Origin of the sequence: Kangiella sp., from assembly GCF_048265365.1 — a bacterium.
In the GTDB taxonomy this organism is placed as follows: domain Bacteria; phylum Pseudomonadota; class Gammaproteobacteria; order Enterobacterales; family Kangiellaceae; genus Kangiella.
Map to the genome: position 1 here is coordinate 574,344 of NZ_JBLXBT010000001.1, position 57,671 is coordinate 632,014.

General features: G+C 45.5%; 54 protein-coding genes (2 of these 54 cut by a window edge). 38 read left to right on the top strand and 16 right to left on the bottom strand.

The window, feature by feature from the left end; genetic code table 11:
- The 3 genes from ACN0VI_RS02745 to ACN0VI_RS02755 all read left to right on the top strand — a co-directional run.
- On the top strand, positions 1 to 674 hold the end of the coding sequence (locus tag ACN0VI_RS02745) for an FMN-binding glutamate synthase family protein (protein ID WP_331892627.1). The gene continues 847 nt to the left of window position 1, outside the view; 674 of the gene's 1,521 nt are visible here — the last part of the coding sequence; its start codon lies beyond the left edge, outside the window; the stop codon is at positions 672 to 674.
- Between the two features lie 24 nt (positions 675 to 698).
- The gene (locus ACN0VI_RS02750; RefSeq protein ID WP_417445704.1) at positions 699 to 1,289 is read left to right on the top strand and encodes a DoxX family protein; all 591 of its coding nucleotides are present in this window, start codon (positions 699 to 701) and stop codon (positions 1,287 to 1,289) included.
- Positions 1,290 to 1,440: 151 nt separating this feature from the next.
- Positions 1,441 to 2,634 (top strand): NADP-dependent malic enzyme, encoded by a 1,194-nt coding sequence (locus ACN0VI_RS02755; RefSeq protein WP_331892625.1) that lies wholly within the window; start codon positions 1,441 to 1,443, stop codon positions 2,632 to 2,634.
- Here the strand turns inward: ACN0VI_RS02755 and ACN0VI_RS02760 are convergent.
- A complete protein-coding gene (locus ACN0VI_RS02760) occupies positions 2,631 to 3,671 on the bottom strand; it encodes an alpha/beta fold hydrolase (RefSeq protein ID WP_417445705.1) in 1,041 nt (346 codons plus the stop codon). The genes ACN0VI_RS02755 and ACN0VI_RS02760 overlap by 4 nt on opposite strands.
- A 174-nt stretch (positions 3,672 to 3,845) precedes the next feature.
- Between ACN0VI_RS02760 and ACN0VI_RS02765 the strand changes: the two genes are divergently transcribed.
- Both ACN0VI_RS02765 and ACN0VI_RS02770 read left to right on the top strand, forming a co-directional pair.
- Positions 3,846 to 5,645: a choice-of-anchor B family protein gene (locus tag ACN0VI_RS02765; protein WP_417445706.1), complete on the top strand. Its 1,800-nt coding sequence runs from the start codon at positions 3,846 to 3,848 to the stop codon at positions 5,643 to 5,645.
- A 222-nt stretch (positions 5,646 to 5,867) separates the two neighbouring features.
- Positions 5,868 to 6,740: a hypothetical protein gene (locus ACN0VI_RS02770; protein ID WP_417445707.1), complete on the top strand. Its 873-nt coding sequence runs from the start codon at positions 5,868 to 5,870 to the stop codon at positions 6,738 to 6,740.
- Positions 6,741 to 6,815: 75 nt separating this feature from the next.
- Here ACN0VI_RS02770 and ACN0VI_RS02775 read toward each other — a convergent pair whose 3' ends face one another.
- Positions 6,816 to 7,685, bottom strand: coding sequence for a DUF4382 domain-containing protein (locus tag ACN0VI_RS02775; RefSeq protein WP_331892617.1), 870 nt, complete (start codon positions 7,683 to 7,685; stop codon positions 6,816 to 6,818).
- Positions 7,686 to 7,967: 282 nt separating this feature from the next.
- On the opposite strand from ACN0VI_RS02775, the gene rph reads away from it, so the two are divergent.
- Entirely contained in the window at positions 7,968 to 8,684 is a 717-nt protein-coding gene (rph, locus tag ACN0VI_RS02780; protein ID WP_331892615.1) for a ribonuclease PH, read from the top strand.
- 73 nt (positions 8,685 to 8,757) lie between these two features.
- On the opposite strand, the gene ACN0VI_RS02785 is transcribed toward rph, so the two are convergent.
- Genes ACN0VI_RS02785 through ACN0VI_RS02795 form a run of 3 tightly spaced genes read right to left on the bottom strand, consistent with a single transcriptional unit; the run spans position 8,758 to position 10,492 of the window.
- Positions 8,758 to 9,240 carry a peptidylprolyl isomerase gene (locus tag ACN0VI_RS02785; RefSeq protein WP_331892613.1) on the bottom strand — a complete coding sequence of 161 codons (483 nt, stop codon included), beginning with the start codon at positions 9,238 to 9,240 and terminating at the stop codon, positions 8,758 to 8,760.
- A 2-nt stretch (positions 9,241 to 9,242) separates the two neighbouring features.
- Entirely contained in the window at positions 9,243 to 9,671 is a 429-nt protein-coding gene (locus tag ACN0VI_RS02790; RefSeq protein ID WP_417445708.1) for an MAPEG family protein, read from the bottom strand.
- Positions 9,672 to 9,709: 38 nt separating this feature from the next.
- On the bottom strand, positions 9,710 to 10,492 hold the full coding sequence (locus ACN0VI_RS02795) for an SDR family oxidoreductase (RefSeq protein WP_331892609.1): 783 nt from the start codon (positions 10,490 to 10,492) through the stop codon (positions 9,710 to 9,712).
- A gap of 204 nt (positions 10,493 to 10,696) precedes the next feature.
- Here ACN0VI_RS02795 and apaG point away from each other — a divergent pair, with 204 nt between their 5' ends.
- The 17 genes from apaG (at position 10,697) to ACN0VI_RS02880 (ending at position 27,863) form a co-directional block, all read left to right on the top strand.
- Entirely contained in the window at positions 10,697 to 11,074 is a 378-nt protein-coding gene (gene apaG / locus ACN0VI_RS02800) for a Co2+/Mg2+ efflux protein ApaG (RefSeq protein ID WP_331892635.1), read from the top strand.
- A 5-nt stretch (positions 11,075 to 11,079) separates the two neighbouring features.
- A complete protein-coding gene (locus ACN0VI_RS02805; protein WP_331892607.1) occupies positions 11,080 to 11,889 on the top strand; it encodes a symmetrical bis(5'-nucleosyl)-tetraphosphatase in 810 nt (269 codons plus the stop codon).
- A 159-nt stretch (positions 11,890 to 12,048) separates the two neighbouring features.
- Positions 12,049 to 12,915 carry a YicC/YloC family endoribonuclease gene (locus ACN0VI_RS02810; protein WP_417445709.1) on the top strand — a complete coding sequence of 289 codons (867 nt, stop codon included), beginning with the start codon at positions 12,049 to 12,051 and terminating at the stop codon, positions 12,913 to 12,915.
- A 216-nt stretch (positions 12,916 to 13,131) separates the two neighbouring features.
- Positions 13,132 to 13,785, top strand: a complete 654-nt coding sequence (gene gmk, locus ACN0VI_RS02815; RefSeq protein WP_417445710.1) for a guanylate kinase — start codon at positions 13,132 to 13,134, stop codon at positions 13,783 to 13,785.
- Positions 13,786 to 13,921: 136 nt separating this feature from the next.
- On the top strand, positions 13,922 to 14,170 hold the full coding sequence (gene rpoZ, locus ACN0VI_RS02820; protein WP_331892601.1) for a DNA-directed RNA polymerase subunit omega: 249 nt from the start codon (positions 13,922 to 13,924) through the stop codon (positions 14,168 to 14,170).
- A 46-nt stretch (positions 14,171 to 14,216) separates the two neighbouring features.
- Positions 14,217 to 16,325: a bifunctional GTP diphosphokinase/guanosine-3',5'-bis pyrophosphate 3'-pyrophosphohydrolase gene (spoT, locus tag ACN0VI_RS02825; protein WP_417446562.1), complete on the top strand. Its 2,109-nt coding sequence runs from the start codon at positions 14,217 to 14,219 to the stop codon at positions 16,323 to 16,325.
- 48 nt (positions 16,326 to 16,373) lie between these two features.
- Positions 16,374 to 16,760 (top strand): RidA family protein, encoded by a 387-nt coding sequence (locus ACN0VI_RS02830; RefSeq protein WP_417445711.1) that lies wholly within the window; start codon positions 16,374 to 16,376, stop codon positions 16,758 to 16,760.
- Positions 16,761 to 16,763: 3 nt separating this feature from the next.
- Entirely contained in the window at positions 16,764 to 17,459 is a 696-nt protein-coding gene (trmH, locus tag ACN0VI_RS02835; RefSeq protein ID WP_331892599.1) for a tRNA (guanosine(18)-2'-O)-methyltransferase TrmH, read from the top strand.
- Between the two features lie 100 nt (positions 17,460 to 17,559).
- Entirely contained in the window at positions 17,560 to 18,783 is a 1,224-nt protein-coding gene (locus ACN0VI_RS02840; protein WP_331890300.1) for a DUF418 domain-containing protein, read from the top strand.
- Positions 18,752 to 19,603 carry a rhodanese-like domain-containing protein gene (locus tag ACN0VI_RS02845; RefSeq protein ID WP_417445712.1) on the top strand — a complete coding sequence of 284 codons (852 nt, stop codon included), beginning with the start codon at positions 18,752 to 18,754 and terminating at the stop codon, positions 19,601 to 19,603. Before ACN0VI_RS02840 ends, ACN0VI_RS02845 begins: the two co-directional genes overlap by 32 nt.
- Before the next feature lie 88 nt (positions 19,604 to 19,691).
- Positions 19,692 to 20,609 carry a hydrogen peroxide-inducible genes activator gene (locus ACN0VI_RS02850; RefSeq protein WP_417445713.1) on the top strand — a complete coding sequence of 306 codons (918 nt, stop codon included), beginning with the start codon at positions 19,692 to 19,694 and terminating at the stop codon, positions 20,607 to 20,609.
- Positions 20,609 to 22,711, top strand: a complete 2,103-nt coding sequence (gene recG / locus ACN0VI_RS02855) for an ATP-dependent DNA helicase RecG (protein WP_417445714.1) — start codon at positions 20,609 to 20,611, stop codon at positions 22,709 to 22,711. Before ACN0VI_RS02850 ends, recG begins: the two co-directional genes overlap by 1 nt.
- Positions 22,712 to 22,850: 139 nt before the next feature.
- Entirely contained in the window at positions 22,851 to 23,828 is a 978-nt protein-coding gene (locus tag ACN0VI_RS02860; protein ID WP_331891144.1) for a malate dehydrogenase, read from the top strand.
- A gap of 157 nt (positions 23,829 to 23,985) precedes the next feature.
- Positions 23,986 to 24,495: a GNAT family N-acetyltransferase gene (locus ACN0VI_RS02865; protein WP_417445715.1), complete on the top strand. Its 510-nt coding sequence runs from the start codon at positions 23,986 to 23,988 to the stop codon at positions 24,493 to 24,495.
- 114 nt (positions 24,496 to 24,609) lie between these two features.
- Entirely contained in the window at positions 24,610 to 25,008 is a 399-nt protein-coding gene (locus tag ACN0VI_RS02870; RefSeq protein ID WP_331891147.1) for a YccF domain-containing protein, read from the top strand.
- A gap of 205 nt (positions 25,009 to 25,213) precedes the next feature.
- Positions 25,214 to 27,283: a marine proteobacterial sortase target protein gene (locus ACN0VI_RS02875; protein ID WP_417445716.1), complete on the top strand. Its 2,070-nt coding sequence runs from the start codon at positions 25,214 to 25,216 to the stop codon at positions 27,281 to 27,283.
- Positions 27,284 to 27,293: 10 nt separating this feature from the next.
- On the top strand, positions 27,294 to 27,863 hold the full coding sequence (locus tag ACN0VI_RS02880; RefSeq protein ID WP_417445717.1) for a class GN sortase: 570 nt from the start codon (positions 27,294 to 27,296) through the stop codon (positions 27,861 to 27,863).
- Between the two features lie 204 nt (positions 27,864 to 28,067).
- Here ACN0VI_RS02880 and folA read toward each other — a convergent pair whose 3' ends face one another.
- The 4 genes from folA to ACN0VI_RS02900 are packed head-to-tail and all read right to left on the bottom strand — an operon-like array spanning position 28,068 to position 31,072.
- Complete coding sequence (gene folA / locus ACN0VI_RS02885; RefSeq protein ID WP_417445718.1) at positions 28,068 to 28,595, bottom strand: type 3 dihydrofolate reductase; 528 nt, start codon at positions 28,593 to 28,595, stop codon at positions 28,068 to 28,070.
- Positions 28,596 to 28,604: 9 nt separating this feature from the next.
- The gene (gene thyA / locus ACN0VI_RS02890) at positions 28,605 to 29,399 is read right to left on the bottom strand and encodes a thymidylate synthase (protein ID WP_331891153.1); all 795 of its coding nucleotides are present in this window, start codon (positions 29,397 to 29,399) and stop codon (positions 28,605 to 28,607) included.
- Positions 29,400 to 29,449: 50 nt separating this feature from the next.
- Entirely contained in the window at positions 29,450 to 30,244 is a 795-nt protein-coding gene (lgt, locus tag ACN0VI_RS02895; RefSeq protein WP_417445719.1) for a prolipoprotein diacylglyceryl transferase, read from the bottom strand.
- A 24-nt stretch (positions 30,245 to 30,268) separates the two neighbouring features.
- Positions 30,269 to 31,072 carry a sulfite exporter TauE/SafE family protein gene (locus ACN0VI_RS02900; RefSeq protein WP_417445720.1) on the bottom strand — a complete coding sequence of 268 codons (804 nt, stop codon included), beginning with the start codon at positions 31,070 to 31,072 and terminating at the stop codon, positions 30,269 to 30,271.
- Between the two features lie 216 nt (positions 31,073 to 31,288).
- Here ACN0VI_RS02900 and ACN0VI_RS02905 point away from each other — a divergent pair, with 216 nt between their 5' ends.
- On the top strand, positions 31,289 to 32,056 hold the full coding sequence (locus ACN0VI_RS02905) for a hypothetical protein (RefSeq protein WP_417445721.1): 768 nt from the start codon (positions 31,289 to 31,291) through the stop codon (positions 32,054 to 32,056).
- 43 nt (positions 32,057 to 32,099) lie between these two features.
- Here the strand turns inward: ACN0VI_RS02905 and recN are convergent, their stop codons facing one another.
- Both recN and nadK read right to left on the bottom strand, forming a co-directional pair.
- On the bottom strand, positions 32,100 to 33,758 hold the full coding sequence (recN, locus tag ACN0VI_RS02910) for a DNA repair protein RecN (RefSeq protein ID WP_417445722.1): 1,659 nt from the start codon (positions 33,756 to 33,758) through the stop codon (positions 32,100 to 32,102).
- Between the two features lie 31 nt (positions 33,759 to 33,789).
- Positions 33,790 to 34,665 carry an NAD(+) kinase gene (gene nadK / locus ACN0VI_RS02915; protein WP_331891161.1) on the bottom strand — a complete coding sequence of 292 codons (876 nt, stop codon included), beginning with the start codon at positions 34,663 to 34,665 and terminating at the stop codon, positions 33,790 to 33,792.
- A gap of 139 nt (positions 34,666 to 34,804) precedes the next feature.
- Between nadK and hrcA the strand changes: the two genes are divergently transcribed.
- The 7 genes from hrcA (at position 34,805) to ACN0VI_RS02950 (ending at position 43,715) form a co-directional block, all read left to right on the top strand.
- Positions 34,805 to 35,833 carry a heat-inducible transcriptional repressor HrcA gene (hrcA, locus tag ACN0VI_RS02920; RefSeq protein ID WP_331891163.1) on the top strand — a complete coding sequence of 343 codons (1,029 nt, stop codon included), beginning with the start codon at positions 34,805 to 34,807 and terminating at the stop codon, positions 35,831 to 35,833.
- Positions 35,834 to 35,891: 58 nt separating this feature from the next.
- Positions 35,892 to 36,515, top strand: a complete 624-nt coding sequence (gene grpE, locus ACN0VI_RS02925) for a nucleotide exchange factor GrpE (RefSeq protein WP_331891164.1) — start codon at positions 35,892 to 35,894, stop codon at positions 36,513 to 36,515.
- Between the two features lie 56 nt (positions 36,516 to 36,571).
- Entirely contained in the window at positions 36,572 to 37,219 is a 648-nt protein-coding gene (locus tag ACN0VI_RS02930; RefSeq protein WP_417445723.1) for a HutD family protein, read from the top strand.
- Between the two features lie 88 nt (positions 37,220 to 37,307).
- Entirely contained in the window at positions 37,308 to 38,024 is a 717-nt protein-coding gene (locus ACN0VI_RS02935) for a YebC/PmpR family DNA-binding transcriptional regulator (protein ID WP_331891168.1), read from the top strand.
- A gap of 267 nt (positions 38,025 to 38,291) precedes the next feature.
- Positions 38,292 to 40,223 (top strand): molecular chaperone DnaK, encoded by a 1,932-nt coding sequence (gene dnaK / locus ACN0VI_RS02940; protein WP_331891170.1) that lies wholly within the window; start codon positions 38,292 to 38,294, stop codon positions 40,221 to 40,223.
- Positions 40,224 to 40,575: 352 nt separating this feature from the next.
- The gene (dnaJ, locus tag ACN0VI_RS02945) at positions 40,576 to 41,706 is read left to right on the top strand and encodes a molecular chaperone DnaJ (RefSeq protein WP_417445724.1); all 1,131 of its coding nucleotides are present in this window, start codon (positions 40,576 to 40,578) and stop codon (positions 41,704 to 41,706) included.
- 185 nt (positions 41,707 to 41,891) lie between these two features.
- Positions 41,892 to 43,715, top strand: a complete 1,824-nt coding sequence (locus tag ACN0VI_RS02950; RefSeq protein WP_417445725.1) for a hypothetical protein — start codon at positions 41,892 to 41,894, stop codon at positions 43,713 to 43,715.
- Positions 43,716 to 43,785: 70 nt separating this feature from the next.
- Here ACN0VI_RS02950 and ACN0VI_RS02955 read toward each other — a convergent pair whose 3' ends face one another.
- From ACN0VI_RS02955 to ACN0VI_RS02970, 4 genes are read right to left on the bottom strand one after another with little or no spacing between them, the layout of a single operon-like run.
- Positions 43,786 to 44,958, bottom strand: a complete 1,173-nt coding sequence (locus tag ACN0VI_RS02955) for a 5-(carboxyamino)imidazole ribonucleotide synthase (RefSeq protein ID WP_417445726.1) — start codon at positions 44,956 to 44,958, stop codon at positions 43,786 to 43,788.
- Positions 44,955 to 45,452, bottom strand: a complete 498-nt coding sequence (purE, locus tag ACN0VI_RS02960) for a 5-(carboxyamino)imidazole ribonucleotide mutase (protein WP_417445727.1) — start codon at positions 45,450 to 45,452, stop codon at positions 44,955 to 44,957. Before purE ends, ACN0VI_RS02955 begins: the two co-directional genes overlap by 4 nt.
- 9 nt (positions 45,453 to 45,461) lie before the next feature.
- Complete coding sequence (locus ACN0VI_RS02965) at positions 45,462 to 46,400, bottom strand: sodium-dependent bicarbonate transport family permease (RefSeq protein ID WP_417445728.1); 939 nt, start codon at positions 46,398 to 46,400, stop codon at positions 45,462 to 45,464.
- Positions 46,390 to 46,590 carry a hypothetical protein gene (locus ACN0VI_RS02970; RefSeq protein ID WP_417445729.1) on the bottom strand — a complete coding sequence of 67 codons (201 nt, stop codon included), beginning with the start codon at positions 46,588 to 46,590 and terminating at the stop codon, positions 46,390 to 46,392. Before ACN0VI_RS02970 ends, ACN0VI_RS02965 begins: the two co-directional genes overlap by 11 nt.
- A gap of 97 nt (positions 46,591 to 46,687) precedes the next feature.
- Here ACN0VI_RS02970 and ACN0VI_RS02975 point away from each other — a divergent pair, with 97 nt between their 5' ends.
- From ACN0VI_RS02975 to greA, 7 genes are all read left to right on the top strand, one after another.
- Positions 46,688 to 47,623, top strand: coding sequence for a LysR family transcriptional regulator (locus tag ACN0VI_RS02975; RefSeq protein WP_417445730.1), 936 nt, complete (start codon positions 46,688 to 46,690; stop codon positions 47,621 to 47,623).
- 79 nt (positions 47,624 to 47,702) lie between these two features.
- Entirely contained in the window at positions 47,703 to 49,700 is a 1,998-nt protein-coding gene (locus ACN0VI_RS02980; RefSeq protein WP_417445731.1) for an OPT family oligopeptide transporter, read from the top strand.
- Positions 49,700 to 50,323: an arylesterase gene (locus ACN0VI_RS02985; RefSeq protein WP_417445732.1), complete on the top strand. Its 624-nt coding sequence runs from the start codon at positions 49,700 to 49,702 to the stop codon at positions 50,321 to 50,323. The genes ACN0VI_RS02980 and ACN0VI_RS02985 overlap by 1 nt, the downstream gene beginning before the upstream one ends.
- A gap of 32 nt (positions 50,324 to 50,355) precedes the next feature.
- Complete coding sequence (gene dapB, locus ACN0VI_RS02990; protein WP_417445733.1) at positions 50,356 to 51,162, top strand: 4-hydroxy-tetrahydrodipicolinate reductase; 807 nt, start codon at positions 50,356 to 50,358, stop codon at positions 51,160 to 51,162.
- Positions 51,163 to 51,709: 547 nt separating this feature from the next.
- Positions 51,710 to 52,888: a glutamine-hydrolyzing carbamoyl-phosphate synthase small subunit gene (carA, locus tag ACN0VI_RS02995; protein WP_417446563.1), complete on the top strand. Its 1,179-nt coding sequence runs from the start codon at positions 51,710 to 51,712 to the stop codon at positions 52,886 to 52,888.
- 14 nt (positions 52,889 to 52,902) lie between these two features.
- On the top strand, positions 52,903 to 56,127 hold the full coding sequence (gene carB / locus ACN0VI_RS03000; RefSeq protein WP_331891186.1) for a carbamoyl-phosphate synthase large subunit: 3,225 nt from the start codon (positions 52,903 to 52,905) through the stop codon (positions 56,125 to 56,127).
- Complete coding sequence (gene greA, locus ACN0VI_RS03005; protein ID WP_331891188.1) at positions 56,124 to 56,606, top strand: transcription elongation factor GreA; 483 nt, start codon at positions 56,124 to 56,126, stop codon at positions 56,604 to 56,606. The genes carB and greA overlap by 4 nt, the downstream gene beginning before the upstream one ends.
- Before the next feature lie 62 nt (positions 56,607 to 56,668).
- On the opposite strand, the gene ACN0VI_RS03010 is transcribed toward greA, so the two are convergent.
- A protein-coding gene (locus ACN0VI_RS03010; protein ID WP_417445734.1) for a DUF4397 domain-containing protein crosses the window boundary here: on the bottom strand, positions 56,669 to 57,671 show its 3' portion. 350 nt of this gene lie beyond the right edge of the window; the window shows 1,003 of its 1,353 coding nt (coding positions 351–1,353); its start codon lies beyond the right edge, outside the window; its stop codon occupies positions 56,669 to 56,671.

The window sequence follows — 57,671 nt, forward strand, 5'->3', positions numbered from 1 at the left end:
GCGACCTGCTAGATATGATCAATCATATCCGGGAAGTTACGGGAAAACCGGTAGGTTTTAAAACGGTTTTGGGTAACGAGCACTTCTTATATGAGCTGTGTGGTGAGATTCATAAACGTGGAATTGAGTTCGCTCCTGACTTTATTTCCATCGATAGCGCCGATGGCGGCTCCGGCGCGGCGCCGCAACCGCTGTTTGATTATGTGGGCTTAACTCTTAAAGAAAGCCTGCCCATGACCATTGATATTCTGCAACAGCAAGGCTTACGCGATCGCATCAAAGTTATCTGTTCCGGCAAAATGATCAACCCATCTGCTGTGGCCTGGGCCTTGGCTATGGGTGCTGATTTTGCACTATCTGCACGTGGCTTTATGTTCGCTCTTGGTTGCATCCAAGCGATGCAGTGCAATAAAAACACCTGCCCAACTGGTATCACTACCCATGATCCTGATTTGCAAAAAGGGTTAGACATCACAGACAAATCAGTCCGCGTCTATCATTATCATAAGAATATGGTTAAAGCCGTCGGCATGATTGCGCATTCGTGTGGGGTTAAAGAACCGCGCCGCTTGAAACGCCATCACATGCGCGTTGTAACAGAAAACGGACTTTCGACTCCAATAGATAAGGTTCATCCTTATCAAGAAAACAAGATTCCGACCAGGAATCTTTAAATACACTCATAAAGGAGCATTTATATGCGAACTTTAGCGTATAAATATTATAGTTTTACTGGGGCTGTGTGTAATTCAGTTAAACACCTCGATGGCTTACCGCCCTTACTGTTTAGAGTACTCCTGTTCTTTCCTTTTTGGGAAGCAGGCACGCGTAAATTCGCTAACTTCGAAGAGACGGCGAGCTGGTTTGGCAATAGCGAATGGGGGCTTGGTCTACCTTTTCCCGAATTGATGACCTTCTTGGCGGCAAGCGCCGAAACCGTTGGTGCTGTCTTATTATTGATAGGTTTTGCCGTTCGCTGGATGACCATTCCATTGATGATCACCATGTTGGTTGCGGTTTTTGCGGTGCATTTGGATAACGGTTGGTTCGCTATCGCTCAATCCACAGATCCTGAAATCTCGGAGCGGCTTGCAAGAGCGCGAACCATTCTACAAGATCATGGGAATTACAGTTGGCTGACCGAAAAAGGCAATATTGTGATTCTGCAAAATGGTATCGAATTTGCAGCAACTTACTTCATTATGTTGCTATCCTTGTTCTTTACCGGCGCTGGCCGATATTTTTCGACAGACTACTGGTTAACTAAAGTGTTTCCGAATAAAAAATAGAAACTAGTTTAACAGCAAGTGCAAGTCATCAACGATCTTGCGCTTGTTCTATTTTTTTCCAGCAATCATCAATGATTACCTGCATATCCGACCACAAATAGCTTACAATAAGCGTATCATTGCACCCATTTATCGCGAACCAAGTTAACTTATGAGCGACTACTTCAAAAAATCTTTAGATATTCATCGTTATTTACGTGGCAAGTGGGCCATTAAGAGCAAGGTCCCACTGCAAAACCGTGAAGACTTATCAATTGCCTACACTCCGGGTGTAGCCGCAGTTTCCAATCATATCGCCAAAGACAAAAACTCCAGTTACCTCTACACCATGAAAGGTAATTCGGTTGCCATCGTGTCCGATGGTTCAGCAGTTTTAGGACTTGGTAATATCGGCCCAGAAGCTGCCCTCCCTGTCATGGAAGGTAAAGCCATTCTGTTTAAAGAGTTTGCCGATATTGATGGCGTACCATTGGTGCTGGATGCTAAAAGCGCCGCAGAAATCATTACTGCCGTTAAAGCGATTGCGCCAACTTTTGGTGGCATTAACCTGGAAGATATTGCCGCGCCGAAATGCTTTGAGATTGAAGAAGCGCTGCAAGATATTGGCATCCCGGTTTTTCATGATGACCAACATGGCACAGCGATTGTTTTGCTGGCAGCTTTAATCAATGCCTGTAAGGTTACTGGCAAAGACATTAAGCAATTAAAAGTTGTGATTAACGGTGCCGGCGCTGCGGGTACCGCCATTGCGAAATTACTACGCTGTGTAGGTCATGATGAAGCAGCCTGTATTCCGGTTGAAGATGTGCTGGTCTGCGATTCGCAAGGTATCATTTCACCTGATCGTTCTGACCTGAATGATGAGAAGAAGAAACTTTTAGCTTATACCAATCGTCATAATCGTAATGGCAAATTGCTGGATGCACTAACCAATTCTGATGTCTTTATCGGTGTGTCCAAAGGCAACTTGTTAACGGGTGAAAACATCAGGATGATGAACAAGGATCCGATCATTCTAGCAATGGCCAACCCGATCCCGGAAATTATGCCTGATGAAGCAATCGCAGCTGGCGCTGCGGTAGTCGGCACGGGGCGTAGTGACTTCCCGAATCAGGTTAATAACGTTCTGGCATTCCCCGGTATTTTCCGCGGAGCACTGGAAGCACGTGCCACCCGCATTACCGAAGCAATGAAAATTGCTGCCGCTTATGCGCTAGCTGATGCCGTCAATCATCTTGCACCGGATCACGTATTACCCGATCCATTGAACCGCAACGTGGCGCAAAAAATTGCTGAAGCGGTAAAACAGCAAGCGATTAAAGACGGCGTGCAACGTCCTCTTTAATTCTTCTTTTGTTCACAACGTAATAACTTTTCGATGGCCCGAGTTAATAGCTCGGGCTGTTCCATCATGATTAAGTGCTCTTGAGATGCAATTGGCCAGTAAGCGCCACATTCACTGTTCTGAGATATCTGAAAAAACCAGTCTCTTCCTTCATCTCGCCATTGAATAATGGATGCTTTAACTGACTCGTCCTCAATCTTTGGCAAGTAGCCGGTCTCAAAATCACTATCAATAATGACTAATGGTAGATCGACTGGCAGAGGGTTACTTTGTGCTTGAATGAGATCCTCACGATAATGAGTGGTCTCCCTGAACTTTTCTAACTGGTAACTTCTGGTATTTCTAATGGTCTCAACGGCTGAGTAGAAATCCCAATCCATGTAGTGTTCATGCTCTGCAGAAATAATTGCTTGTAAATGCTCTCTTTCTTCATTGATTTTCTGCTGCATGATCTCATCGTACTTGCCGTCATTGATAAACTGCTCGATTTCGCTCCAACCTTTTCGATAGCGTTCCGTTTCGGAGCTGTAATGCTCAATAGAGTGATCGGTTAACGCATCAGGATCGATTAATACAGTACCTTTAACTAATGAAGCAACATCAGCATTTTGCATTAAAGAATGAACCGACAAGTTGGAACTGGCAAAAGCGACTAGAATAACCGGCCTGTCACGCTCTAAGATAAAGTTTGACAAATCAGCGGCAAACTGACGATAAGACGGCTCACTAGTTGTTTCGGACCAGGCATGGCCTGCTCGGTCAATCGCAATCGTATGATATTCTTGTGCAAGAAAGTTTTGTCCCAGCGCCCACCAGGCACTATCACTGTGCCAGTTATCAGTTGGTCCTGACAATAAGAGTAGATCGGGTTTTAAAGGATTGTGAACACCCATTTCCCGAACATGCAAATTATGGTCGTTAATATTAATCAGTTGGCTAGCTTCGGGTAGGCGACTTTCAGTGCCAGAGCTAATATCCTTCGCATAAATTGGCCCGCTCAGCTGTATCATAAAAAGTAAAGTTGCAATTCTAACCATGGCTATGTCCCCACTATTTTAATAGTTTCATTTTATATATTAAGCCGATGATTTAATGCAGTTTTCTGTAACGGATTGTAACTGTTCAGCGTATTATTGTTTTAATGTGATATTGTCGTAAGTTCTGAGAAAATTTCTCAGATAAATTGTATAAATAGAAGCGGGGTAGCTTACATGAAGTCAATAATTACAGTCACAGGAAGTATTGCACTAATACTCACCTCTTTGCTGCACTCATCAGTTTTAGCTCACAGCGGTTCGCATCCGGTGCGGTATGTTGCTGATGATGGCAACGATCAGGGTGATTGTTCGAAGCCCACTACCCCTTGTGCCAGCATTGCCTATGCCGTCAATCAATCCAGCAAAGGCGACAAAATTCATGTTGCATCAGGCACTTACCACGCTGGCGAAATGGATATCTTCTATCTGCTAAATGATATGGTGGCCATTCAAGGTGGCTTTTCCACTCAAGATAAATTCGCTAAACAAAATCCAGATAAATATCTGACAACTATTACCGGTATTCCTGCCGGGTACCGTCAACAGCTAGCCAACAAAGGTTTCCGTTTACTACAAGATGCCAAAGGGTTGCCCGAGCAGAGACTTAAACCTGAATACCTTGAACTTCTCGAACGCTACCAGAAAATTACCACCAGCGTTGAAAAACAACTGACGTGTTCTAGCGGACAGGCCGACGAATACCCTTGTCATAATGTTGATCTTGAGTCGCACTTACCTTTAAGTCAATTAAGCTCATTACCATCTAGCGCTAATGATATTTGGGGTTATGTGGATCTCAATAATAGCCGTGAATATGCGGTGATGGGGGTTTATAACGGAACTGTACTGATCGATGTGACCGAGCCGGTCAATCCTGTTGAGGTTGATAGCGTTACTGGTGCTAACAGTACCTGGCGCGATGTTAAGGTTTATCAGTACTTTGATGATGCTGCTTCCGAATATAAAGTCTATGCCTATGTTACTACCGAGGGGCAAGGCGGTTTACAGATTATAGATTTGAGCAATGCACCCGATTCCATCGAGCTGGTTAATACCATCAATGTCTTTCAAACTGCGCATAACGTCTATCTTGGCAACATCAATTATTCCGATGGGACTGCGCTTGATGGTCATGAAGCTTATTTGTATATAGCTGGCTCCAATATTGATAATGGCTCATATCGCGTGTTTGACTTGGTAGACCCGGAAAATCCAGCACTTGTTAGTACCCCGAGCTCAGCTGGCTATGTTCATGATGCGACTAATTTGATCATTGATGATGCACGAACAGGCCAGTGTGCCGATGGCCATAACCCTTGTGAGATCTTTGTAGACTTTAACGAAAATACTGTAGACATTTGGGATACCACCGATAAATCAAATCCATTCAGAATCAGCAGCACCGGTTATGCTGGCGCTAGCTATACCCACTCCGGCTGGTACTCAGAAGATAAAAATTATGTCTTTATTCAAGATGAATTGGATGAGCGTAACCGCGGCGTCAATAGCACGCTTTATGTCATGGATATTCAGGACCTGACTTCGCCTCGCATCGTTGGTTCTTATGTGGGCTCAACGCCTGCGATAGACCACAACGGTTTTACATTAGGCGATAAATACTACATGTCGAACTACAAGCGTGGTTTAACGATACTTGATGTATCGGATCCTACAACTCCAACAGAGATTGGCTTTTTCGACACTTATCCGATTCCCGAAGCCAACGACCCACAGTTCGACGGTGCATGGGGAGTTTATCCTTATTTACCTAGCGGGAATATTTTGGTTAGTGATATTTCTAATGGATTATTTGTATTAAAAGATAATAGTGAGATCGGTGGCTCAGAGCCTCCAGCACCACCTGCACCGGCACCTGAACCAGACTCAGGTGGTGGAGGCGGTGGCTCAACTTCGCTTTGGCTATTACTTGGACTAACACTGTTTGGCATGAGAAGGAATCTTATGTCTAACTAAACGACTCCTCAAGGAGGAGCAATTCTGGGATCAGCCGCATTAAGCTGCTATCCATTGCTGGAAATCCTACCCCTCCAAACCTCTGGCAGGATGGGTAGCAGTGCGGCCCCAGTTGCTTTCCTCTTTATTCGGTAAACCATAACTACTACTCAATCCATAAACCTTTTCAAGATTTGTCGATTGCCTCTTGCTAGGATATTCTAATCGTAACGAGGTAACTCTATGAAAAAACTTAATCTTTGGATTTATATTTTAGGCTTGTTGCTCGCCTCATTATTAGCCGGAAGTAAGGCATTAGATCACTTTGGTGAGGAATACGCTGATAAGGCTTTGAAGCGTGCATTAATTTCTTTTGCTGTTGCAAGAACTCTCAATGGGCTTATATCAGTGGCACAAGAAGCTGAAGTTGCCATGCAGCCGGCAGGAGTTGGCTTGAACGTTTCTCCTGGCGAAATTCTTGACCCGGTGAATGACCTGATCGAGCGTTTTTCGCTGGTAATGTTAGTCGCAGCATCTGCCATCGGTGTGCAGAAACTATTACTCGCTATGTCTGCCTGGGAAATCTTTAATTATTTTGTGGTTGGTTATTGGTTGATCTATGGCGCCATCTTAATTGCCAAACGAAACAAGCCTGCTGGCTTGCATCCTTTGTGGTTTAAAGCAGCAATGTTTTTAGTCCTGGTTAGATTTGCCACCCCAGTTATGGCGTTGACTAATGAGGGTTTTTATCATGTGTTTCTGGACAATAATTATCAAGAAGCCAGCGTGGAATTAGAAGGTGTTAGTAAAACCATTGAAAATAACACCCCCGAACAAGAAGCTGTTACGGAGCCCGGGCGTTCGGCCTATCAAGGTGCAAAAGAATGGTTTAGCAACGCCATAAGTCAGTTGGACATTAAAAAACAAATTGAGGCTTATCAGGCGGCAGCGGAAAGGGCTAGTCAAAATGTGATTGAGCTGATTACCGTTTTTGTGGTGCAAACGATTCTGTTTCCGATATTTTTCTTATGGTTGATTTATCGTTCTGGACGAAGTTTATTAAGCTCTCGTTCGCAAAATCATGCTCATACAAATCTGAATCATCACGACATATAAAGCTGAATGTATAAAAAAAGGTCGGCAAATGCCGACCTAATTACTTACCTACTTTATCTTAAATCGTTCGACAATCTAGAAATCAACCGTAGCAGTTTCATCAAGGGTTACAGTAACATTCTGAGTCGCACTGAATGTTATTGCATCGTCTGTTTCAGGGTCATCATTCGCGGCTTCACAGGTAAAGGCTAAGGTGTAGTCTCCGGCCTGAACGAAACCGATTTCATACTCATAGAAACCATCAGTATTCATCTCCACACTGGTGGTGGTGATTGGCTCAGGCTCATTAGCATCAATATCATCAGTATCCGCATCATAACCAGCGAATAAATAGACACCGCTAGTATCTGAACAACCCTCTGCATTGAGCAGCGTTTCATCTACCAGACCATTGATATGACCCACTTCAAGGTTATCGACGATACGCAAAGTTGGGCGCAAGAAGTAATCATCACTGCCATTTTGTGGTTGATGTACCGATTTTCTTAAATCAAAATCAATGGTGAAGTTTGAGATGCCACCGGCAGCAACTGTAAAGGGACGATTCATTTTAAGCCCTGATTGTGCACCACTTGGGACATATAGCGAATAACGCGCACCATCAATATCAATATATGAGTCGGTCACACCGCGTTCTGCATTCACCTTGAGACGAATCCATTGATACTGGCCTGCATTGACCGTAGTTTCTGGCAACAACTCTAGCGACTCATCACCAGTCAGTTGTAGTAGATCAATGGTCATTGGAGTATCAAAATCGAAATTCAAACGCTCGCCAGGCCCTTGAACTTCAATGCCTGTAAATTCAACTACCACCGCTTCAGCGCCGTCTACTGGGGCATCGGTGATGGATAATGCTAATTGACCTTTGTCAGGGTCATCATCTTTACAACCAGCCAACGCTAATAAGACACTGGCTAATACTAAGCCATGTTTAAATTTCATACTATCTACCTCCACTTAACAAGTGGACGCTAGGTTACTCCAGTTAGGTTGGATACATTGTGATACAAATCGCAATGCGCGTTAAACTACCCACTTTCGTCATGTATTTGTGAGCAATGTCAAAAATCCTGACAACTGATTTAACAAAACAAGTACTTATGTCAGTCACACCTGGTTGTTTAATCACTACTAATTATGCTCATCTAGCATCACTACCATAGGAAATCAGCTGGCTTTTTCGTATAATTGCGCCACTTAACACAATCCAACCAAGGGATCCTCATGAGACCGAGTGGCCGCACCAGCAATCAGCTTCGTCCAATCACCATCACACGCCAATTTACCAAGCACGCAGAAGGTTCTGTGCTGATTGAGTTCGGTGAAACTAAAGTGCTATGCAATGCCAGCGTGGTCGACAATGTTCCGAGGTTCTTAAAAGGAAAGGGGCAGGGCTGGATTACTGCGGAATACGGTATGTTGCCGCGCTCAACCCATACCCGTATGGATCGTGAAGCGTCTCGTGGTAAGCAGGGTGGGCGTACTTTAGAAATTCAAAGGCTAATTGGTCGCTCACTTCGTGCCGCTGTAGACCTATCACAACTGGGCGAAAACACCATTTACGTAGACTGTGATGTGATTCAAGCGGATGGTGGCACTCGCACCGCCTCCATTTCAGGCGCCAGCATTGCTTTGCATGATGCTCTATTTCATATGCGCAAAACCGGTATGATTAAAACTAACCCGCTTAAACACATGGTTGGTTCAGTCTCTGTCGGCATCTACAAAGGCACACCGATTTTAGACCTCGACTACCTAGAGGATTCAGCAGCAGAAACCGATATGAACTTGGTGATGGATGAAAACGGTGGTTTTATTGAAATTCAAGGAACTGCAGAAGGCGAAACCTTCACCGGTGATGAGTTGATGCAAATGTTAGAGTTAGGTAAGCAAGGCATTAGAGAAATTTTTGACCTACAACACAAAGCAGTCGCGGTGTAAAAAATAAAAAGGGCAGGCACATTAGCCTGCCCTTACCGAGAACTTACAATTTCCGCGGAGGGATAATCCAGGCCTACTCCCCGCACTTTCCATGTTGGTGAACATGTCCATGGGCTACTTCGTCAGCGTCAGCTTTACGCACTGCTAATACTTTCACTTCGACTTTAACGACTTGTCCGGCTAGCGGATGGTTGGCATCAATAACCACTTTATCTTCGGAAATTTCACGCACCACTACAGCATGCACGCCATCGCTGCTTTCAGCGGCTAGGCGCATGCCTTCGCATAAATTTTCCACCTCGGCGAATGCTTCGCGCGGAACCTCGGTGCGAAGGTCATCTTCGTACTCGCCATAGGCTTCGTTAGGGGGTAACTCAACTTTAACTTTCTGCCCAATTGCTTTGCCGGTTAATTCTTTTTCTAATCCAGGCATCACTTCGCCATAGCCGTGCAGATAAACCCAGGGGCCGCCTTCAGCCGAACTTTCCCAAACCTGGCCTGCTTGATCCATTAATTTATAATCCAATTCAACGACAGTATCTTTTTCAATATTCATAACTAAAACTGGGTTCCAAAAATTAGGTTTGATGCCAATATAAGCCATAAAGCGGTAAGCGTTATAAAGCTCAACATGAAGGCTGTAAATCTGTGCATTACTTTATTATATGTGCAGTGAATAACACTATGTGCTACACGAAAAGCCACAAATGCCCATGCTAACGCTAGCATTAGAAGGGAACTGTTATTAGTTAGCATGATGGTAAATATGGCCGCATAAAACAGTATCGGCAGCTCAAACAAGTTCATATAATTATCGGAAGCACGGGTGTCGGCAAAACTCTCCAGACCGCCTTTTCGTGAGTGTACTTTCTGTGGATGGATGCGCTCAGATTTCATAGCGCTAACGCGGCGACGGTACATCACAAGGGCAACAATGATGGTCAAAAACATCATCGCCACCAGCGGTAAAATAATGGGTTGTGTCATAGTGATTCCTTAAGGTTCAGCATTAAATCATTTAAATCTTAGCCAAGCACTTTATCAATCGCCAGCGCTGACCAGGCTTGGGAGGTGGGCATTAACTCTATACTATTGATATTGACATGCTGTGGTTGCTCAGCGGCCCATAACACCGACTCTGCGATATCGTCAGCAGTTAAAGGGTTTGCCCCTTTATACACATTATCGGCTTTATCTTTATCGCCGTGGAAGCGTACTAATGAAAATTCAGTTTCGGCCAGCCCAGGTTCGATGTTGGTCACACGGACCTGAGTGCCCAATAAATCCGCACGCAAGTTACGGCTAAATTGCTTAACAAAAGCCTTGGTTGCGCCATAGGCATTGCCGCCGGGGTAAGCATAGTTACCGGCAATCGAACCAATGTTAATAATATGACCTGATTTGCGCTCGACCATGCCCGGCAAAACTTTTCGAGTCATCAGATACAATCCTTTAATGTTGGTATCCACCATGCGATTCCAATCGGTCAGGTCCGCTTGATGGGCTGGCTCTAAACCTAATGCCAAACCAGCATTATTAACCAAGACATCGATGTTAGAAAACTCTTCAGGAATGGCCTCGAACATAGAATCAACCTGTTCCTCGGAGGTCACATCCAAAGGCAATACAAATATTCTGTCCTCACCCAGCTGCTGCTTAAGCTCTTCTTTCAGGGCTTGCAAACGCTCCTTGCGACGCGCCGCAGCGATAACTTTGCAGCCTTTTTGCGCAAAGGCTTTAGCGCAGGCCAAGCCAAAACCTGAGCTTGCACCAGTAACCATAACGGTTTTGTCTTTTAGATGACTCATAATCTACTCTCTAAATTATTTCTCAGTAAAAGTATTGCTCAAAATGAATTGTTTGAATATTAGCACAGGCCAATGGCTTTCACATCGGCAAATAGCCTGTAACCTTGTACTCAAAGAGTTGATACGGGGTTGCACCCTATCCGCGTTCCATAGACAATGAAGTTATCTGGTCAATTACAAACTACTGATGATACTGACTTAACAATGACTCAAGAATATCAATTTCAAATTAGCGTACAGACTCAATACATTGACGAACAGTCTGAGCCTGAAAATGAACGCTATGTGTTTGCCTACACCATACAAATAACCAACACTGGCTCGCATGGTGCGACCCTAAACGCTCGCCACTGGGTGATCACTGATGCCAATGGCGAAGTGACCGAAGTTAAAGGGCAGGGCGTGGTCGGCGAACAACCCTATATCGCGCCGGGCAAAAGCTATGAGTACTCCAGCGGTGCCGTGCTCAACACGCCGATTGGCACCATGCAGGGCAGTTATCAGATGGCAACCGACAGTGGCACAGCATTTGATACACCGATTCCCGTTTTCAGTTTGGCAGCTCCCGGAGCACTTCATTAGATTTTATGGCGACCTATGCAATCGGCGATATCCAGGGCTGTTATGATGAGTTTCGCCTCCTTCTAAAAAAAATCCAGTTTAATCCAGCACACGATACCCTGTGGCTGGGAGGCGATCTGGTCAACCGTGGCCCCAAGTCGCTGGAAGTTCTGCAGTTCGCTTATGAGCATCAGGATGTATGCCAACTGGTTTTGGGGAATCATGATTTAAGCATGCTCGCTAGCTATTACACAAAAGCTAAGTTACCCAAAAAGAGTGAGCTTAATGCCATTTTTGCGGCAGATAACATCAAGAAAATTATGAAATGGTTGCGCAAGCAGCCGATGGCATTGTACGACAAGAACCTTAATGTACTGATGACGCACGCTGGTGTGCCGCCGCAGTGGAGCTTGAAAACAACACTCGCCTGCGCATTTGAGCTCGAAGAAGTTTTAAGCAAAAAAGAAACCGCCAAAGACTTTTTTAAGCACATGTTTGGCAATAAGCCTGCTCTTTGGAGCAAGAAACTGGAAGGCATCGAGCGTTTACGTTACATCACTAACGCCCTGACTCGTATGCGCTTTGTTCATCATGACGGAACACTTGATTTTAAAAGTAAATCCTCGCCGGGTAAGCAGGGCAAAGGTTTGTTCCCCTGGTATGAACTGACTGAAATTGGTCACGAAACCAGACTTGTCTTCGGACACTGGGCAGCCTTAAACGGTAAATGTCCGATTCCCAACCTACACGCACTAGATACTGGCTGCGTCTGGGGCAACAAGCTCACCGCACTGCGCCTGGAAGACGAAAAACGCTTCCGCGTCAAAGCCCTCTAGTCTGTAGGGGCGACCTGCGGTCATCCGCCGAATCTTTAGATACCAACCACCACTATCGCCAATCCCGTCAAAGATCGGTACAATTACCGTTTTAGCCCAAACATCGGGCATCTGCTCTAAATCTGAGCTTAAACACACTGCAAAAGGTTATTAATTTACATGGTTAGAAGTATGACAGCCTTCGCCCGCCAGCAAGTGGCGACCGAGTGGGGCAACGTAACCTGGGAAATCAAATCCGTAAACCAACGATTCCTCGAACCGAATTTCAGAATGCCGGAAACCTTCCGTCACCTTGAGTTCTCACTGCGTGAAGTTCTGCGCAAGCAACTCAGCCGCGGCAAACTTGATTGCACCTTGCGAGTTGAGATGAATGCTAAAAGCGCCGGCAAAATAAAGCTAGACCAGGAAATGGCTCAACAGCTTCTAACCGCCCATGAAGAATTACAAGTTCTTGCGCAAGACAACCAATCTCCCGATCTGACCCAACTGTTGCGCTGGCCTGGTATTCTACAACAAGAAGAAGCCGACACCGACACCATGGAACAGGACGTGAGAAATGTCTTTGAGGAAGCGGTAAAGCAGTTGATTACCGTCCGCGAACGTGAAGGTTCAGCCTTGGCTGAAATGATCGAACAGCGCCTGGCCGGTATTGGCGTTGAAGTAGACAAGGTCGCTGAACAGATGCCGCAAGTGATGCAATGGCAGCGCGATAAATTGTTGACCCGCTTCAAAGAAGCTGAAGTCGAGCTGGATCCAGAGCGTCGTGAGCAAGAGCTGGTCTTCTTGGCGCAAAAACTCGATGTAGCCGAAGAGCTTGACCGTCTCAAAACACACGTTATCGAAGCGCAACGTATGCTCAAAAAAGGTGGTCCAATCGGCCGACGCCTTGACTTCTTAATGCAGGAATTCAACCGAGAAGCTAATACCCTCGGCTCAAAGTCGATCAATGCCGACATCACCTCCAGCGCAGTCGAAGTCAAAGTGCTTATCGAGCAAATGCGCGAGCAAGTGCAGAATATCGAGTAAATTACTTATGGTGGGAGCTGACAAAGTTTGTCCGCTCCCATAAAACGCTTGATTAATTGCTTACTTTCTATACCGCGCAGGCTTGCTCTTGTGTTATGATCGCGCCTTTGTGTTTTCTGTTTGACCTTCCAAGCTCTATTTCCCCTGCAGGCCTTGTGCTATAAAGGTTTGGCTTGGTTAAGTTTTATTCTCTGGATTAGGATATAGCAGGATTTGATGACGACTATGACGCCTATCAACACTATCGCTAAAGGTACGCTTTATGTGGTTTCGGCGCCTTCCGGGGCGGGTAAGACGAGTCTGTTGAAGGCTGTTTTGCAGAAATTGCCTGAGCTTAAGCTATCTATTTCGCATACCACGCGCCCGCAAAGGCCGGGTGAGCAGGATGGCGTGGATTACCATTTTGTCGAGCAGGCGACTTTCCAGAAGATGCTGGATGAGCAGCAATTTTTAGAACATGCCGAGGTGTTTGGTAACTATTACGGCACCAGTCGCGACTGGCTGGAGAAGCAGTTGGTCGAGGGGCATGATGTGATTCTGGAGATTGATTGGCAGGGGGCGCGCCAGGTGCGTAAGCTGATGCCGGAATGCCGTGGTATTTTTATTTTGCCTCCATCGCGTGAAGAGTTATCAAACCGGTTGACTAATCGCGGTCAGGATAGTGATGAAGTGATTGCTAAACGTATGGCGGCAGCAACTGCGGAAATGAAACATTATGATGAATACGATTATGTGCTCATCAACGACGACTTCGAGGTCGCCTGCGAGGAAATGGAAGCCATTTTCACCGCTCGTCGCCTGCGCATTGCAAGCCAGAAGGTTCGTCAGCACCATTTAATTCATGACCTGCTATCAGATTCTATGGAGTAAGCCGTTTTTTAAGGTACACTTACTTTAATAAGTCTTTTTTAACGCTTTATTCACTGGTTTTTTGCTAGAACCCTTTATTAAAGCACCGAATTTAACCCTTGGCATTTCGCCACATTATGTATGTAAGAGGTAAGTTATGGCACGTGTAACGGTACAAGATGCTGTTGAGAAAGTTGGTAATCGTTTTGATTTGATCATGTTGGCGGCCAAACGCGCTCGTCAAATCGCCACCGGCGGTCACGATCCTAAAGTGGATTGGGATAATGATAAGCCAACAGTAGTTGCTTTGCGTGAAATTGAAGAAGATTTAACTACGCGTGAAACAGTTGATGCAGACGAGCGCGCAGCTAAGCGTGAGCGCGAGCAAAGACCAGTTCTATTTTAATAGACTGGTTTATACTCGAACCGAAGGTTAATTATTAATGTCCGATATGTCGCATTTCGAAAGTTTGCGGGATGTGCTCGGGGTATATCTGGAAGCTAACCAGGTTACCGATATTGAGCGCGCCTATCAGCTGGCGGAACGCGCACATGATGGACAAATGCGCTCCAGCGGCGATCCTTATATTACTCATCCAGTCGCCGCTGCGCATATTCTTGCTGACTTACACCTCGATCATCAAACCATCATGGCAGCTTTAATGCATGATGTGATTGAAGATTGCGACGTAACCAAACAAGATCTATCCAATGAGTTTGGCGAAACGGTTGCCGATTTAGTGGAAGGTGTCAGTAAACTAACCCAGATTGATTTCCAGTCTAAAGAGCAGGCTCAGGCCGAGAACTTCCGTAAGATGATGATGGCCATGACGCAGGATATTCGCGTCATACTGATCAAGCTGGCGGATCGTTTGCACAATATGCAGACGCTTGGTGCATTACGTCCTGATAAGCGTCGCCGTATTGCCCGCGAAACACTGGAAATTTACGCACCGATTGCCAACCGCCTGGGTATCTACCGCTTAAAAGAGCAACTGGAACTGTTGGGTTTCGCCAATATGTATCCATTGCGTTATCGAGTTTTACAACACTCGGTTAAAAAGGTTCGCGGACACCGCAAAGAAATTGTCGAGCGCATCACCGAACAATTACGAACGCGATTAAAAGATTCCCGCATTACCAGTAAGGTCATTGGTCGCGAAAAAAGCGTTTACAGTATTTATAAAAAGATGCGTGACAAGGTGGGAACATTCAGTGAGGTGATGGACATTTATGCCTTCCGCGTCATCACCGATAGCGAAGATTCCTGTTACCGCATTCTTGGACAAATTCATAACCTCTTCAAACCCATCCCCGGTCGCTTCAAAGATTACATTGCTATCCCCAAAGCCAACGGCTATCAATCACTACACACGGTTCTGCGCAATAAAACCGGTATTCATATCGAGGTGCAGATTCGAACGGAGCAGATGAATCAGATGGCGGAACACGGGGTTGCGGCGCACTGGCTTTATAAAACAGGCAGCGCCCATCCGGCAGAAACCAAAGCACGCGAATGGTTGCAGAGTTTAATCGAATTGCAGCAAAGTGCTGGCGACTCAATGGAGTTCATTGAGAACGTCAAAATCGATCTCTACCCAGATGAGGTTTATATCTTTACACCGAAGGGTAAAATCATCGAGTTGCCGAAAGGCGCAACGCCAGTTGATTTTGCCTATGCGATCCATACTGACGTGGGTAACAGCTGTATCGCCTGTAAAATTGATAAGCAGTTTTCGCCACTGAGCACGCCATTAAGCAACGGAAAAACCGTTGAGATTATTACTGCTCCTGGCGCCAAACCAAACCCGGCCTGGCTCAGTTATGTGGTGACCGGCAAAGCGCGCTCCAATATACGAAACTTTGTGAAAAATATTCGTCAGGATGAAGCCGTTCATCTTGGCCGCCGCTTGCTGGAACAGGTATTGAAAAAACCGCTTGAAGAATTCCCATCGGATCATTTGGAGGCAGTTGCTAAAATCACTCACCACGAAACGGTAGATGATATGTTAGCAGGCATTGGTCTGGGTAAAATTGCCAGCGTGTTAGTGGCCCATCGCTTAACCCGTGGCGAAGAAGAAGTGGATGAAACTGTGGTAGACATGCCGCAGAAAGATCAGGCTCCGCTGGCCATTAAGGGCACCGAAGGCTTAGTGGTTAAATATGCCCGCTGTTGTCGCCCGATCCCCGGCGATCCTATTTTAGCTTATGTTAGCGCAGGTAAAGGCTTCACTATTCACAGAGAAACTTGCCCCAATGTTCAACGCGCACACAAGCACAATGATCGTTATGTTCCAGTGCAATGGTCAGACGATGTGCAGGGCGATTATATTGCAGAGCTACGTATAGAAGTCTTTAACCAGCGTGGCGTTTTAGCACAAATTACTAATATTATTTCCAATCAGGAAGCTAATATCGTCAATGTTGATATTAATGAACAGGACGGTTCAACCAATATTTTGACGTTCCAGATGGGCGTGCATCACCGTGTTCATTTGGCCAACATCATCAAAAAATTAAGGGTCATTCCTTTCGTCAACAAAGTTCATCGTCACCCTTAATTAGAACTTCATTTAACCCTCTTTGAGGAAATCTTTAAGGAAACTGCTGTGAGCAAAACCATTATTCAAACTGATAAAGCCCCTGCTGCCATTGGCACTTATTCGCAAGCCGTTAAAGCTGGTAATACTGTTTATCTATCGGGCCAAATTCCCTTGATTCCTGAAACCATGGAATTAGTCGAAGCCTTTGAAGATCAGGTACATCAAGTATTCAAAAACTTGAGCGCAGTATGCGAAGCCGCCGGCGCAACTTTGAATCATATTTCAAAACTGAATATTTTCATGATTGATTTAGGACACTTTGCTACCGTTAACGAAATCATGGCGCAATATTTTGAACAACCTTATCCAGCACGTGCTGCCATCGGCGTTAAAGAGCTACCCAAAGGCGCGCAAATTGAAATGGATGCTATCGTAACGCTTGATGAGGACTAAAATGTGCTTCCTCGTAGTCCCGCCCGTTTACAAAAAATTCTAACCCTATTATCCAACCGTCAGCCTGATCTGACGGTTTTTATGGATGAAGTCCATAAGCCACATAATTTGGCTGCGATTGTACGCACCGCTGACGCGGTCGGCATTGGCCATGTGCATGCAGTCTTCCCTGAGGACGTGAAGTTTAGGGGCCACCATACCTCCAGCGGCAGCAAACGATGGGTTACCACCCATAAGCACGCAGATCTACAATCCGGTATTGCTCAAATGAAAACGCAGGGTATGCAGGTTTTAGCAGCCCATCTTTCTGACACAGCCGTAGACTTTCGCAGTATTGATTACACCAAACCGACCTGTCTTCTGGTTGGTTCCGAATTAGTTGGTGTTTCAGAGGAAGCTGCCGAGATCGCTGACCAACACGTAATTATTCCAATGGTCGGTATGGTGCAGTCACTCAATGTTTCTGTCGCCACCGCGCTGATTTTGTATGAGGCACAACGCCAACGCTCAGATGCCAACATGTATGGCGAATGCAAAATCCCACAAGCAGAAGTCGATGAAATCTGTTTCAAAGCCCTACATCCGACCATCACCAGGTTCTGCGATAAGCATAAGATTCGTTATCCAAAAATGGATGAGTTTGGCGACATTGATGATCCGGAATGGAATACATTGCGTAAAGCAATACAAACAAAATAATTCTCAATAGTTACATTTTGCTACAAGCTTTAGTTGGTAATTGGCAGTTTTCGTGCTAAAAATAAAACAAATTGAGTTTATATATTCTAAAGGAATAGTAATGACAACCGCTCTATTACCAACCTCGTCTGAGCAACGTTTTCACGCACTGGATCTGATCCGTGGCGTTGCAGTCTTAGGTATTCTGATTATGAATATCTACGGATTCTCGAATATTTTTTCCTATTACATGAATCCTTATGCGCTGGGCGAGCCTTCCAATTCAGATGTTTGGATTTGGTCATTAACGCATATTTTTGCTGATCAAAAATTCTATACTATTTTCTCGATGTTGTTTGGTGCCGGGATTTTGCTGATGGCCGACCGTGCCAGGGAGAAAGGTGTGTCACCAGGAAAATACCATTATTTTAGAATGTTCTGGTTGATTGTTTTTGGACTGATTCATGGTCTGCTTATCTGGTTTGGTGATGTTCTTTTTATCTACGCTTGCATGGGGCTATGGGTTTTCCTATTCACTGATACTAGCGCCAAAACCAAGCTGATAACCGGTATCGTTTTGATTGCACTGTATTCCTTATACATGGCAATGGTGTCTTTCAATATTGATAAAATTCCTGCTGAAGATCTCGAATTTATTTTCTCGATGTTCTACCCCGATCAGGCATTCATAAATGAGGAGACTTTGCCTTATATAAGCTCTTATGCATCACAGCTTAATCACCGAGTCAATTTCTTCCAGGAAAATGTTTTATCCATGGGGTTAACCTTTGGTATTTTTAGAATTGGTGGTTCAATGCTTTTGGGTATGGCACTTTATCAGTATGGAGTTCTTACAGCAGAGCGCTCTCGCTCTTTTTATATCAAACTCGCTGTCATCGGCCTGTTAGTTGGCTTCAGCTTAACCGCGTGGGACATGAATCAATTGTTTTCTAATGGCTTTAGTTTTGAAGCCTTACTGTTTTCCTATATGACTCTCACTAATATTGCAGCGGTCTTTATTGCGATTGGCTATATTGCATTATTTGCTTTATGGATAAAATCTTCGGCAGCCACCAAGTTACGCGAGTCACTTGAAGCTGTCGGACGGATGGCATTTACCAATTACATTGCGCAAAGCATTATTTGCACCACCGTATTCTACAGCTTTGGCTTTGGACTCTTTGCCGAACTCTCACGCTTGCAGTTAATGGGCATTGTTGCGATAGTGTTTTTATTGCAACTTATCTGGTCATCCTGGTGGTTAAAACGCTACCACTATGGCCCTCTCGAATGGTTATGGCGCTCACTGACGTATGCAAAAATCCAGGCTTTTAGAAAATACTGATCTACCCATTATTGATCTTCGCCCTGTCGAGCAGTATCGGCAGGGCCATATACAAGGTGCTACCAATATTCCTTTATCCGAAATTGAAGATTGTTGGTACGAATTACCGCCTAAAGATACCACGCTGATATTATTCACTAATAAAACTGACCATCAGGACGTTAAAGCTTTATTTGAGCGCCAGCAATATCCTATTGAAGCAGTATTTACGGCCGAGGATTTTACTGAGCAAGACTGGTCTAATACCAACTGGGTTACTGATTACAATAGTCGTCGACTGTGGCAAGCCAGTCCTTTGCTCGAAGATTACATCGAACTCATTGAACAACACTTACCCTCCAAAAAGCCGCTGGCCTTTGATATAGGTTGCGGTTCAGGCAGAGACAGTATATTTCTCGGCCTGCACGGATTCCGGGTGCTATCGATCGACCGCAATCCCATGGCCATTGAACGTATCACCAGCTTTGTTGAACGCTGGCAAGTTGATGTCACGCCATTGAAGTTGAACTGTGAAGAAGAGTATCAGCAACTGATTCAGCTAATTCATATACAAAAACCTTCGATGATTGTGCAGTGTCGTTATCTGCATCGTCCTTTACTTGATCTTTACCACGAGCATTTGCCTGCTGGTGGCCTGGTGGCGATTCATACTTTTATGGAAGAGGCGGCTAAGTATGGTAGTCCGAAAAAACCGGCATACCTGTTGAAGCCGGGCGAACTAGCAGAAAAGTTTGCCGACTGGGACATATTGCTCGACCAAATTCATGTACTTAACGACAAACGCCCGCTATCCTTATTCTTAGCTCGAAAGCCTTTTTAATCTTCACATTTAAATGACACGAATAGCCTGATAGTCGTTGACTTCTTTGCGCCACTTCTTGATCATAGATAGACAGAGGCTATCAAAAATGACATTAACAGAGTTTAGATATATTGTTGCAGTTGCCCGCGAACGCCACTTTGGCCGTGCCGCCGAGGCCTGCTTTGTCAGCCAACCCACCTTGAGTGTTGGCGTACGCAAGCTGGAAGAGCAGCTTGGTGTGATCCTGTTCGAGCGTAGCAAATCCGACGTCAAAGTCACTCCGGAAGGCAAGCCGATTATCGAGCAGGCGCAGCACATCCTTGAGCAAGTCAGCCAGCTAAAGCAAATGGCTAAACAGAATTCCGATCAGCTCGACGGCCCATTAAAGATTGGCGCCATCTTCACCATAGGACCTTACCTTCTTCCTTCGCTCATCCCTATGCTAAAAAAACTGGCACCAAAAATGCCACTGCATATTGATGAGGATTACACCCACAATTTACGAACCAAACTTCGTAACGGCGAGTTAGACGTGATTTTCGTGGCGCTTCCTTTCGATGAGCCTGAGGTGGATGTTGTTCCTTTGTATGAAGAAGAATTCATCGCTTTGCTGCCGGAAAAACATCCCTGGGTGAAGCGTGATAAATTACACATCGTCGATATCGCCGATGAAGTCATGATCATGTTGGGCGCAGGCCATTGTTTCCGCGATCAGGTGATCGAAGCCTGTCCGCAATGCAAAGACTCCAGCTTGAACCCTCAAAAGGACTGGATCACTGGTAGCTCCATTGAAACCATTCGTCAGATGGTGGCCAGTGGTTTGGGCATTAGCGTGATTCCAAGGTCCGCGTCTAATTTCCATAATGAAAAATTGGGGCTGGTCACGCGAGAATTCGATAACCCCAAGCCGAGCCGCAAAGTGGCATTAGCTTTTCGTCGCAGCTTCCCGCGCAAGAAGGCTTTAGAAATTATCAACAACGCACTATCACAAATCACCATTGAAGGTGCTAAACCACTCAAATAATGGCCATTTCCAAACTTGCAGCTGACATCAATCTGGAAAATCTGCCCTGCACCAGTCTGAAAGGGGTAGGGCCGAAAGTGGCTGAAAAACTTGAGAAGTTGCATATCCAATCGGTGCTGGATTTATTGTTCCACTTGCCATTGCGCTACGAAGATAGAACTCGTGTGCGAACTATTGCCTCCTTAAAAGATGGCGAACGTGCTTTAATTAAAGTCACGGTCGAATTGGCGCAGGTCAAATTCGGCAAACGGCGCTCACTAGTTTGTCGAGCCAGTGATGAAAGTGCCAGTATCGACTTTCGGTTCTTCTACTTCAACAAAGGCCAACAACAACGGCTGCAAGGCGGTGCAGAGTTTTATGCATTTGGTGAAGTCAGGCGTTTTGGTTTTCAATTCTCCATGGTGCATCCTGAATTAACCGCAGTTAATTCAACCACCGCTGCACCTTTGCTGGAATCCTTAACACCGATTTATCCAACCACCGAAGGCCTGCATCAAGCCAGTTTCCGTCACATGATGCGCCAAGCCGTAGCGCTGCTTAAAAAGCATCCAATAGATAATTTGTTACCGCAGTCTCTGCTGCAAACACTTAAATTACCGGACATCAATGCATCATTGGGCTGGATTCATTCACCGCCAAAAGATGCTGACTTAGTACAATTACAATCCAATCAGACACCGGCCGTGCGACGCCTCATCAGCGAAGAACTATTGGCGCAGCAATTGAGTTTGTTGTTACAGCGCAATCAGCAAAAAGATTATTCCGCACCGGTACTTAAAAGCTCTGGGAAATTGCAGGATCAATTGTTGCAACAATTGCCTTTCAAGCCAACAAAAGCCCAACAAAGAGTTACTCAGGAAATCATCAAAGATTTAGAACAACCGCATCCCATGTTGCGTTTATTACAAGGTGATGTTGGCGCGGGCAAAACGCTGGTCGCTGCTCAAGCTGCGCTGCAAGCGATCGAAGCGGGTTACCAAGTGGCGATTATGGCTCCCACCGAGTTATTGGCCGATCAACATTACCAGTCATTTGTTCAATGGTTTGAGGCGATGAATATTCCCTGTGTTTTCCTGGCCAGTAAATTAGCTGCCAGTCAGCGCAAAAGCGCGCTCGAATCGATTGCCAGCGGCCAAGCCAAATTAATCGTCGGGACTCATGCTCTGTTCCAGAAAGGCGTGGAATACCACAAACTAGGTTTAGCGATTATTGATGAACAGCATCGTTTTGGCGTCAATCAGCGTTTGATGCTTAAGCAAAAAGCGCCTGATGGTTTGCAACTGCATCAGCTGATGATGACCGCCACACCGATTCCTCGAACCTTGGCTATGACCGTCTATGCCGATATGGATGTTTCGATTATTGATGAGCTGCCTCCAGGAAGAACTCCGGTACAAACCGTGGCGCTTTCTGATCAAAAACGCGATCAGGTCATCAAGCGCATCGACACAGCTTGCCGAGAAGAAAATCGTCAGGTTTATTGGGTCTGCACCTTGATCGACGAGTCGGAAGAAATCCAATGTCAGGCCGCCGAATCTGCGGCTAACCAGCTGACACAACAGTTGCCCAATTGCCGTGTCGGCTTATTGCACGGCCGCTTAAAGCCAGAACAAAAACAACTGGTCATGGATAAGTTCAAGCAAGGAGAGCTGGATATTCTGGTTGCCACAACCGTTATCGAAGTGGGCGTTGATGTACCTAACGCCAGCTTGATGGTCGTTGAAAACCCTGAACGGCTTGGATTATCACAATTACACCAGCTACGTGGGCGAGTTGGCCGAGGTTCAGTAGAAAGTCACTGTGTTCTTCTTTATCAGCACCCGATTTCCGACAATGCCAAAGCTCGCATTCAGGTCATGCGTGAAACCAACGATGGTTTTGTCATTGCTGAAGAAGACCTGCGCTTAAGAGGTCCCGGTGAAATGCTGGGCACTCGCCAGACCGGTGAAGTCAGCTTACGCTTTGCTAACTTAGTGCGTGATGCTGAGCTGATACCGGCCATTCAGCAACAAGCACATGATTTAATTGCTGAAAATAATGAGCTTGCCCATAAAATCTGCCAACGTTGGCTAGGTTCTCGTAAGGAATTTGCTGACGTTTAGTTCTCACAACAGCATCTAAATCGACAACATGTTTTTTGCTTAAACTGCGCTTTGTAGCCCGTCGATCATAGGATTTAGCCTTATTTTATGCTAAAGTTGCGGCCTTATTTCATCATCTAAAATAACCGAGGATTCAGGAATGAAACAGCCTGTTCGCGTTACTGTTACCGGTGCAGCCGGCCAAATTTGTTATTCACTATTATTCCGTATCGCCAGCGGTGAAATGCTAGGCAAAGATCAGCCAGTAATTCTTAACCTTTTAGAAATCACTCCAGCACTTAAAGTGTGTGAAGCGGTTGCAATGGAATTGAATGACTGCGCATTTCCACTGGTAAAAGATATCGTTGTAACTGACGACCCAGCCGTTGCTTTTAAAGATGCTAACATCGGCCTGATGGTTGGTGCTAAGCCTCGCGGCCCAGGCATGGAACGTAAAGACCTATTAACTGATAACGGCAAGATCTTCAGTGCGTTAGGTAAAGTGATTGACCAAGTAGCTGACAAGAACATTAAAATCTTAGTAGTGGGCAATCCTGCTAACACCAATGCATACATCCTTGCTAAAAATGCGCCGAGTATTAATCAGCGCAATATCTCTGCTTTGACTCGTCTTGATCATAACCGCGCGATTTATCAGTTAGCGGAAAAAGCGGATGCTGAGATTGCGGGAATCAAGAAAATGATCATCTGGGGTAACCATTCAGTTACTCAGGTTCCAGACATATCTTTCGCAACTGTTAATGGCGATAAAGCTGCTGACAAAGTTGATGCAACCTGGGCTAAAGAAGAGTTCATGCCAATTGTTGCTAAGCGTGGCGCAGCGGTAATTGCTGCACGTGGTGCTTCATCAGCCGCTTCAGCTGCCAACGCTATCCTTGATCATATGCATGATTGGGTACTAGGTTCAGCAGACGGTGACTGGGTCAGCATGGCCGTTCCTTCAGATGGCAGCTACGGCATCGAAGAAGGCTTAATCTACTCTTACCCAGTAGTTTGTAAGAATGGTGACTATGAAATCGTTCAAGGTCTTGAAGTATCAGACTTCATCAAAGACAAAATGATCGAGTCACAAAAAGAATTGCAAGAAGAAGCAGAAACCTGCAAAGACTTGTTCTAATCAGTCTCTCAGCAGTTCAAAAAGCCGGCTCAAGTAGCCGGTTTTTTTTCTTTTATAATCCAGAATTCAAATCCCTTCACGATTATAAGGTGATACTATTTCTTTTTAACCTAAATTCGTGGCAGAGTATCCACATACTAATGAAAACTAACTATTCATGATCATCGCTGAAACTGAACGCCTTCGAATACGCCATCTGCAACATTCAGATGCTAATTTTATTTATCAGCTTTACAACCAACCGAACTTTATTAAGTACATTGGCGATCGCGGCGTCCATTCACCCAAAGATGCCGAAGTATTTATTCAAAAAGTACAGGACAACTACAAGCATTATGGCTTCTGGCTGTATCTGGCAGAACGAAAAGACAATGGCCAGGCAGTTGGTGTTAATGGCCTAATCAAACGTGACTATCTTGATGCTCCTGATATTGGTTTTGCCTTCATAACCCAATTTTGTGGGCAGGGTTATGCTCAAGAATCTTCGCAGGCAATCTTGCAGCATAGCAAGGCACAAGGCCAAACCAACCTTTACGCCATTACTTCACCCAATAATCACGTATCCGAGCACCTTCTTAAAAAACTGGGCTTCGAATTCCAACGTCAGGACTATTTCGACAATAGCACTTCACCGATTAATTTGTTCAAGTTGCTCCTGCAGTCCTAACTGTTGCAGATGCAACAATTGTTAACATTTCAGGCAATTTTGTTGCGTTTTACCGCTTTCAAACCAAACTTCCTTGCGCTTAAATGAAACTATAGATTCAGTGAGGAACACACCATGTCACTATTATTAAACATCTTATGGTTACTGTTTGGCGGTATTTTCGTCTTTCTAGGTTACATCGCAGGCGGTATCGCACTCTGCTTAACTCTGATTGGAATTCCGTGGGGCGTACAACTATTTAAGCTAGCTATTTTTTCCTTGTTCCCATTCGGGCAGGACACTCGAATGCGCCACGACCAACCGATGGCGGGTATTCCTAATGTACTACTTAATATTATCTGGTTAATTTTTGGTGGTGTTTGGGTTGTGCTTAACCACCTGTTCTGGGGCTTATTCCTGTGCTTAACCATCATTGGTATCCCATTCGGTATCCAACACTTCAAAATGGTTAAACTCGCTGTATGGCCATTCGGACGCGTGATTGTGGATTTGAAATCATTGCAACCAGCTTAATAGACAACAGGTTTCATAAACTCTCTCCAAAGAGACTGTTCGGCCTGCTTCGGCAGGCCTTTTTTTGATTGTTGTTAGTTTAGTCCTCTCTTGTAAGACGCCACATTTTTGCCACATTTAGTAATGACTCCCCATTTTACCAAATCATTCCCGTCATAGTCTCTTGTTCTAATAGCTCATAACAACTAATGAGTCAGGAGCAACCATGAAGCGGGTACTATTCTTTTTATTTTGGGGAGCATTTTTTTTAGCGACTAATACAGCTAGTCATGCGGTGGGAGAGACATTTCCTTCTAGCATTAACTATCGTTCACTAGAAAGTGATTTATCGTTTAAGCAATTACCACTCTCCACTGATATCGAGATGCACATCAACAGCGTCGTTTCTCGTGTGTCAGTTAAGCAAACTTTTTCCAACGAATCGGCACAATGGCTTGAAGGTGTTTATCAATTCCCATTGCCGGAAAATGCAGCGGTTGACACTTTGAAAATGCATATCGGCCAGCGCGTTATCGAAGGTGAGGTTCAGGAAAAGCAGCAGGCGCAACGTACCTACCAAAAAGCCAAAGCAGAAGGCAAGCGTGCCAGTCTGGTAGAGCAGGTTCGGGATAACTTATTTACGACCAAGTTGGCCAATATTGCACCGGGTGAAAGCATCACCATCCATATCGAGTTTCAGCAGCTGGTTCATAATGACGGTACTCACTTTTCTGTGCGTATGCCTTTAGGTATCACGCCACGATATGAACCGGCTGAAATCACAACTAAATCCGATAGTGGTTATGACTACTACTCTTCGGATGACTTTGAAACCGTCTATCTAGAAACTCCTGCACATGACAGTGCCGAGCTGTCGCCAGCTACAACTATGTTCAATACTGGTGGGCAACCAGATAGACCCGCCAACATATCCGTTCATCTGAATCCGGGCTTTGCTCTATCACTATTAGAAAGCCCCTATCATCAGATCATTACTCAACAGACTGGCGACCAATATACTATTTTGTTGGAAAACCCAGCACAGGCCGAACGTGATTTTGTACTTAATTGGCAACCACAATTAGGTCAGGAGCCTAGAGTAGCTCTGTTTAGCGAAAGTCATGACGATCACAATTATCATGTTTTGATGATGTTGCCGCCAACTCACGATTTTGTGCAACAAAAAACACAGCCTCGTGAGATGATTTTCGTTATCGATTCTTCCGGTTCCATGTCTGGTGAATCGATGCAGCAAGCGAAGCAAGGGTTGTATTACGCACTAACGCAACTTGGCACTAACGATACATTCAATATCTTAGACTTTGATCATGAAGCGAGAAAACTATTTGATGAAGCAGTTCCTGCCACCCAATCTAACCTAGAGATGGCAAAATATTTTGTCGCCACTCTCGAAGCCGATGGCGGCACTGAGATTGCTAAAGCCATTAATCTGGCGCTCGATAAACCTAACAGTACTTTGTTACGTCAGGTCGTATTTTTGACTGATGGCAGTATTGGCAACGAGCGTCAGATCTTCCAGATGATCGAAAATCAGCTGGGCAATAATCGTTTATTCACCATCGGTATTGGGGCAGCTCCAAACAGCTATTTTATGAGTAAAGCCGCCAACTATGGTCGTGGCACTTTTACCTATATCGGTAAGGCTACAGAAGTACAGACCAAGTTAGAGCAGCTGTTCAAAAAACTACGTTACCCAGCCTTGGAAAACCTTTCTCTGGAACACTTATCACAAGAAAAGGCATCTGCCAGCCAGTTAGAACTGTATCCCGGTCACCTGCGTGATCTATACCTTGGTGAACCTTTGTTCGTGTCCTATCGAACACCTAAAGGTATGCAGGATTCCTTACAGGTGAAAGGACAGGCTGATTCGTATGACTGGTCATTCAAGTTGCCACCTGTTACCAACGGAAAGGACAAAGGTATTGCACGACTTTGGGCGCGCATGAAAATTGATTCGATTAAAAGTGACTTTGCGATGAGCCATGATCAATCTCGCCAACAGATTCTGCAAACCGCACTGGACTATCACCTGGTGTCCGACTACACCAGCCTGGTTGCCGTTGATAAAACACCAGCGCGCGTGATGGAAGAATTAAAAAAGTTACAACTAGCCAATCGCACTCCTGCCGGATGGAAAGCGCCTAATGACTCTCAACATGGGTACCCGCAAGGCGGCACAGCGGCTAACTTTGCCATGCTTATTGGTTTACTGTCTTTGCTGTTGGCTATGGTTTATCAGTTCACTCTAAGCCGCCGTAACCGTAACGATGCTTAAGAGAGTCATCATGAAGAAGTTCTTACGACAATACGGTGTTCTCTGCGCCCTGCTGGCCATAAGCCTTACCGCTTTTGGTCAGGCCGGCTACATCAAAGCCAAAGCTATCCTCGCTCAATACTTGCTAGAAGACGCCTGGCAGCAAACCTTAACCGACGGACAAGAACACAAACCCTGGGATTGGGCAGATACCTTCCCCATAGCCAAGTTGCAGGTTCCGAGTCAAAACATTGAGCAGTTAGTCTTATCCGGAGCCTCAGGTCGCAACCTAGCATTTGGCCCCGGCCACCTTCTATCAAGTAGCCTACCCGAACAGGCTGGCCATACCATTCTGGGGGGACACCGAGATACACACTTCGAGTTCCTGCAATACCTCAAAGCTGGTGACGAGATTTCCATACAGGACAAATATGGTGTGGTTCATCAGTTCAAAGTGACCGGGATAGAGGTACACAATATAGAAACTGATCAGATTCAGGATAGAGGCTTCAACCAGCTCACCCTGGTGACCTGTTATCCATTCAACACCCTAGAAGTGGGAGGACCATTACGTTACCTGGTTCATGCGGAGAAGGTTTGATGAAATTCTTCTGAAATGGAATAAATCTATTTGCTCACCGTTATATGATTATACTCAAAGACGGGAGTCATGTATGAAACGGTTAATCCAGGGGATTTTATTAGTCTTGATGTTGGTGGGGATTGTTATTTTGTTGTTACGGTAATTTTAAACGTAGGGTGCGTCGTGACGCACCTCTTTTTTTATGCCGTATATATCTAAAAACTAACCGCTAACCCTTTTCAACTCGACAAACTGATAATGATAGGGGTTTTTGTCATCGGGCTGATGCTTTTCGCGAGACACTTCTTGCCATTCTAAATGCGTCCAGTCGGGGAAGCGGGCGTCGCCGTCGGCATCTAAATCAATAAAGGTTAAATAGAGTGTGTCGGCATGGTCGATCATTTGGCTGTAAATATTGGCACCGCCGATAATCATGACCTCTTCGGCTTCGCCTGCTGCGTTAAAGGCTTGTTCAAGGCTGGTGACGACTTGACACTGTTCGTTATGAAATGCTGAACGGTAATCAGGGTTGCGACTGATGATGATATTTTTGCGGCCAGGTAACACCATACCAATCGATTCATGCGTTTTACGACCCATGATCACCGGCTTGCCTAAGGTGACTGCTTTAAAATGTTTCAAATCAGCGGGCAGATGCCACGGCATTTCATTGTCTTTACCGATGACTCGATCATTGGCCATGGCGACGATTAAACTTATGCTCGGTCTGCTGAAGGTCGGCTTGCTCATATCAGAATCCTAAACGGCTACCGGTGCTTTGATGTGTGGATGACTTTCGTAACCGACAATTTCAAAATCTTCGAATTGATAATCAAATAAAGAATCTGGCTTACGTTTGATATTCAGTTTGGGTAGCGGCAATGTGTCGCGCGATAGCTGTTCTTTGGCTTGCTCAAAATGATTGCTGTACAAGTGAGTGTCTCCGCCGGTCCAGATAAATTCGCCAACATCCAATCCCGTCTGCTGTGCCATCATATGAGTTAATAGAGCATAGGACGCAATATTAAAGGGCACGCCCAGGAAAATGTCTGCGCTGCGTTGATACAGCTGGCAGGATAGTTTGCCGTTGGCGACATAGAACTGGAACAGTGAGTGGCAAGGTGGTAAAGCCATTTCATCAGCAACACCTGGATTATAGGCCACAACCATCAAGCGCCGACTGTCTGGATTGGTTTTAATTTGATTTAGCACGTTGCTAATTTGATCAATGGTGGTGCCGTCCGGTTTTTTCCAGGAGCGCCATTGCTCACCATACACAGGACCAAGGTCACCATTATCATCGGCCCAATCATCCCAGATCGAGACACCATTATCTTTTAGGTATTTAATGTTGGTATCGCCATTTAAGAACCATAGCAATTCATAAATAATCGAGCGAAGGTGTAATTTTTTAGTGGTAACTAATGGGAAACCATCCTGTAAATTAAAACGCATCTGGTAGCCAAATACGCTACGCGTTCCAGTTCCAGTTCTATCGCCTTTGTCTTCACCATTGTCTAAAACATGGCGCATCATATCGAGATATTGTTTCATAGTGACTACCGTTTCTACCCTGTCGTCTTGTCAATTGAATGCAAAATCAATTAAGCCTGTTTTGCCTTTTTGCTGTAGGCCATTACCAATAAAATGACACCCGCTACAATCATTGGTGCGCTGAGCACCTGCCCCATGGTGAGCCAGGAAATGATTTCGCCCAGGTGAGCATCTGGCTCGCGGAAAAATTCGATACAGAAGCGTGCTGTGCCATACCCTAACAGGAACAAACCCGACACCGCCATACGGGGGCGAGGCTTGGCTGAATAGAGCCAAAGCACGATAAATAAGATTAAGCCTTCAAATAGTGCTTCGTACAATTGAGATGGATGGCGCAATAAGCCAAGTTGGTCACCCGGGAAGCGCATGGCCAGGAAGAAGTCAGCGCTTGCTTCACGTCCCCATAGCTCGCCATTGATAAAATTGCCGATACGGCCAAACATTAAGCCAAGCGGCACCAGAGGAATAACAAAATCGGTAACTTCGAAGAAAGATTTTTTGCTTTTCCGAGCAAAATACCAGGCACCACCGGCAACCCCGAGCATACCGCCGTGGAACGCCATGCCGCCTTCCCAGATCTTGAACAGATACCAGAAGTCCTGCTTCCACCATTCGAAACCATAGAACACTACATAACCAACGCGGCCACCAATGATGACGCCGATGAAGGCATAAAACAGGAAGTCGGCGACCTGATCTTTAGTCCAGCCCGAATTAGGGCGAGTGGCGCGATAGTTGCCGAGCATCCAGGCGGCAATAAACCCCAGCAAATACATAAGCCCATACCAACGCAGGGCAATTGGGCCTATTTCAAAAATAATTGGGTCAATGTTTGGTAAGTTCATTTATCTCTCTAACATATTGTTTTATCAGTATTTTGTAATAATTTTAACGCCGACTACGATCAGCAAGATGGCGAAAAAGCGTTTTATCACCTTGGTTGGCAAACGGTGCGCAAGATAGGCACCAAAAGGCGCGGTGATGATTGAGCCGACGGCAATCGCAATCATAGCAGGCAGATAAACATATCCCAAATGATAATCTGGCAACCCGACCACATTCCAGCCCAGTAATATATAGCCCACGGCGGCCATCACTGCCAACGGCAAACCACAGGCAGCGGCTGTGCCAATCGATAACACCAGCTTTTCTTTATGAAACAACAGATAAGGCACCACCAGACTACCGCCACCAATCCCAACTAATGAGGACAAGGCGCCCATTACCACCGCGCTGGGTGCTGCCTGTTGCCAGTGCAGACGCTCGCCTTTAGCCACCGGCAATTTATCGATCATCATGCGCAAGCCCATCAAGATCGAGAAAAAGCCAAATATCCAGGCCAGCCACTCAGTATTCATCAGCTTGGCTAAATAGGCACCCAATAAAGCGCCTACCATAATTCCCGGCACGAGTAACTTTAATAATCGAACTGAAACAGAACCACGGCGATAGTGCGCCAGGGCGGATGAAACAGCGATAAAGCAGATGGTTGCCATCGACGTGGCCAATGCCATGTGCATGATGTGCTGGTCCGGTACGCCAATTTGCGGCAACAGCCAGACCATCGCCGGAACAATCACCAGGCCCCCGCCAATACCGAACAAACCGGCGAGAACGCCGTTCAGTAAGCCGAGCCCCAGCAGTAAGATTAAAAAGTAAGGTTCAAGTGCCATGCACACCAATAGGAAGATGTTTTTCGTTGCAGGGCATTATGACGAATGGTGCAGGGATAGGCAAAGAGTAGTGAATGGCTAAATTGTTGTAAAATAAATTGAAATTGGTTGATTTTTGTACAGCGTCGGGTAAGATTTTGAAACTTGGTGCTAAATTTGGCGCCTAATGCTTGTGATTGACAGGGGATTGACTAACAACCAAGAAGGAGTTTTACCATGTACAAGCATTCTCTAATAAAAACCGCGATTCTCGCGTTGTTTGCCTTTTTACTCAATCCATTGACACTGTTTGCAGCGGAGGAAAAACCGCCGGCGTTGGTTAGTATGTGGGCAATGGATGTTAAACAGGGCTCGGAAAAAGACTTTGAAGCAGCTTTTAAGTCACACATTAAAGCTCGTCAAAAGGCAGGCGATACTCGAAGCTGGCAGGTCTATACTCCTCACACCGGGTCTCACTTTAATCGATATATTATCCGGTATTGCTGCTTTAAATGGGCTGACCAGGATGCATATTCCAAATGGGCAGATAACTCAAAAATAATGTCTGACTGGGAAAACGGTGCCGGTAAGCATGTTGAGCGTTATGAGCACCACTACAGTTGGGTAGATATGGAAAATAGTCACTGGAATGATGATGTGAGTTATCAGTTTGTTGGTGTCCGTACATATTATTTGAAACCAGACTCGGATGTTAGCGATTCAGTTAAGGAGATTAGCGACTTGGCTAAAGCAATTAAATGGGATCGTAATTGGGGCTGGAATTATAGTGTGACTGGTCCTAGCAGGTTACAACTGGCCTTCCCGTTCAAGAACTTTGCTGATATGCAGCCACCGGAGCCTAGCTTTGGTGATCTTGCGGAAAAACATTTAGGTTCAGAAGACAAAGTAGATAAGATATTTGATCGGTTTAGTCAAAGCTATAGTAAGACTAAATACAATATCTATCGTCACCGTCCAGAGCTTTCTATTCCAGCGAAAAAATGAACTGAGACAGAGATAAAAAAGAGTGGTTTTGCCGCTCTTTTTTTTATGCCGACTTCAATAATTCCTTGGCGTGCTGGCGAATAGTTTCGGTGATTTCGACGCCGCCTATCATGCGGGCAATTTCTTCAATACGCTGAGTTTGGGTGATCTCAAGCAGCTGCGTTTGGGTAGCTTTCTTGTCTTGTGATTTGCTGACTTGCAGGTGGTGGTGGCCTTGAGCGGCGACCTGTGCCTGATGGGTCACGCACAGAATTTGGGCTTGCTTGCCAAGCTCTGCTAATAGCTTACCGACGATTTCGGCGGTCCCACCACCAATGCCGACATCCACTTCGTCGAATATCAGGGTGGGTAATTGGGTAGTTTGTGCGTTGATGACCTGCAGTGCCAGGCTGATACGGGATAGTTCACCGCCGGATGCTACTTTACGCAGCGGCATCGTTTTTTGTCCTGGATTAGTGCTGACCATAAACTCTGCTGTTTCCAAACCGGTACTTTTATGTGAATTGGCATCTTGCTCATTAAAGGACACTTCAAAAACACCATTACCTAAACCAAGTTGCTGCATTAATTTAATGACTTCTTGATTTAGCTTCTTGGCTGCCTGGTGGCGCTTGGTGCTGATTGTTTTGGCCAATTCAAGGTACTGCTTTTCGAGCTTGGAGAGTTCTTTTTCAAGATCGTCAAAGGTTTGCTCATCGCCTTCCAGATTTTCCAGCTCTTGCTGCAACTCTTGTAAGGTTTGTGGCAGGTCTTCCATGCTGACCTGATGCTTGCGCGCAAGATCGTGTAAAAGTGAAATCTGCTGATCGAGTTCTTGATAGGCCTGCGGGTCGATATCAAGGCTTTCTAGATAATCGCGCAGCTCATGACTGGCTTCGTCGATTTCAACCAGCGCTGACTGCAATAAGTCGTGGGTGTTTTTTAAGCCTTCATCCACTGCCAGCATGTCATTGATGTTATGGACAATGCGTCCAAGGTTAGAGGATATTGTATCTTCATCTTCACTCAGGGCAGCGAGACTCTGTTGACCTTTTTCTAGCAGGCGACTGGCGTTGGCAGCACGCTTATGTTCCAGCTCAATGTCGTTGGCTTTATCAATCGGAGCCTGCTCCAGCTCTTGTAGCTGAAAGCTGATCAAATCTTTGCGATCATTTTTATCTTTTAAAGCGCTTTGAAAGGCTTTGAGCTTGGAAGAAATGGAACTGATCTTGCTGGCCACTTTGGCCAGCTCTGCACTTTGCTCGGTCAGTCCCGCGTAGCGGTCGAGTAATTGCAAATGTACCTGAGGTTTGAACAGGGATTGATGTTCGTGCTGACCATGGATATCAACCAGGAAGTCACCGAGTTCGGAAACCTGTGCCAGATTGACCGGTTGGCCATTAACAAACGCTTTGGAGCGGCCATCATGATTGATGACGCGACGCAAAATACAGTGGTCGTCATCATCTAGCATTTGTTCGTCTAACCAGTCTTTAACATGCGGTAATTGCTGGATATCAAAATAGGCGCTGATTTCAGCTCGTTTGGCACCGTTGCGCACCACGTTACTGTCGGCGCGCTCACCCAATGCATAAGACAATGCATCGACCATAATCGACTTACCGGCACCGGTTTCACCAGTGATCACAGTCATGCCGGATTTCAGGTCGAGATCCAGTTGATCGATAATGGCGAAATCTTTGATATGAATACTGGTTAGCATAAGTTCTTGGTGGCCTAGTTTAGAGTCCAGCTTAGAGCTTCGAGCCCCAGCCTAATTTGGTTCTTAACAAGCGGAAGTAATCATAATCTTTTGGGTGCAATAACCACAAGTCTTCTTTACGTTTACGCACGCAAATTTTCTCACCGGGTTGCACCGGGAAGCGCACCTGACCATCGCAGCTTAAGCGTGCTTCATTTGGATTGCTGTTGCTGAACACAATATCCACTTTGCTGTCCGCATCAATCACGATGGGGCGGCTGGATAAAGTATGTGGGAACATTGGTACTAACGTAATGGCGTTAATGGATGGAGAAAGAATCGGTCCGCCAGCGGACAGTGAATAAGCGGTTGAACCTGTCGGTGTGGAAATGATCAAGCCATCGCCTCGAGCGCTGTAAACGAAAGAGTCATTGATGTAGACCTCAAACTCAATCATGCGCGAAATCTCACCGGGATAGAGCACAATGTCATTGAGCGCATCACTGGAGCGGTCATCGCCATCAATATTGGCTTCCAGCAAAAAGCGATGTTCCTCGCTATAGTTGCCGGTTAATACTTCGCTGACTTTTTCGGTAACCTGTTGTGGCTGAATGTCGGTTAAGAATCCAAAATAACCACGATTTACTCCGAGCAGCGGCTTGTTGTAGGTTGCCATCAGGCGTGCGGCATACAGCATACTGCCGTCACCACCGACCACGATAATCAGATCGCAGCTTTCGCCCAAAGTTTGCCAATCACACTGTACATCACCAGGGATGGCAAGCTCCTTTGCAACCGCTTCTTCGACCAATACGCGATAGTCCTGCTGTTGCAGGTGGCCAAAGAGGGTAACAATGGTTTCGCCAACTTCGTGATGTTTTGGCTTGCCCATGATGCCAATGGTTGCAAAATTAAGGTTTGACGGCATGATTAGTGGTTAACTACTTGTAATTGTCATATTGAGCCACATTTAAGAATATATGGAGCAAATAGGCAAGTCGTCTGCCATAATTTGTGGTTTTATCGAACCGCGGGCTTGATGGACGCCAAATTGCTAAGATGAACCTATGACTAAATTTGACCAACGCGCACAAACATTGATGAAGGCTCTGGTGGAATCCTATATCGCCAGTGGCCAACCTGTGGGTTCGAAAAAGTTACTGGAGCAAACGCAGTTGGCGGTCAGTCCAGCCACGGTGCGTAATGTGATGCAGGATCTGGAAGCCATGGGACTGTTAACGGCTCCGCATACCTCAGCGGGACGGATTCCTACCGCGCAGGGCGTGCGAGTGTTCGTGGACCAGTTGCTAACGGTTTCTAATGTCGAAGAAGCCTATCTGAAACAGTTGCAGCAGCAACTGGGCCGTGCCTCAGAAACCGGTGAAATGCTGGCCAGTGTTAGCCGTATGCTGTCCAACATGACCAATATGACGGGGCTAATTCGCGTACCCAGTCGAGATGTGACGCGTGTTAAACACGTTGAGTTTTTACCGTTATCGCAGAATAAGATCCTGGTGATTCTGATTCTTGATGACGGAGAAGTGCAGAATCGCGTCATTCAGCTGGACTCCGAAGTGTCGCGCGATGAATTGCAGCAGGCTTCCAATTATGTGAATCACAACTTTGCTGGTAAAGAACTGAATACCGTTCGTCAGGAATTGTTGCATGAGCTTAAAAGTGATCGCGCACAGATGGATGTCATGATGTCGTCAATGATGGAGGTAGCCGAAAAAGGCTTTTCCAAGGACGACAATGATGATGAAGTGCAGGTTACTGGCAAGTCACAGTTGCTGAACTATACCGGCGATATCTCGGATTTGAAGTCATTGTTTGATGCCTTTGCTGAGAAAACGCAAATGCTGACCTTGTTGGATAAATGTTTGAGTGCCGAGGGCGTGCAACTCTTTATTGGTGAAGAGTCGGGCTATGATGTGTTCTCGCAATGCAGTGTGGTGGGCGCGCCTTATTCCATCGACGGTAAAGCAGTGGGTGTTTTGGCCGTAGTCGGGCCGACGCGCATGGCTTACGACAAAGTGATTCCGATGGTCGATATTACCGCCAAATTAATCAGCTCAGCCTTGAAAAAGGATAGCTAAACCCTAATATATCGGCCAGTTTAAAATTTTACTGAATGCAGAAGCGGAGAGAGTGCTAATGTCTGAAAAAGACAACAAAAATCAATCGGTTGAAGACAAGATTGAAGAAATAAAAAATGCGGTTGAACAAGAAGCTGCAGAAACCGAACAGAATGACGCAGAGCAATCCGAGGTGGATGCTGGCCAGGTATTTGAAGATATGACTGAAGAAGACCGTAAATTTGCTGAGCTAGAAGCTGAGCTGGAAGCCGCTAGACAAGAAGCAGCGGAGAATAAAGACTTAGCACTTCGTACTAAAGCAGAGGCGGATAATACTCGTCGTCGTGCTGAGAATGAGGTGATCAATGCGCGTAAATATGCGATTGAGAAGTTCGCTGTAGAACTATTGGCAGTAGTCGACAGTATCGAGCAGGGTTTGTTGCTGAAAGCGGAAAGCGAAGAAAGTAAAGCGATTCAGGACGGTATGGAACTGACCTTGAAAATGACGCTATCGACGCTTGAAAAATTCGGTGTTGAGCAATTGAATCCGCTAGAAGAAGTGTTCGACCCGCAATTGCACGAAGCCATGACCATGGTGCCAAGCCCAGAACATGAATCGAATACAGTTATCGATGTGTTCCAGAAAGGTTATACGTTAAATGGACGTTTGATTCGTCCAGCGCGTGTGGTGGTAGCACAGTAGTTAATTAACTTTCTGGTCAGCTTTAGCTTTTGAAAAAAATCACTAAGGATTGTTAATTGTTTACCATAATACCTCCTCAACGGTTCAAGCAGATCCCCTGGAAAAATGGCAAAGGCATGACCACTGAACTGGCAATCAGCGAAGGTGGAGATGTAAACGATTTTGACTGGCGACTGAGCATTGCTGGTGTGGCTGAAGATGGCATTTTTTCAAACTTTACCGGCATACAACGCTATTTATTTTTGCTTACTGGAAATGGTCTAAAGCTAAGACATCAGTTCGGCTCAGAGTTTGATAATAAAGAAAACATAAGCTCTCACTGTTTGTTAGAACCCTTGGATTTAGCCACTTTTGATGGCGGCTTGTTAACTGACGCTGCATTAATAGATGGCCCTATTACTGATTTTAACCTGATGGTGAAACAGGGTGCTTTTGAGGTTAAGACACAGGTATTAAAGGATAATGGGCTGATAGAAGACTTCCCGCTAGCGGATGTTAATTTTGTCTATGCGGTTAACGGCGATTGCCAAGTGAGTGGTCTGGAGCAAGAAATTACTCAAGAAAAAATCAGCCTTCAATCGGGGCATTTGTTAATAATAGAACCAAAGGTATCGCTTTCAACCAAGCCATCCATTGATGTTGATGGCAAACAAGCTATTGTGGTTGCATTGAAAAAAGTTTGCACCAACCCTGCAGAGGAGTAAACTTCTGTGCTTCAAGCGAGGTGTCTTTGCAAAAGCCGCTACGATTAAAGACATTAACAGTAATATTTTGAAGTAAAAGGTATCAATAATGGGTCGCGCGTTCCAAAATCGTAAAGAATCAATGGCCAAAACCTCGGATCAAAATGCCCGGGTTTACAGTAAATACAGCCGTGAAATCTACGTCTGCGCCAAACAGGGCGGAGCTGAGCCGGAAAGTAATCTAGCATTACGTAGCTTAATGGATCGTGCCAAACGCGATCAGGTGCCAGCTCATGTTATTCAGAAAGCTCTGGATAAAGCACAAGGTGGAGCTGGCGAAGATTTTGCCGTTGCCCGCTACGAAGGTTATGGCCCTGGTAATGTGATGGTGATTGTGGACTGCCTGACCGACAACCCAAATCGCACCTTTGGTGAAGTTCGTCAGTGCTTCGTTAAAACCAAATCCAAAATTGGCACCGAAGGCAGCGTTATGCACATGTTTGACCACAGTGCTATTTTTGTCTTCAAAAGTGATGATGAAGAAGGCGCTTTGGAAGCCTTGATGATGGCCGACGTGGACGTCACTGACATTGAACATGAAGATGGCAAAATCACCGTATTTGCTCCACAAACCGATTACTTCAAAGCCAAACAGGCTCTGCAAGAACATTTTGGTGATATCGAATTTGAAGTAGACGAAATTCAGTTTGTACCTAAAGTCATGACGCCAATTTCCGGCGAAGACCTTGAAATGTTTGAGAAATTTTTAGACATGGCTAATGACCAGGACGACGTTCAGAATATATATCATAACGCCGAGTACTGATACATGGCATATAAAAAATGGCTTTCCTGAAAGCCATTTTTTATTATCTTTAACAAATAATAAGCAGTAGCTCTAGTAGAGATAGCATCCCTCAATACACTTGATAAAACGACATGAGAAGATGATCGAACTTGTCTTGAATCCAGTCTAGTAATTCAGTCCTTTTAAAATTAACCCCAAAAAAAGTAAGTTGAAGGGGTTGATCTCTAAAACCCGCCCCCCATATATGTTTCAAGCAAGTTTTAACGTTATTTTTGGAGTAGTAAGATGGCCAAAATCATTGGTATTGACTTAGGTACAACAAATTCATGTGTAGCCGTTATGGACGGCGACAAACCACGCGTTATCGAGAATGCAGAAGGTGCGCGTACAACCCCATCCATTATTGCCTTTACTGACGGCGAGACTCTGGTCGGTCAGTCAGCAAAGCGTCAAGCGGTTACTAACCCGCAAAATACTCTGTACGCTATCAAGCGTTTGATCGGTCGTAAGTTTAAAGACGACGTCGTTCAAAAAGACAGAGGCATGGTGCCATACAACATTATCGAAGCTGATAACGGCGATGCCTGGGTTGAAGCTAACGGTAAAAAAATGGCTCCACCACAGATTTCTGCTGAAGTTCTTAAGAAAATGAAGAAAACAGCGGAAGACTTCCTGGGTGAAGAAGTTAAGGAAGCGGTTATTACCGTTCCTGCGTATTTCAATGACTCACAACGTCAGGCGACAAAAGACGCTGGCCGTATCGCGGGTCTTGATGTTAAGCGTATTATCAATGAGCCAACCGCGGCAGCTCTTGCCTATGGTATGGACAAAGAGCGTGGCGATCGCACTATCGCAGTTTACGATTTAGGTGGTGGTACATTCGATATCTCTATCATCGAAATCGCTGAAGTCGATGGCGAACACACTTTCGAAGTATTGTCGACTAACGGTGATACATTCCTGGGTGGTGAAGATTTCGATATGCGCGTTATCGAATATTTGGCAGCAGAGTTCAAGAAAGACTCAGGCATCGACCTGAAAGGCGATGCGCTAGCCATGCAACGTTTAAAAGAAGCGGGCGAGAAAGCTAAGATTGAATTGTCTTCAAGCACGCAAACTGAAATCAACCTGCCATACATCACAGCTGATGCAACAGGTCCTAAGCACTTAAACTTGAAATTGACTCGCGCTAAATTAGAAGCGCTAGTTGAAGACTTGATTGAGCGCAGCATGGAACCAGTTAAGCAGGCATTGAAAGATGCAGGTTTATCAACTTCAGAAATTAATGATGTGATTCTAGTGGGTGGACAAACCCGTATGCCGAAAGTACAAGAAGCCGTAGCCGGTTTCTTCGGCAAAGAACCACGTAAAGACGTTAACCCAGACGAAGCCGTTGCAGTCGGTGCCGCGATTCAGGGTGCTGTATTGTCTGGTGATGTTAAAGACGTATTGCTACTGGACGTAACACCATTGTCGCTTGGTATCGAAACCATGGGTGGCGTTATGACTCCGCTGATTGAGAAAAACACCACGATCCCAACTAAGGCATCGCAAACTTTCTCAACAGCCGACGATAACCAAACCGCAGTAACCGTTCACGTGTTACAGGGTGAGCGTAAAATGGCTTCTGAGAATAAGTCACTAGGTCGTTTCGACTTGGCGGACATTCCACCTGCGCCACGCGGTATGCCACAAATTGAAGTCACTTTCGATATTGATGCAAACGGTATTATGCACGTATCAGCGAAAGATAAAGCGACTGGTAAAGAGCAATCGATTCAGATTAAAGCCTCTTCAGGTTTGAGCGAGGAAGAAGTCGATCAAATGATTAAAGATGCTGAGGCGCATGCTGAAGACGATAAGAAATTCCAGGAGCTTGTCGAAGCGCGTAACCAGGCTGATGGTTTGGTGCACGCAACTCGTAAATCGCTAAAAGATGAAAACATCACTTTCGAAGAAGGCGAAAAAGAAGCCATTGAGAAAGCAGCCAACGAGCTAGAAGAAGCGATTAAAGGCAATGAGATCGAAGATATCAAAGCCAAAACCGAAGCTTTAAGCCAAGCATCAGCCAAGTTAGCAGAGCGTATGTATGCTAACGCTCAAGCGCAAGCAGAAGCCGGCCAGCAGGCTGGTGGTGAGCAAGCGCAAGGTCAAGGCGCTGCTGATGATGTGGTGGATGCAGAGTTTACGGAAGTTAAAGACGAAGATAAAAAGTAATAAGCTCTAACTAGCCCTTTTTGCTTCTGACTTTGTTGCAATGTTGGTTTCGATGCTCAGGCACTATTTGTGCATTCCGCGTCTCACCCAACATTGCGCCGCGTCAGAACCTAAAAGTTCTTAGTTAGAGAGTGCTAGATGTTAGTTCGAAAGTTATGTAAAAAATTAATTACTTTACTCTCGAACCAAATATCTCGCTAATTTAGAGCTAGCATTAAGCTTTAAGTCGAAAATGGAACAACGATAACGCAGGATAGGATCCATTGGGATACCGTCCTGCGTTTGCTGTAGTGAGCTGCAAGTCAGCCAGAGCTCAAAAACCAAAAGAGATCAACAACCAAAGTAGTTAAGTATGTCAAAAAGAGATTATTACGAAGTATTGGGTGTATCAAAGTCTGCGGATAAAGCCGAGTTAAAAAAGGCTTATCGCCGTTTGGCTATGAAAAACCATCCGGATCGTAACCCTGATGACAAGGATGCGGAAGCACGTTTTAAGGAAGCCAAAGAAGCCTATGAGGTTCTAAATGATCCACAAAAGCGCCAAGCATATGATCAGTATGGTCATGCCGGCGTAGATCCGAACATGGGTGGTGGTCATGGGGGTTTCCATGGTGCTGACTTTGGTGACATTTTTGGCGATGTGTTTGGTGATATCTTTGGCGGCGGTCGTCGTGGCGGCGGTGGTCGACGTCAGGCACGTGGCTCTGATTTACAGTACAACATGGAGATCACATTGGAAGAAGCCGTATCTGGTGTGACTAAAACCATTCGTATTCCGACCATGGTTAACTGTGAAACTTGCGATGGCTCTGGTGCTAAAGCGGGCACAGGCACAGCTACCTGTAGCACCTGTCATGGTCAAGGCGCTGTGCGCATGACTCAGGGCTTCTTTTCAGTGCAACAAACCTGTCCTGATTGCCGTGGCACCGGTCAGATCATTAAAGATCCTTGCCCTGATTGCCATGGTCAGGGACGAGTTCAGAAAACTAAAACCCTGCAAGTTAAGATTCCAGCTGGTATTGATACTGGCGATCGTATTCGTCTGTCTGGCGAAGGCGAAGCAGGTGGTCCAGGTGCAGTTACGGGTGATTTGTACGTACAGGTGCATGTCAAAGAACATCCGATTTTTGTACGCGATGGCGCTAATCTTTACTGCGAAGTGCCGGTCAATTTTGTGACTGCTGCGCTAGGGGGTGAAATCGAAGTGCCAACTTTAGAAGGACGTGTTTCTCTTAAAATTCCAGCAGAAACGCAAACCGGGAAAATGTTCCGCTTAAAAGGTAAAGGCGTTAAAGCCATGCGAGCGGGATACACCGGTGACTTGATGTGTCGTGTGGTGCTCGAAACCCCAGTTAGTTTAGGCAAAGAGCAAAAAGAATTGCTGAAGCAATTTGGTGAGACACTGGCCAGCGGCAAAAATAGTCCGAAAGAAAAAGGTTGGTTCGACGGTGTTAAAAAGTTTTGGGAAAGTATGACAAGTTAATCAATGACAATTTTAATCGTAAAAAAGCCTGCAGAAAGCGGGCTTTTTTTTTGCCTTTTAATGATTTGAGTTTCCCTGCATATTCCCTGCATATTTGTATGTTGTAGTGCCTAGTAACAGGAAACAAGCCGATAAGGCTTGAGTGGATATTTTAGGGTTCAAAGATAGGTTTAAAAGGGGTGCTTATGTTTAGTAACAATAATAAATTGCGATTACTAGTGATTGGGCTAATGGCCGGTTGGCTGAGTGGGTGCAGTGGCGGTGGTAGTAGTGGTTCGGAAGAAAAAACACCTGAGCCACAGACGAAAACCGGTGTTTTTATGGGGGGGACTGTTCAAGGCCTTGCTTATGCCACTGAAACGCAATCTGGAGTTACTACAGCAGCCGGAGAATTCAGTTATTTCGAAGGAGAAACTATCCGTTTTTATATTGGAGCAACACAGCTAGGTGATGCCGTGGATGTTGCTGCAAGTTTGGACCCCTTTGATTTAATGCCTGGAGCGGCTTTACCTGAAACAACCACAGCAACTCGAAAATATCTTGAGAAACTGAATACGTTGTATGATGGTCGGGTAAAATCGGATCCCGATGTAAGGTTCGTCAACACGATGACCATACTCTATACCGCCGATTCTGACAAAGATGCCAGTAATGGAATCCTTATCAAACCCGGTGTGCATAGCGCTTTTGCAAAAGCATTGGATCCAGCTCAAGCAGTTAGAGGCTTCTATTTTTACAACACTGATTTTGGGGTGCAATCTTTCCGAGCTTATAACAATAATGCTACTGAAAATGCTCGAATCATTAGCCTTAATCAGGTGTTAGATAATCTTTATGCTTATTTGGGAATCACACCTCAAATCTATTCTGCTACAACATTCAAACATGATTCCAACGGTGATGGCATATTAGAAAGTAACCAAGCCATAAGCTATGACAGTCGCCTGATGGTAAGCCAGATCACTCACCCTAGTGGTGAAACGGAGGAATATCAGTTCAACAATTATGGTGATCTTCTGTCTTACCAGGAGCTAGTCAGTGGTTATAGTAAGGTTAATACTTATAACATCCATGGTCAGTTACTCAAGCTTGAGATAGACAGTAATGGTGATGGTGTGACTGACTACGGTGAAAATTATCAGTACAACAGTTTGGGCCGAGTAACACGCTGGGGCATGGATAGTGATGGGGATGGAACCGATGAAGAAAGCTATCATATAGAGTATAACGCCGATGGTTATGCGACCTCCTATTACGACTTTGACGATACGACCGGTACTGTAACCTATAGTGATGAGGCCCGGTATGATGCAAATAACAATCAGATATTCTTTGCGGCAGATTACGAAAATGATGGAGTCAATAATCTGATCAGGGAGTGGGTATATGATGAGAACGGCTATCTAATAAGAGGGTCGGAAGATTATGATGCCGATGGAATTGATGACTATACCGTAATGTATGAAAACAATTCAGACGGTTTTCCCATCCTCTTAGAATTTGATTTTAATGGAGACGGGCTAATCGACAGGTTAACGACCAAGAGTTACAACGAATACCATCAAGTACTAACTCGCTATGAAGACAATAATAATGATGGCGTTTATGATTTAATTTGGGAAGATGATTACGACGATAATGGTAACTGGATTGAGCAGCGAATCGATTGGAACGGCGATGGTTTATTTAATTATTATTATTTAGCTGTCTATGATGATAATAACAATAAGGTGTCCGAAGGGAATGACAATGATGGTGATCGGGTATTGGACTACGTGACTTATTATCAATACGACGCTAATGGCAATCTAACACGGTCTTTATTCGACTCTGGTAATAACGGGAATTACAATATAGTGACTGACTATGCCTATGACAGTAATAGTGCGCTTATTAAGCGAGAATATGATCAGAATGGCGATGGAGTCATCGATGATATTAAAGAAATGACTAATCAGTTGGTGAGTTTTGTGGGTTACTCTACCTATAGCGGTAACATTAATCCTTAGTTGAAAACAGCACACAAAAAAGCCCGCTTCTCAGCGGGCTTTTTTGTGTCTTATACTCTCTCCGAAACCACTAAGCTGTCTGGCTTAATGATGACTGAGGGTTGTTAATATCAAGCAGTGTCTGGTGAAGCTTGGCTTCCACTTTGGCTGCATCCATATCATTGATATTAATATGACCTACTTTTCGACCAGGCTTTACTGACTTGTTATACCAATGAATTTGCAGCTCATCATCAAGCAGATGCTTATCAATTGGCGCTTTGCCTAATAGGTTGACCATGGCTGAATAGCCTTTATTAGGTGCCTGGGCTATCGCCTGACCACTGATGGCGCGGATATGCTTGTGGAACTGCGATGAATTACAGCCAATCTGTGTCCAGTGTCCACTGTTATGGACGCGTGGTGCAAACTCATTGATGAGTAACTGCCCATCTTTGAGGAAAAACTCAATAGTCAGCACACCAACATAATCCAGCTCCTTAAGTGCAGCGCTGGCTATTTTTTGGGCCTGTTCAATGACTTCATCGCTGACGTCTTTGGCTGGCGCAAAACTAAAATGCAGGATGCCGTCTTTATGAACATTTTCAGTCAAGCTGTAGTGCATGATATTGCCATGCTGGTCGCGCGCAGAAACGATAGACACTTCTTTATCAAAATCAATCATCTGCTCAGCGATAAAAGTCTCTTTAGGGGCTGCCTTTTCAAGAACTTCACATGCTTCCTGCAGATTGTGAACGCGCCATTGGCCTTTACCATCGTAACCTGTCGAGCAGCGTTTGATGATTAAGGGCCAGCCAAGCTTAATGCCCGCATTCATTAAAGATTCAACGTGATCAGTTGCCGCCCAGGGGGCTACCGCAAATCCTAATGACTCGATGAACTTCTTTTCAGAGCGACGGTTCTGAGATATTTCCACCGCATCAGGGTTAGGATATACCCGACATAGCTCATTTAAAGCGCGTAGCAGCTCGACATCCAGGTCTTCTTTTTCAACTGTGATGACATTTGGCTTGCCTAGTAGAAGATAGATTTCATTGGCAGTTAGTTTGGTATAATCGGTTTGAACCAGGTGTCCTAACCCTTGAACTGCCGAGGTGTCATCCTGCTCAGTACACAAAAAGGCGAAATTGTAGCCCATAGAAATGCCGGCCAGCGCCATCATGCGTGCCAGCTGACCAGAGCCGACAATGGCGACTTTATAGCTGTTTGAATTAAGTAGGTCGATTACATTTGCTGAACTCACTGTGATACCTCCTCGGCAACTGAAGCCGTTTGGTTAGCTCTCCACTCTTGTAGAGCCGTTCTTAGAGTTGCATCGTGCAAAGATAAAATTTGGCTGGCCAGTAGCCCGGCATTAAAAGCGCCAGCATCGCCAATTGCCTGGCAGGCAACGGCAACGCCCTTCGGCATTTGTACCATTGATAATAAACTGTCCATACCCTTTAACTGCTTGCTTGACATGGGCACTGCAATAACCGGTAGCCAGGTCATGGCGGCTGCCATTCCGGCCAAATGAGCGGAACCACCAGCGCCGGCAATGATGACTTCAATGCCACGCTCAGCCGCTTCATCGCAAAATTGATAAAGTCGGTTTGGGGTGCGATGAGCAGAAACAATCTTGGTCTCGTATGGAACACCAAGCTCGTCAAGCACCGTGGTAGCGTGTTGCATGCTGTTCCAATCGGACTGCGAGCCCATGATGATGCTGACTTTAGGGCTGATTTGAGAAGAGCTCATAGTAATCTCCTAGCTGAAAAGTAATTTGTGAATAAGGCTGTAGTACAAAGGAATGCCGACCAGAACATTGAACGGGAAGGTCACGCCTAACGAGGCTGTAATGGCAATTCCCTGGTTGGCTTGTGGTAGCGCAACCGACATGGCTGCAGGTACAGCAATATAAGAACAACTCGCGCCTAGAGTCGTTAACAACAATGCGCCGCCTTCGCTTAGACCGAATGACCAGGCTAATAAGCCACCGAGCAGACCGCCGATTAATGGCATTAAGATGCCAAAGGTAGCGATAAAGGTGCCGTACTCGATGAGATGTTTACTCTGTCGAGCAGCAATCTGGCCCATGGCCAGCAGGAACAAGGCTAAGGCGCCATGGAATAAATCTTTAAAAAGCGGAGCAATTGAGGCCATTTGTTGTGGGCCTGCTAACCAGCCAATGAGAACGCCACCGAACAGTAGCAATACTCCTTGATTTAACAGCGATTCATGGAGCAGGCCTTTGACATTGACCGAGCTCTTGCGGCGCTTTGCTAACAAAATGCCAACTGCAATTGCAGGCGCTTCAAGAATGGCGACAAACAGCGGAAAGTAGGCTTCGTATTCAATGTCTTTGCTTTCCAGAAAAGCGACCGCCACCGCATAAGTGGCAACACTGACCGAACCGTAATGGGCGGCAATATTGGCTGCATTAATGCGATCCAGCATGCCGAAGTATCTCAGTAGCGGGTAAGCAATCAGGGGAAGAATAAAACCAAAAGCCAGTACCGCAATGACCTGAATGATCAGGCTCGCTGAGAAATACTGCTCTAAAGCCGCCCCACCTTTGAGGCCGATGGCCAATAAAAGGAATAGAACCAGCCCTTTATAAAGACCTTCCGGGAAATCAATATCCGACTTGAGGAAGGTCGCTATAAAACCCAACAAAAAGAATACAACAACGATATCAATTTGCATGCTGGGCCTCACCAGTATTATTACGGCGGTTGCTGCGACGCAATACTCGGCTAATGCTTAACACAAACAGGGCTGCGCCTGTGATGGCAAGCATCCAGCTACTGTATCCGAAATAGGCTAAACAACTGCCGATTAGCAGAATCATTAATGAAGTGAATAATTCAAAAGATTGAGTACGATTTAGCGACATTGTGTCAATTGGGTTAGTTGATTTGGGCGCTATTATAAGAATTTAGAAGTTAGTGTATAATTGATTTTATCTTGCCTTTACATAGAGAAACATCTATATGGCTTCAATTGGAACATTGCGTCAGTTACAGATATTGTTGGCTTTAAGAGAGCACGGCTCGGTCACTGCTGCCTCGGAGGCTCTGTACCTTACGCAACCGACGGTTTCGATGCAGTTGAAAAACCTGGCTGACAAGATTGGCATGCCCTTGTATCAGCAACATGGTAAGAGTTTGCAATTTACAGATGCGGGGTTGGAGGTTTTAAAAACAGCAAAGAATGTGGTGGATTGCTTTGACCAACTTGAAATGCGCTTGAATGCTTTAAAGGGGCTCAATTCAGGGAAGTTGCGTATTGCAGTGGTCAGCACGGCCAAGTATTTTATTCCGCATTTATTAGGCGAGTTTTGTAAGCTCTATCCTAATGTGGAAGTGAATTTCAGCGTCGGCAATCGTCAGCAAGTGGTTGATCGCATGAAGGATAATCTTGATGACTTTTATGTGTTCACCTATCCGCCCAAAGAGATCAAGCTGGTGACGACCAAGTTCCTGGATAACCCGTTAGTGGCAATTGCTCACAGTCAACATCCGCTTGCTCAGAAAAAGCGCATCAGCCTGCAGCAATTTTTTAAGTTGCCGTTTCTATTGCGCGAGCAGGGTTCGGGTACCCGTTATGCTATTGAGCGTTTTCTCGAAAAGAAACAACTACAACTCAATACTCGAATGATCATCGAAAGTAATGAGGCAATCAGGCATTCGGTAATGTCTGATCTCGGCGTGTCGATTTTGTCAGCATACACTTTGGTTTATGGCGAAGATGCTGGTTTGTCCGTGCTTCCGGTCACTGGTTTGCCGATACGATCACAATGGTATATGGGTTATTTGGAAAACAAGCAGTTATCACCAATAGCGCAACGCTTTCTTGAATGGGTCACTACCGAAGGTTATAAGCAGCTGGAAAAGCAGTCGCGAAAGGTCTTGAAACATAGTCACTAAAGTTGGAGCCAGCATTTGACAGGCGAAAGCCCCCTCTATTTAATAGCGCATATTGCTGATAAAAACTGGGGAGTTTCTATTGACCACTGAAATAAAAAAAGGGCTGGACGCAAACGCCTATGTGCCTTTAAAAGAAGGCGAAACCTACAAACCGTATGTCCCTGCTGAAGTGAACATGGCAGAGTTTACCTTTAAGGCGGTGGGGTTGGGCATATTGTTCGGGGTAATCTTTGGCGCGGCTAATGCCTATTTGGGATTGCGAGCTGGCCTGACGATCAGTACCTCGATACCGGTGGCGGTGATGGCAGTAGCTGTCTTCAAAATCCTATCCAAGTTCGGTATCGGCAGCACCATTCTTGAAACCAATATCGCGCAAACCACAGGTTCCGCATCCAGCTCTTTAGCCAGCGGTGTGATTTTCACCTTACCCGCATTGTTTATGTGGGGAGTAGCGCCAGACTTATTGCAAATGACCATTCTAGCAATGAGCGGTGGTGTCATTGGTATTCTGTTTATGATTCCGCTACGCAAATTTTTAATTGAGCGAGAGCATGGTAAGTTGCCATATCCCGAAGGCACTGCCTGTGCGGAAGTTCTGGTGGCCAATGAGGCTGGTGGCAATAAAGCAAAATACATTTTCTACGGCATGGGCGCGGCGGCTCTTTTGAAAACGCTGACTTCATGGATCAAAGTGATTCCAGATTATGCCGCCGTTAAAATTCCCTTCCTGAAAAAAGGTGTGGTCGGCGTTGACCTTTCGGCTGCTTTGTTTGGTGTCGGTTATATTCTTGGGCCACGCATTGCCTGGGTCATGGTTGGTGGTGGTCTGCTATCGGCAATCATCATTATTCCTGCGATTGCCTATTGGGGCGATACTCAAACCACACCGTTCTTCCCTGAAACTGTAAAACTTATTTCAGAAATGTCTACTGGTGAAATCTGGTCGCGTTATGTTCGCTATATTGGTGCGGGTGCAGTTGCTACAGCAGGAATTATTACACTGATCAAAAGTGTTCCGGTAATGATTGAAAGCTTCACCAAGGGTGCTAAAAATATTGTCAAGCAGGTCGATGAAGAAACCCATACACCAAAAGCAGACATTGCAAAAGAACCAAGAACACATCAGGACTTACCGATTAAGGTGGTCTTTTTCGGCATTCTAGCAGTTATCCTGATGCTAACTTTTGTGCCGGGAGTATTTGGCGCTGTGGGTGGCATTGATACGCGCTTGATAGCGGCTATCTGTGTTGCCGTTTTTGCGTTCTTTTTTGTCACAGTGGCAGCCCGTATTGTGGGTTTAGTGGGGGTAACTTCGAACCCGACTTCTGGTATGACTATCGCTGCGCTGCTGGGTACAGCAACGATTTTCCTGGCTATGGGTTGGACTGATACCAGCGGTAAAGCTGCGACCCTGATTGTCGGTTGTGTGGTTGCGATTGCTGCCTCGATTTCGGGTGATACCTCGCAGGATCTGAAAAGTGGTTATCTGCTAGGGGCAACGCCACGCAAGCAACAGATGGCTGAGTTGATAGGTGTATTAACCTCGGCGACTTTTGTCTGCTTGTCGGTCTTATTATTGGCGGAAACCTTTGGTTTTGGCAGTAAAGAATTGCCGGCACCGCAAGCGACATTGATGAAACTGGTTATTGATGGCGTGCTTGAACAAAACTTGCCCTGGGTACTGGTAGCTATCGGAGTTGGTATTGCCATCGTCTGCGAACTGGTGAAAGTTCCTTCACTACCCTTTGCGGTAGGTGTTTATTTGCCACTTTCAACCATGACGCCGATACTAATCGGCGGTTTAATTCGTCATTGGGTAGAGTCGAAGACCAAAAAAGATGATGTCAAAGAAAGCCGTCGCGAGAAAGGTATCTTGCTGGGCAGTGGTTTTGTCGGTGGTGAAGGGTTGCTGGGCGTAGCGATTGCCGGCATGGCCTTTGTTGAAGGCAGAAAGCCTGATGGCATCGGTACCGGCTGGATTGGTAGCGATGTGATGGCGATGATCTTGGGTGCAATTTCATTCTCATTATTAGTGGTATGGTTTGTAAAGCTACTGAAAAAGAGAGATGAAGCCTAATGTTTGCTAAAGTAAACAAAGCGCTATTTATTATCATACTGCTGATAGGTGGACTCTTGTTGTCCGCCTGTGGCGACCCCAAGCTAAAACCACTAAGCTCTGGCGCGACCATTGTCGCTTTTGGTGATAGTTTGACCGAAGGGGTTGGTGCTTCAGAAGCGGCCAGTTATCCGAACCAGTTATCCATCATTACTGGACTGAATGTCGTCAATGCTGGTATATCAGGTGAAACCACGGATCGCGGTTTGGCACGCTTTGAGGATGTGCTGGAGCAATACAGCCCTGAGCTGGTGATTTTGCTGGAAGGTGGTAACGATATCTTGCGTAACCACAATCAGAACCAAACAAAGCAAAACTTGGCGCAGATGATTGATATTGCTAAACAGCATAATGTTCAGGTGTTACTGATGGGGGTTCCGGAGAAAAATCTTTTCTCATCGGTGGCAGGCTTTTATGATGAGCTGGCCGAAGAGCATGAAATGGCTTATATGCGCGAAGTGATTGCCGATTTGTTGAAGACTCAAAAGTATAAGTCGGATCAAATTCACTTGAACGCGCAAGGCTATCGAGTGTTAGCGGAGCAGATAGCAGAAACATTAAAAGATGAAGGCGCTTTGCCATAACATATCGTATGAATTTATAGGACAAGTTATTAATGACCCCAATAGTGATCAACGCCAGTACTGGGCGAATGGGACAGGAGCTACTGAAAGCTGCTATCAATGATAGTCAGGTTGAAATTGTCGGCGCCATGGCGCGCGAGCAACACCAAAAGTTGGGCACCGACATCGGCTATTTGGTCGGGCTGGAACCGCAAGGCGTCTTTGTTGGTGATGATTTATCGGTTACTTTGAACGAGCAGAAAGTCCTGATTGATTTTAGCTTACCGGATCATTCGATTGAAACTTTAGCCCATGCGGTGAGTGCTAACTCACCGGTGGTGATAGGTACCACCGGCTTTAATGACGAGCAGAAACAAGCCATTACTGAAGCGGCAAAATCGATTCCGATTGTGTTTGCCGCTAACTATAGCCTGGGCGTAAACAGTTTGCTTGGGCTGGTCAGGCAAGCAACGCAATTACTGGGTGACAAAGCAGATATAGAAATTTTCGAAGCTCACCATAAATACAAGAAAGATTCTCCATCAGGTACCGCGCTGGCACTAGGTGAGGCCGTGGCAGATACTCAAGGGCATAACTTGAATGAGGTGGCCGAATGGGCGCGTCACGGAATCAGTGAGAGGGAGTCTGGAGCCATTGGTTTTTCAGTCATGCGAGCCGGTGATATCGTGGGAACCCATGAAGTGGTCTTTGCTTTAAATGGTGAGCTGGTCACGCTACGCCACGAAGCACAAACGCGACAATGTTTTGCTCAAGGGGCAATAGAAGCTGCCAAATGGTTACTGGGAAAACCCGCTGGACTCTACGATATGCAGGATGTTTTAGGGCTCAAAAACTCATAAGCGTCAGATTGTCGAAAAAGTGCTCAATCATATGTGCATTACTTGTGAGAGATCGTCCATGATGCTTGTGAGAGATCTCGTAAGGATCTGTAGTCTAGAGCCGTGAGATCATTCAGACAATGTGCTTTTTACGCTACAGAATTTATCTAGTCAATTGATTTATAAAGAGTTTTATATTTAATGCAGGCCTGACGTTATGTTGGGCCTTGTTGTTATTGGCTAAAAAAAGAGTAGATTAACAACTGTGCAAGGGACGCACGTAAGGAAACCTAACCGAAGGACATGGTGACACAAGGAAGTAGCAAGGAGCACCTAAGGGGCATGAGGCCAATTGAAAATGGGCGGTTTATCCGCCCTTTTTCTTTTTCAGTTAGTATAACAAATAAAGGACAGCCAATAGCTCTGCTATCTCACTAGTAAGTCCCGCTTAAATAGACATCAAAAGCCATTTCCATTATAATGCGCAGAATTTGCCAAAATTCCACTCAGTAAACAATTTGCTGGACTCATTTAGATTGTGAGCCCAAATTTTTTGCGCCTAAAAAAAATGGAGGTTTCTTTGTTAGAACAAGAGTCTCAACAGCTGCTAAGACCCGCCCAGCAGCCCGCCATTTTAGTTCTTGAAGATGGTAGTGTTTTCCATGGAGTTTCAATCGGTTACGAAGGACATGCAGTAGGCGAGGTGGTTTTTAATACCGCCATGACAGGATATCAGGAGATTTTGACTGACCCTTCCTACGCTAAGCAGATGGTAACCCTCACTTATCCCCACATCGGTAACACCGGTGCCAATTCCGAAGATGTTGAATCGACCAATATTTGGGCTGAAGCATTAATTATCAGAGACCTTCCTTTATTACATAGCAATTATCGTAGCGAAGAGTCTTTATCAGACTATTTAAAGCGCCATAAGAAAGTCGCTATTGCTGACATTGATACGCGTCGCTTAACGCGAATCTTGCGTGATAAAGGTGCTTTGAGTGGTTGTATCATTGCGGGTGAAGCACCGGATGCGGATAAAGCATTAGAGCTGGCTAAAGAGTTTCCGGGCTTGAAAGGAATGGATTTAGCTAAAGTCGTTTCCACCAAGGAAAGCTACCAATGGCAAGGCAGCACCTGGTCTTTAGAAGAAGGCTACGGCAAACTCAAAGAAGCCAAGTTCAAAGTCGTTGCTTACGACTTTGGTGCTAAGCACAATATTTTGAGAATGTTGGTTGAGCGCGGTTGTGACTTAACGGTCGTTCCAGCAGAGACTCCCTCCAGCGAAGTCTTGGCAATGAACCCAGATGGTGTGTTCTTATCCAATGGCCCAGGCGACCCAGAGCCATGTGATTACGCGATTAAAGCGATTCAAGAGATTCTAGAAACCAATATTCCAGTATTCGGTATCTGTCTTGGCCATCAGTTGTTGGCTCTGGCCAGCGGCGGCAAGACAGCGAAGATGAAGTTTGGCCACCACGGCGCCAACCATCCTGTGCAAGACATAGCTGATGGCACGGTAATGATTACCAGCCAGAACCACGGTTTTGCAGCAGATGAGGAATCGTTACCGGATAATTTAAAAGCAACTCATCGTTCCCTATTCGATGGCACCCTACAGGGTATCAAGCGTACGGATAAACCTGCGTTTAGCTTCCAGGGTCACCCTGAAGCAAGTCCCGGTCCACACGATGCTGCACCATTGTTCGACCACTTCATTGAATTGATGGAACAACACAAAGCTTAGGAGACGATTGAGACATGCCAAAACGTACTGATATTAAAAGTATTCTGATTTTAGGCGCTGGCCCAATCATTATTGGCCAGGCCTGCGAATTCGACTATTCCGGCGCTCAGGCCTGTAAGGCTTTGCGTGAAGAGGGTTTCCGAGTCATTCTGGTGAACTCCAACCCGGCAACCATTATGACTGACCCGAATATGGCGGATGTGACCTACATCGAGCCGATTGAGTGGGAAGTGGTTGCGAAAATTATTGAGAAAGAAAAGCCTGACGCGATTCTACCAACCATGGGCGGTCAGACAGCACTGAACTGTGCCTTGGATCTGGCTTCACGCGGTGTTTTAGAAATCCACGGCGTGGAAATGATTGGCGCGACTCGCGAAGCCATCGACAAAGCAGAAGACCGTGAGTTGTTTGCTAAAGCGATGTCAAAAATTGGACTTGACCAACCGCGTCAGCAAGTTGCACACAGCCTTGAAGATGCCTGGAAAGTGCAAAAAGAAGTAGGGTTCCCTTGTATTATCCGTCCTTCCTTTACCATGGGTGGTACTGGTGGCGGTATTGCATACAACAAAGAAGAATTTGAAGAAATCTGTTTGCGCGGATTGGATTTATCGCCAACTAATGAATTGTTGATTGATGAATCATTAATCGGTTGGAAAGAGTATGAGATGGAGGTTGTTCGTGATAAGAACGACAACTGCATCATCATCTGTTCAATTGAAAACTTTGACCCTATGGGCGTGCATACTGGCGACTCAATTACGGTTGCACCTGCGCAAACTTTGACAGATAAAGAATACCAGCGCATGCGTAATGCATCGCTTGCGGTATTACGTGAGATTGGTGTTGAGACCGGTGGTTCAAACGTACAGTTTGCGATTAATCCTGAAAATGGTCGCATGACGATTATTGAGATGAACCCGCGTGTATCGCGTTCATCGGCATTGGCCTCGAAAGCAACCGGTTTCCCGATTGCTAAAGTGGCAGCGAAACTGGCGGTTGGTTATACATTGGACGAACTGCAAAACGAAATTACCGGTGGTAAAACGCCTGCTTCGTTTGAGCCAAGCATCGACTACGTGGTAACTAAGATTCCTCGCTTCAATTTCGAAAAATTCCCGAATGTTGATAAGACCTTAACCACCCAGATGAAATCGGTGGGTGAAGTAATGGCGATTGGTCGTAACTTCCAGGAATCGTTCCAGAAAGCGATTCGTGGTCTGGAAGTTGGATCTTCTGGTTTCGAACCAAAGCTGGCAGACGACGACGAAAGTTGGGTTGATACGCTACGTCAAAACTTGCGTGTGCCTGGCTCTGATCGTATCTGGTATATCGGTGATGCTTTCCGCAGAGGCTGGTCATTGGATGAAGTATTTGAACTGACAGGAATTGATAAGTGGTTCCTGATTCAAATTCAAGAGCTCATTCAAATTGAAGAAAGCTTAAAAGACAAATCCTTCTCAGACTTAGATGCAGACCTAATGCGCAAAATTAAGCGTAAAGGGTTTGCGGATCAAAGACTGGCGGATATCTTCGCTACTAGTGAAAAAGAAATTCGCAAGCTTCGTAAAGAGCTTGGTGTGATTCCAGTATTCAAACGGGTGGATACCTGTGCGGCAGAGTTTGCCACCAGCACCGCTTATATGTACTCAACCTATGAAGAAGAGTGCGAAGCGAATCCAACCGACCGCGAAAAGATTATGATTCTAGGTGGTGGTCCAAACCGTATCGGCCAAGGTATTGAGTTTGACTACTGCTGTGTGCACGCGGCTTTTGCAATGCGTGATGATGGTTATGAGACCATTATGGTTAACTGTAACCCTGAGACGGTTTCGACCGATTACGATACCTCGGATCGCTTGTATTTCGAGCCTTTAACGCTTGAAGATGTGTTGGCAATTGTAGATATCGAAAAACCGAAAGGCGTAATTGTTCATTACGGTGGTCAGACACCACTGAAATTGGCACGTGATCTGGAAGCTGCCGGTGTACCGATTATTGGTACTTCGCCTGACGCGATTGACCGTGCGGAAGACCGTGAGCGTTTCCAGCGCGCGATTAACCGCTTAGGCTTATTGCAGCCACCAAATCGTACCGCGCGTAACATGGAAGAAGGTGTGCGTTTAGCCGAAGAAATTGGTTACCCATTAGTGGTTCGTCCTTCTTACGTACTAGGCGGACGCGCGATGGAAATTGTTTATAACGAAGAAGAATTGCGTCGTTACATGAACGATGCGGTGAGCGTATCAAACGAATCGCCAGTATTATTAGACCGCTTCCTGGATGATGCGATTGAGGTTGATGTGGATGCCATCTTTGACGGCAAAAATATTCTGATTGGCGGCATCATGGAGCATATTGAGCAAGCAGGTGTTCACTCTGGTGACTCAGCATGCTCAATTCCTCCATTTAGTCTGAGCAAAGAAGTGCAGGATGAACTGCGTCGACAGATGTTAGTGATGGCCAAAGAACTTAAAGTTCGTGGCTTGATGAACGCTCAGTTTGCTATTCAAGGTGAGAGAATCTTCATTCTTGAAGTGAATCCACGTGCATCGCGTACCGTACCATTTGTATCTAAAGCAACCGGTACGCCAATGGCGAAAGTGGCAGCGTCTGTGATGGCCGGTAAAACATTGGCTGAAACAGGTTTCACTAAAGAAATCATTCCGCGCTATTTCTCTGTTAAAGAGCCTGTGTTCCCATTCAACAAGTTCCCGGGTTCTGACCCAATTCTTGGCCCTGAGATGAAATCAACGGGTGAAGCGATGGGCGTTGGCAAAACATTTGGTGATGCTTTCTACAAAGCTAAACTGGGTGGTGGCCAGGCAGTACCGGATTCTGGACAGGTCATTATCAGTGTGCGTGAAGCCGATAGAAATGGTTTAGCGGCAGTGGCTCGTTCATTGGCAGATCAAGGTTTTGAGCTGTTGGCGACGGGCGGAACGGCGCGAGCCATTCGTGAAGCGGGTATTCCATGCCAGCGCATCAACAAGATGTTTGAAGGTCGTCCACACATTGTTGACTATATTAAAAACGGTGAAGTGGACTACATTATTAATACTACTGAAGGTAAACAGGCGATTGCTGACTCATTCCTGATACGCCGTAGCGCACTGCAGCATAAAGTGCCATACACAACTACCCTGGCTGGAGCAGTGGCATCTTGCGCAGCGATGAAGGAAAACGGTCGTAGTCAAATTTACTCAGTGCAAGAACTACACACACAGGTTGATGAACGATGAATCGAGTTCCTATGACAGTCGAAGGTGCGGAAGCGCTACAGACTGAGTTAAATGAGCTGAAAAAAGTGAAAAGGCCGCAAGTTGTTGCGGCCATCGCTGAAGCACGTGAGCATGGTGATCTAAAAGAAAATGCTGAATATCATGCAGCGCGTGAGCAACAAGGTTTCATTGAAGGACGTATTCAGGAAATTGAAGCCAAATTGTCAAACTCACAAATTGTTGACGTTACTAAAATCAATAACAACGGCAAGGTGATCTTCGGTTCAACTGTTATTCTAATCAATATGGATGACAACAATGCCGACGAAGTGCAATACAAGATTGTTGGTGACGATGAAGCGGATATTAAGAAAAACAAACTTTCCATTAACTCGCCAATTGCGCGCGGATTGATTGGAAAAGAAGAAGGTGATATCGCTAATATTCAAACGCCAAAAGGCAGTGTTGAATATGAAATCGCCGAGGTTTTGTATATTTAAGTTATACGTTTAATAAAGAAAAGGCCTCAAATGAGGCCTTTTTTGTGATTGAGCGTTATGATTTATTGAACAGCAAAGTCATCTGCAAGAATGACATTTAATGGTGCGCCGCCTCCAGCATTATCACGGGCAATAATGGTGTAGATGCCACCGTTAGACAATGTTATTGCTGCGGGACCTATGGCTGCCGTTTTAGTGCCAGTCTGTGTAACCACCACATCATAATCGCCTTCTGCTACAGACAGGTAGCCAGTTTCAGCTTTGAACGGAACATCGCTGAGGCTAGGTTGCACATCAGTGATGTCAGTACCAGGTGCAACTAGATAAATATCTACATTACCTGCACTTGGCGAGCCGTGGACGACACGTAGTTGAGCTTCGGTTGAAATAGCACGACGAGTATCGGCTAACACCAATGGCTCAATATTAGCTGAGTTATTGACTGCTAAAACCGAGTAGGAAGAGCCTGCTTCAAGTGCTAAATCAGCATCAATTACAGCAGGTGTGTTTGCGCCAGTTGGAACAACTTTGGCATTATAGGTTGCTTCGGGTACAGACAAATAATCTGTAAAGTCAGGGAAGGCCAGATCAACCACAACAGGATTGGCAAAGTCATCATTGATCACCACATCAACATTTGGTGCATCAGCAGATACATGGAATACTCTAAAATCTGCTGGGGTGTTGGCATCAAGAATCTCAGTAGCACCATCATCTACAATGGCTAATAGGCTGATTGGGCTATCGCCTGTTGTAGTATTGGCTACTGCGGCCACATTGAGTAATACTCCAGCAGTTAAGCTAACAGTACCACTGTCAAATACTACAGTACTATCACCAGCAGGGGTTACTCGTATCTGGTAATCGCCCGCTGGAATATCTGTAGCTGATAATGAATCTTTAAAACTCAGGGTGGTAGTAGGCGCCACTCCGGAAATATCAGCGTCGGGCTCGGTGAGGTAAATATCAACGGTCGGTGCATTAGATGCCGCATGAATAACCTGTATCGTTAACTCACCATCTGCAGGCGTAAAATCAGCTTGACTAATCACTAGTGGCTCGATG

What these genes read in the sequence shown, in the direction of transcription:
- ACN0VI_RS02775 (WP_331892617.1), bottom strand. Translation starts at nt 7,685, where the DNA reads ATGAAATTTAAACATGGCTTAGTATTAGCCAGTGTCTTATTAGCGTTG.
- ACN0VI_RS02880 (WP_417445717.1), top strand. Translation starts at nt 27,294, where the DNA reads ATGAAGAAGTTCTTACGACAATACGGTGTTCTCTGCGCCCTGCTGGCC.
- ACN0VI_RS02750 (WP_417445704.1), top strand. Translation starts at nt 699, where the DNA reads ATGCGAACTTTAGCGTATAAATATTATAGTTTTACTGGGGCTGTGTGT.
- folA (WP_417445718.1), bottom strand. Translation starts at nt 28,595, where the DNA reads ATGAGCAAGCCGACCTTCAGCAGACCGAGCATAAGTTTAATCGTCGCC.
- greA (WP_331891188.1), top strand. Translation starts at nt 56,124, where the DNA reads ATGAATCGAGTTCCTATGACAGTCGAAGGTGCGGAAGCGCTACAGACT.
- spoT (WP_417446562.1), top strand. Translation starts at nt 14,217, where the DNA reads ATGTCGCATTTCGAAAGTTTGCGGGATGTGCTCGGGGTATATCTGGAA.
- ACN0VI_RS02755 (WP_331892625.1), top strand. Translation starts at nt 1,441, where the DNA reads ATGAGCGACTACTTCAAAAAATCTTTAGATATTCATCGTTATTTACGT.
- ACN0VI_RS02810 (WP_417445709.1), top strand. Translation starts at nt 12,049, where the DNA reads ATGGTTAGAAGTATGACAGCCTTCGCCCGCCAGCAAGTGGCGACCGAG.
- ACN0VI_RS02985 (WP_417445732.1), top strand. Translation starts at nt 49,700, where the DNA reads ATGTTTGCTAAAGTAAACAAAGCGCTATTTATTATCATACTGCTGATA.
- ACN0VI_RS02805 (WP_331892607.1), top strand. Translation starts at nt 11,080, where the DNA reads ATGGCGACCTATGCAATCGGCGATATCCAGGGCTGTTATGATGAGTTT.
- ACN0VI_RS02760 (WP_417445705.1), bottom strand. Translation starts at nt 3,671, where the DNA reads ATGGTTAGAATTGCAACTTTACTTTTTATGATACAGCTGAGCGGGCCA.
- rpoZ (WP_331892601.1), top strand. Translation starts at nt 13,922, where the DNA reads ATGGCACGTGTAACGGTACAAGATGCTGTTGAGAAAGTTGGTAATCGT.
- ACN0VI_RS02765 (WP_417445706.1), top strand. Translation starts at nt 3,846, where the DNA reads ATGAAGTCAATAATTACAGTCACAGGAAGTATTGCACTAATACTCACC.
- dapB (WP_417445733.1), top strand. Translation starts at nt 50,356, where the DNA reads ATGACCCCAATAGTGATCAACGCCAGTACTGGGCGAATGGGACAGGAG.
- ACN0VI_RS02850 (WP_417445713.1), top strand. Translation starts at nt 19,692, where the DNA reads ATGACATTAACAGAGTTTAGATATATTGTTGCAGTTGCCCGCGAACGC.
- ACN0VI_RS02795 (WP_331892609.1), bottom strand. Translation starts at nt 10,492, where the DNA reads ATGAGTCATCTAAAAGACAAAACCGTTATGGTTACTGGTGCAAGCTCA.
- hrcA (WP_331891163.1), top strand. Translation starts at nt 34,805, where the DNA reads ATGACTAAATTTGACCAACGCGCACAAACATTGATGAAGGCTCTGGTG.
- ACN0VI_RS02790 (WP_417445708.1), bottom strand. Translation starts at nt 9,671, where the DNA reads ATGACACAACCCATTATTTTACCGCTGGTGGCGATGATGTTTTTGACC.
- ACN0VI_RS02875 (WP_417445716.1), top strand. Translation starts at nt 25,214, where the DNA reads ATGAAGCGGGTACTATTCTTTTTATTTTGGGGAGCATTTTTTTTAGCG.
- apaG (WP_331892635.1), top strand. Translation starts at nt 10,697, where the DNA reads ATGACTCAAGAATATCAATTTCAAATTAGCGTACAGACTCAATACATT.
- lgt (WP_417445719.1), bottom strand. Translation starts at nt 30,244, where the DNA reads ATGAACTTACCAAACATTGACCCAATTATTTTTGAAATAGGCCCAATT.
- ACN0VI_RS02840 (WP_331890300.1), top strand. Translation starts at nt 17,560, where the DNA reads ATGACAACCGCTCTATTACCAACCTCGTCTGAGCAACGTTTTCACGCA.
- ACN0VI_RS02900 (WP_417445720.1), bottom strand. Translation starts at nt 31,072, where the DNA reads ATGGCACTTGAACCTTACTTTTTAATCTTACTGCTGGGGCTCGGCTTA.
- ACN0VI_RS02905 (WP_417445721.1), top strand. Translation starts at nt 31,289, where the DNA reads ATGTACAAGCATTCTCTAATAAAAACCGCGATTCTCGCGTTGTTTGCC.
- dnaK (WP_331891170.1), top strand. Translation starts at nt 38,292, where the DNA reads ATGGCCAAAATCATTGGTATTGACTTAGGTACAACAAATTCATGTGTA.
- ACN0VI_RS02870 (WP_331891147.1), top strand. Translation starts at nt 24,610, where the DNA reads ATGTCACTATTATTAAACATCTTATGGTTACTGTTTGGCGGTATTTTC.
- ACN0VI_RS02975 (WP_417445730.1), top strand. Translation starts at nt 46,688, where the DNA reads ATGGCTTCAATTGGAACATTGCGTCAGTTACAGATATTGTTGGCTTTA.
- rph (WP_331892615.1), top strand. Translation starts at nt 7,968, where the DNA reads ATGAGACCGAGTGGCCGCACCAGCAATCAGCTTCGTCCAATCACCATC.
- ACN0VI_RS02865 (WP_417445715.1), top strand. Translation starts at nt 23,986, where the DNA reads ATGATCATCGCTGAAACTGAACGCCTTCGAATACGCCATCTGCAACAT.
- ACN0VI_RS02965 (WP_417445728.1), bottom strand. Translation starts at nt 46,400, where the DNA reads ATGCAAATTGATATCGTTGTTGTATTCTTTTTGTTGGGTTTTATAGCG.
- purE (WP_417445727.1), bottom strand. Translation starts at nt 45,452, where the DNA reads ATGAGCTCTTCTCAAATCAGCCCTAAAGTCAGCATCATCATGGGCTCG.
- recG (WP_417445714.1), top strand. Translation starts at nt 20,609, where the DNA reads ATGGCCATTTCCAAACTTGCAGCTGACATCAATCTGGAAAATCTGCCC.
- thyA (WP_331891153.1), bottom strand. Translation starts at nt 29,399, where the DNA reads ATGAAACAATATCTCGATATGATGCGCCATGTTTTAGACAATGGTGAA.
- ACN0VI_RS02770 (WP_417445707.1), top strand. Translation starts at nt 5,868, where the DNA reads ATGAAAAAACTTAATCTTTGGATTTATATTTTAGGCTTGTTGCTCGCC.
- ACN0VI_RS02860 (WP_331891144.1), top strand. Translation starts at nt 22,851, where the DNA reads ATGAAACAGCCTGTTCGCGTTACTGTTACCGGTGCAGCCGGCCAAATT.
- dnaJ (WP_417445724.1), top strand. Translation starts at nt 40,576, where the DNA reads ATGTCAAAAAGAGATTATTACGAAGTATTGGGTGTATCAAAGTCTGCG.
- ACN0VI_RS02845 (WP_417445712.1), top strand. Translation starts at nt 18,752, where the DNA reads ATGCAAAAATCCAGGCTTTTAGAAAATACTGATCTACCCATTATTGAT.
- ACN0VI_RS02970 (WP_417445729.1), bottom strand. Translation starts at nt 46,590, where the DNA reads ATGTCGCTAAATCGTACTCAATCTTTTGAATTATTCACTTCATTAATG.
- ACN0VI_RS02785 (WP_331892613.1), bottom strand. Translation starts at nt 9,240, where the DNA reads ATGAATATTGAAAAAGATACTGTCGTTGAATTGGATTATAAATTAATG.
- carB (WP_331891186.1), top strand. Translation starts at nt 52,903, where the DNA reads ATGCCAAAACGTACTGATATTAAAAGTATTCTGATTTTAGGCGCTGGC.
- recN (WP_417445722.1), bottom strand. Translation starts at nt 33,758, where the DNA reads ATGCTAACCAGTATTCATATCAAAGATTTCGCCATTATCGATCAACTG.
- ACN0VI_RS02935 (WP_331891168.1), top strand. Translation starts at nt 37,308, where the DNA reads ATGGGTCGCGCGTTCCAAAATCGTAAAGAATCAATGGCCAAAACCTCG.
- carA (WP_417446563.1), top strand. Translation starts at nt 51,710, where the DNA reads ATGGAGGTTTCTTTGTTAGAACAAGAGTCTCAACAGCTGCTAAGACCC.
- grpE (WP_331891164.1), top strand. Translation starts at nt 35,892, where the DNA reads ATGTCTGAAAAAGACAACAAAAATCAATCGGTTGAAGACAAGATTGAA.
- nadK (WP_331891161.1), bottom strand. Translation starts at nt 34,665, where the DNA reads ATGCCGTCAAACCTTAATTTTGCAACCATTGGCATCATGGGCAAGCCA.
- gmk (WP_417445710.1), top strand. Translation starts at nt 13,132, where the DNA reads ATGACGACTATGACGCCTATCAACACTATCGCTAAAGGTACGCTTTAT.
- ACN0VI_RS02950 (WP_417445725.1), top strand. Translation starts at nt 41,892, where the DNA reads ATGTTTAGTAACAATAATAAATTGCGATTACTAGTGATTGGGCTAATG.